General features: G+C 61.5%; 50 protein-coding genes, 2 tRNA genes and 2 pseudogenes (1 of these 54 cut by a window edge). 26 read left to right on the top strand and 28 right to left on the bottom strand.

The genetic code is table 11. The features are described from left to right. A protein-coding gene (locus tag ATY76_RS30700) for a chromosome segregation SMC family protein (protein WP_088678409.1) crosses the window boundary here: on the top strand, positions 1–2,319 show its 3' portion. The gene continues 1,143 nt to the left of window position 1, outside the view; only the last 2,319 of its 3,462 coding nucleotides appear in the window; the start codon falls outside the window, past its left edge; the stop codon is at positions 2,317–2,319. Positions 2,320–2,929: 610 nt separating this feature from the next. Then, a complete protein-coding gene (ppdK, locus tag ATY76_RS30695; protein ID WP_245310198.1) occupies positions 2,930–5,692 on the top strand; it encodes a pyruvate, phosphate dikinase in 2,763 nt (920 codons plus the stop codon). On the opposite strand, the gene ATY76_RS30690 is transcribed toward ppdK, so the two are convergent. Continuing rightward, entirely contained in the window at positions 5,646–5,924 is a 279-nt protein-coding gene (locus ATY76_RS30690; protein ID WP_088678408.1) for a hypothetical protein, read from the bottom strand. The two genes, ppdK and ATY76_RS30690, sit on opposite strands and share 47 nt — an antisense overlap. 262 nt (positions 5,925–6,186) lie before the next feature. Then, positions 6,187–6,384, bottom strand: coding sequence for a hypothetical protein (locus ATY76_RS30685; RefSeq protein WP_029531594.1), 198 nt, complete (start codon positions 6,382–6,384; stop codon positions 6,187–6,189). A gap of 105 nt (positions 6,385–6,489) precedes the next feature. On the opposite strand from ATY76_RS30685, the gene ATY76_RS30680 reads away from it, so the two are divergent. Then, positions 6,490–6,735 (top strand): hypothetical protein, encoded by a 246-nt coding sequence (locus ATY76_RS30680; RefSeq protein WP_088678599.1) that lies wholly within the window; start codon positions 6,490–6,492, stop codon positions 6,733–6,735. Positions 6,736–6,804: 69 nt separating this feature from the next. After that, on the top strand, positions 6,805–7,359 hold the full coding sequence (locus ATY76_RS30675; RefSeq protein WP_088678407.1) for an ankyrin repeat domain-containing protein: 555 nt from the start codon (positions 6,805–6,807) through the stop codon (positions 7,357–7,359). A 35-nt stretch (positions 7,360–7,394) separates the two neighbouring features. On the opposite strand, the gene ATY76_RS30670 is transcribed toward ATY76_RS30675, so the two are convergent. Further along, a complete protein-coding gene (locus ATY76_RS30670) occupies positions 7,395–7,784 on the bottom strand; it encodes a hypothetical protein (RefSeq protein ID WP_088678406.1) in 390 nt (129 codons plus the stop codon). A gap of 218 nt (positions 7,785–8,002) precedes the next feature. On the opposite strand from ATY76_RS30670, the gene ATY76_RS30665 reads away from it, so the two are divergent. After that, positions 8,003–8,911 carry a DUF1499 domain-containing protein gene (locus ATY76_RS30665; protein ID WP_088678405.1) on the top strand — a complete coding sequence of 303 codons (909 nt, stop codon included), beginning with the start codon at positions 8,003–8,005 and terminating at the stop codon, positions 8,909–8,911. A gap of 156 nt (positions 8,912–9,067) precedes the next feature. On the opposite strand, the gene ATY76_RS30660 is transcribed toward ATY76_RS30665, so the two are convergent. After that, complete coding sequence (locus ATY76_RS30660) at positions 9,068–9,748, bottom strand: redoxin domain-containing protein (RefSeq protein WP_088678404.1); 681 nt, start codon at positions 9,746–9,748, stop codon at positions 9,068–9,070. A gap of 189 nt (positions 9,749–9,937) precedes the next feature. On the opposite strand from ATY76_RS30660, the gene ATY76_RS30655 reads away from it, so the two are divergent. Next, positions 9,938–10,360, top strand: coding sequence for a hypothetical protein (locus ATY76_RS30655; protein ID WP_088678403.1), 423 nt, complete (start codon positions 9,938–9,940; stop codon positions 10,358–10,360). 144 nt (positions 10,361–10,504) lie between these two features. Here ATY76_RS30655 and ATY76_RS30650 read toward each other — a convergent pair whose 3' ends face one another. From ATY76_RS30650 to ATY76_RS30640, 3 genes are read right to left on the bottom strand one after another with little or no spacing between them, the layout of a single operon-like run. Continuing rightward, positions 10,505–12,226 carry a DUF4166 domain-containing protein gene (locus ATY76_RS30650; protein ID WP_088678402.1) on the bottom strand — a complete coding sequence of 574 codons (1,722 nt, stop codon included), beginning with the start codon at positions 12,224–12,226 and terminating at the stop codon, positions 10,505–10,507. Beyond that, positions 12,223–12,672, bottom strand: coding sequence for a DCC1-like thiol-disulfide oxidoreductase family protein (locus ATY76_RS30645; protein WP_088678401.1), 450 nt, complete (start codon positions 12,670–12,672; stop codon positions 12,223–12,225). Before ATY76_RS30645 ends, ATY76_RS30650 begins: the two co-directional genes overlap by 4 nt. Positions 12,673–12,693: 21 nt before the next feature. Next, positions 12,694–13,602, bottom strand: a complete 909-nt coding sequence (locus tag ATY76_RS30640) for an MBL fold metallo-hydrolase (protein ID WP_088678598.1) — start codon at positions 13,600–13,602, stop codon at positions 12,694–12,696. A 165-nt stretch (positions 13,603–13,767) separates the two neighbouring features. On the opposite strand from ATY76_RS30640, the gene ATY76_RS30635 reads away from it, so the two are divergent. Then, positions 13,768–13,842: transfer RNA gene (locus ATY76_RS30635), tRNA-Gln, on the top strand. A gap of 33 nt (positions 13,843–13,875) precedes the next feature. Here the strand turns inward: ATY76_RS30635 and ATY76_RS30630 are convergent. Together ATY76_RS30630 and ATY76_RS30625 are read right to left on the bottom strand one after the other, a co-directional pair. Then, positions 13,876–14,208 carry a hypothetical protein gene (locus ATY76_RS30630; RefSeq protein WP_088678400.1) on the bottom strand — a complete coding sequence of 111 codons (333 nt, stop codon included), beginning with the start codon at positions 14,206–14,208 and terminating at the stop codon, positions 13,876–13,878. Positions 14,209–14,233: 25 nt separating this feature from the next. Then, positions 14,234–15,298 carry an AAA family ATPase gene (locus ATY76_RS30625; protein ID WP_190233774.1) on the bottom strand — a complete coding sequence of 355 codons (1,065 nt, stop codon included), beginning with the start codon at positions 15,296–15,298 and terminating at the stop codon, positions 14,234–14,236. Positions 15,299–15,516: 218 nt separating this feature from the next. Here ATY76_RS30625 and ATY76_RS30620 point away from each other — a divergent pair, with 218 nt between their 5' ends. Beyond that, on the top strand, positions 15,517–16,806 hold the full coding sequence (locus tag ATY76_RS30620; RefSeq protein WP_190233779.1) for a hypothetical protein: 1,290 nt from the start codon (positions 15,517–15,519) through the stop codon (positions 16,804–16,806). 74 nt (positions 16,807–16,880) lie between these two features. Further along, complete coding sequence (locus ATY76_RS30615; protein ID WP_088678597.1) at positions 16,881–18,125, top strand: hypothetical protein; 1,245 nt, start codon at positions 16,881–16,883, stop codon at positions 18,123–18,125. A gap of 78 nt (positions 18,126–18,203) precedes the next feature. On the opposite strand, the gene ATY76_RS30610 is transcribed toward ATY76_RS30615, so the two are convergent. The 4 genes from ATY76_RS30610 to ATY76_RS30600 form a co-directional block, all read right to left on the bottom strand. Then, positions 18,204–18,983: an SDR family NAD(P)-dependent oxidoreductase gene (locus ATY76_RS30610; RefSeq protein ID WP_088678397.1), complete on the bottom strand. Its 780-nt coding sequence runs from the start codon at positions 18,981–18,983 to the stop codon at positions 18,204–18,206. A 187-nt stretch (positions 18,984–19,170) separates the two neighbouring features. Further along, complete coding sequence (locus tag ATY76_RS30605; RefSeq protein ID WP_088678396.1) at positions 19,171–19,893, bottom strand: hypothetical protein; 723 nt, start codon at positions 19,891–19,893, stop codon at positions 19,171–19,173. A 32-nt stretch (positions 19,894–19,925) separates the two neighbouring features. After that, positions 19,926–20,267 carry a hypothetical protein gene (locus ATY76_RS33465; protein WP_141105063.1) on the bottom strand — a complete coding sequence of 114 codons (342 nt, stop codon included), beginning with the start codon at positions 20,265–20,267 and terminating at the stop codon, positions 19,926–19,928. Positions 20,268–20,585: 318 nt separating this feature from the next. After that, positions 20,586–21,191: a TetR/AcrR family transcriptional regulator gene (locus ATY76_RS30600; RefSeq protein ID WP_088678395.1), complete on the bottom strand. Its 606-nt coding sequence runs from the start codon at positions 21,189–21,191 to the stop codon at positions 20,586–20,588. A 112-nt stretch (positions 21,192–21,303) separates the two neighbouring features. On the opposite strand from ATY76_RS30600, the gene ATY76_RS30595 reads away from it, so the two are divergent. The 3 genes from ATY76_RS30595 to ATY76_RS30585 all read left to right on the top strand — a co-directional run bounded on the left by ATY76_RS30595 (position 21,304) and on the right by ATY76_RS30585 (position 25,808). Further along, a complete protein-coding gene (locus ATY76_RS30595) occupies positions 21,304–21,990 on the top strand; it encodes a PspA/IM30 family protein (protein ID WP_088678394.1) in 687 nt (228 codons plus the stop codon). 46 nt (positions 21,991–22,036) lie between these two features. Further along, positions 22,037–22,318 carry a YiaA/YiaB family inner membrane protein gene (locus ATY76_RS30590; RefSeq protein ID WP_011424367.1) on the top strand — a complete coding sequence of 94 codons (282 nt, stop codon included), beginning with the start codon at positions 22,037–22,039 and terminating at the stop codon, positions 22,316–22,318. 94 nt (positions 22,319–22,412) lie between these two features. After that, complete coding sequence (locus ATY76_RS30585; RefSeq protein WP_088678393.1) at positions 22,413–25,808, top strand: acyl-[ACP]--phospholipid O-acyltransferase; 3,396 nt, start codon at positions 22,413–22,415, stop codon at positions 25,806–25,808. Positions 25,809–26,158: 350 nt separating this feature from the next. Here the strand turns inward: ATY76_RS30585 and ATY76_RS30580 are convergent, their stop codons facing one another. From ATY76_RS30580 to ATY76_RS30570, 3 genes are read right to left on the bottom strand one after another with little or no spacing between them, the layout of a single operon-like run. Continuing rightward, positions 26,159–27,160 carry a glycine betaine ABC transporter substrate-binding protein gene (locus tag ATY76_RS30580; protein WP_088678392.1) on the bottom strand — a complete coding sequence of 334 codons (1,002 nt, stop codon included), beginning with the start codon at positions 27,158–27,160 and terminating at the stop codon, positions 26,159–26,161. Between the two features lie 53 nt (positions 27,161–27,213). After that, positions 27,214–28,329: a mandelate racemase/muconate lactonizing enzyme family protein gene (locus ATY76_RS30575; protein ID WP_088678391.1), complete on the bottom strand. Its 1,116-nt coding sequence runs from the start codon at positions 28,327–28,329 to the stop codon at positions 27,214–27,216. 10 nt (positions 28,330–28,339) lie between these two features. Then, positions 28,340–29,467, bottom strand: a complete 1,128-nt coding sequence (locus ATY76_RS30570; RefSeq protein WP_088678390.1) for an alcohol dehydrogenase family protein — start codon at positions 29,465–29,467, stop codon at positions 28,340–28,342. Between the two features lie 236 nt (positions 29,468–29,703). On the opposite strand from ATY76_RS30570, the gene ATY76_RS30565 reads away from it, so the two are divergent. Then, entirely contained in the window at positions 29,704–30,654 is a 951-nt protein-coding gene (locus tag ATY76_RS30565) for a LysR substrate-binding domain-containing protein (protein WP_088678389.1), read from the top strand. Between the two features lie 208 nt (positions 30,655–30,862). Here the strand turns inward: ATY76_RS30565 and ATY76_RS30560 are convergent, their stop codons facing one another. Then, a complete protein-coding gene (locus tag ATY76_RS30560; protein WP_088678388.1) occupies positions 30,863–31,270 on the bottom strand; it encodes a hypothetical protein in 408 nt (135 codons plus the stop codon). A 263-nt stretch (positions 31,271–31,533) separates the two neighbouring features. On the opposite strand from ATY76_RS30560, the gene ATY76_RS30555 reads away from it, so the two are divergent. Together ATY76_RS30555 and ATY76_RS30550 are read left to right on the top strand one after the other, a co-directional pair. Beyond that, positions 31,534–31,610 (top strand) — tRNA-Pro (locus ATY76_RS30555). Between the two features lie 349 nt (positions 31,611–31,959). Beyond that, positions 31,960–32,145, top strand: a complete 186-nt coding sequence (locus ATY76_RS30550) for a hypothetical protein (RefSeq protein ID WP_088678387.1) — start codon at positions 31,960–31,962, stop codon at positions 32,143–32,145. A 205-nt stretch (positions 32,146–32,350) separates the two neighbouring features. On the opposite strand, the gene ATY76_RS30545 is transcribed toward ATY76_RS30550, so the two are convergent. Both ATY76_RS30545 and ATY76_RS30540 read right to left on the bottom strand, forming a co-directional pair. Continuing rightward, a complete protein-coding gene (locus ATY76_RS30545) occupies positions 32,351–32,551 on the bottom strand; it encodes a hypothetical protein (protein ID WP_088678386.1) in 201 nt (66 codons plus the stop codon). Positions 32,552–32,945: 394 nt separating this feature from the next. Continuing rightward, on the bottom strand, positions 32,946–34,448 hold the full coding sequence (locus ATY76_RS30540; protein WP_088678385.1) for a DegQ family serine endoprotease: 1,503 nt from the start codon (positions 34,446–34,448) through the stop codon (positions 32,946–32,948). Between the two features lie 550 nt (positions 34,449–34,998). Here ATY76_RS30540 and ATY76_RS30535 point away from each other — a divergent pair. Both ATY76_RS30535 and ATY76_RS30530 read left to right on the top strand, forming a co-directional pair. Then, complete coding sequence (locus tag ATY76_RS30535) at positions 34,999–36,036, top strand: LacI family DNA-binding transcriptional regulator (RefSeq protein ID WP_088678384.1); 1,038 nt, start codon at positions 34,999–35,001, stop codon at positions 36,034–36,036. Positions 36,037–36,138: 102 nt separating this feature from the next. After that, positions 36,139–37,059 (top strand): LysR family transcriptional regulator, encoded by a 921-nt coding sequence (locus ATY76_RS30530; RefSeq protein WP_088678383.1) that lies wholly within the window; start codon positions 36,139–36,141, stop codon positions 37,057–37,059. A gap of 39 nt (positions 37,060–37,098) precedes the next feature. Here the strand turns inward: ATY76_RS30530 and ATY76_RS30525 are convergent, their stop codons facing one another. Beyond that, positions 37,099–38,052 carry an NmrA/HSCARG family protein gene (locus ATY76_RS30525; RefSeq protein ID WP_088678596.1) on the bottom strand — a complete coding sequence of 318 codons (954 nt, stop codon included), beginning with the start codon at positions 38,050–38,052 and terminating at the stop codon, positions 37,099–37,101. 320 nt (positions 38,053–38,372) lie between these two features. Further along, positions 38,373–40,253, bottom strand: a complete 1,881-nt coding sequence (locus tag ATY76_RS30520; protein WP_245310195.1) for a PBP1A family penicillin-binding protein — start codon at positions 40,251–40,253, stop codon at positions 38,373–38,375. On the opposite strand from ATY76_RS30520, the gene ATY76_RS34380 reads away from it, so the two are divergent. Continuing rightward, positions 40,225–40,611, top strand: a complete 387-nt coding sequence (locus ATY76_RS34380; protein ID WP_245310194.1) for a hypothetical protein — start codon at positions 40,225–40,227, stop codon at positions 40,609–40,611. The two genes, ATY76_RS30520 and ATY76_RS34380, sit on opposite strands and share 29 nt — an antisense overlap. Before the next feature lie 153 nt (positions 40,612–40,764). Here the strand turns inward: ATY76_RS34380 and ATY76_RS30515 are convergent, their stop codons facing one another. From ATY76_RS30515 to ATY76_RS30500, 4 genes are all read right to left on the bottom strand, one after another. Continuing rightward, entirely contained in the window at positions 40,765–41,406 is a 642-nt protein-coding gene (locus ATY76_RS30515) for a peroxiredoxin-like family protein (protein ID WP_088678381.1), read from the bottom strand. Between the two features lie 381 nt (positions 41,407–41,787). Further along, a complete protein-coding gene (gene cysN / locus ATY76_RS30510; protein ID WP_088678380.1) occupies positions 41,788–43,272 on the bottom strand; it encodes a sulfate adenylyltransferase subunit CysN in 1,485 nt (494 codons plus the stop codon). 1 nt (position 43,273) lies between these two features. Then, entirely contained in the window at positions 43,274–44,227 is a 954-nt protein-coding gene (gene cysD, locus ATY76_RS30505) for a sulfate adenylyltransferase subunit CysD (protein ID WP_088678379.1), read from the bottom strand. 17 nt (positions 44,228–44,244) lie between these two features. Beyond that, on the bottom strand, positions 44,245–44,988 hold the full coding sequence (locus tag ATY76_RS30500) for a phosphoadenylyl-sulfate reductase (protein WP_088678378.1): 744 nt from the start codon (positions 44,986–44,988) through the stop codon (positions 44,245–44,247). A 420-nt stretch (positions 44,989–45,408) separates the two neighbouring features. Here ATY76_RS30500 and ATY76_RS30495 point away from each other — a divergent pair, with 420 nt between their 5' ends. From ATY76_RS30495 to ATY76_RS30485, 3 genes are all read left to right on the top strand, one after another. Beyond that, entirely contained in the window at positions 45,409–45,855 is a 447-nt protein-coding gene (locus tag ATY76_RS30495; protein ID WP_088678377.1) for an Rrf2 family transcriptional regulator, read from the top strand. Positions 45,856–45,955: 100 nt separating this feature from the next. Continuing rightward, positions 45,956–46,342 (top strand): DUF6152 family protein, encoded by a 387-nt coding sequence (locus tag ATY76_RS30490; protein ID WP_088678376.1) that lies wholly within the window; start codon positions 45,956–45,958, stop codon positions 46,340–46,342. Positions 46,343–46,351: 9 nt separating this feature from the next. Further along, the gene (locus tag ATY76_RS30485) at positions 46,352–46,822 is read left to right on the top strand and encodes a DUF6644 family protein (RefSeq protein ID WP_088678375.1); all 471 of its coding nucleotides are present in this window, start codon (positions 46,352–46,354) and stop codon (positions 46,820–46,822) included. 12 nt (positions 46,823–46,834) lie between these two features. Here ATY76_RS30485 and betA read toward each other — a convergent pair whose 3' ends face one another. The 3 genes and pseudogenes from betA to betI form a co-directional block, all read right to left on the bottom strand. Beyond that, positions 46,835–48,484: a choline dehydrogenase gene (betA, locus tag ATY76_RS30480; protein ID WP_088678374.1), complete on the bottom strand. Its 1,650-nt coding sequence runs from the start codon at positions 48,482–48,484 to the stop codon at positions 46,835–46,837. 168 nt (positions 48,485–48,652) lie between these two features. Beyond that, positions 48,653–50,116 carry a betaine-aldehyde dehydrogenase gene (betB, locus tag ATY76_RS30475; RefSeq protein WP_088678373.1) on the bottom strand — a complete coding sequence of 488 codons (1,464 nt, stop codon included), beginning with the start codon at positions 50,114–50,116 and terminating at the stop codon, positions 48,653–48,655. Between the two features lie 160 nt (positions 50,117–50,276). Continuing rightward, positions 50,277–50,852, bottom strand: a pseudogene (betI, locus tag ATY76_RS30470) (transcriptional regulator BetI); the annotation flags it as partial. Between the two features lie 157 nt (positions 50,853–51,009). Between betI and ATY76_RS30465 the strand changes: the two are divergent. The 5 genes and pseudogenes from ATY76_RS30465 to ATY76_RS30445 all read left to right on the top strand — a co-directional run bounded on the left by ATY76_RS30465 (position 51,010) and on the right by ATY76_RS30445 (position 56,014). Then, entirely contained in the window at positions 51,010–51,558 is a 549-nt protein-coding gene (locus tag ATY76_RS30465; RefSeq protein ID WP_088678371.1) for an HdeD family acid-resistance protein, read from the top strand. A 223-nt stretch (positions 51,559–51,781) separates the two neighbouring features. Then, positions 51,782–52,024 carry a type II toxin-antitoxin system ParD family antitoxin gene (locus ATY76_RS30460; protein ID WP_088678370.1) on the top strand — a complete coding sequence of 81 codons (243 nt, stop codon included), beginning with the start codon at positions 51,782–51,784 and terminating at the stop codon, positions 52,022–52,024. A gap of 112 nt (positions 52,025–52,136) precedes the next feature. After that, positions 52,137–54,000, top strand: a pseudogene (locus ATY76_RS30455) (EAL domain-containing protein). A gap of 77 nt (positions 54,001–54,077) precedes the next feature. After that, complete coding sequence (locus tag ATY76_RS30450) at positions 54,078–55,073, top strand: NAD(P)H-quinone oxidoreductase (protein WP_088678368.1); 996 nt, start codon at positions 54,078–54,080, stop codon at positions 55,071–55,073. 161 nt (positions 55,074–55,234) lie between these two features. After that, the gene (locus ATY76_RS30445; RefSeq protein WP_088678367.1) at positions 55,235–56,014 is read left to right on the top strand and encodes a class I SAM-dependent methyltransferase; all 780 of its coding nucleotides are present in this window, start codon (positions 55,235–55,237) and stop codon (positions 56,012–56,014) included. Positions 56,015–56,239 lie beyond the last annotated feature (225 nt).

Genomic DNA, 56,239 nt, shown 5'->3' with positions numbered 1-56,239 from the left:
CGCATCTTCACCGCGCTGACGGCCGAGCGCGCCGAGGCCGCCGCCGGCCGCAATCAGTTGGAGCGCGCCATCCGCGATCTTGCTGACCGCCGGATGCGTCTTGAACGCCAGATGGACGAGGCGAACCAGGAACTGTCGGCCATCGGCGAGAAGATTGCCGGCCTGCCTGATCCCGAGGAGAAGCGCGCAATGGTGGAGGCCGGCGAAATCGCCGTCGCCGACGCCGAAGCTGCGGTCCAGACGGTCGAACAGGCGCTTGCCGCTGCCCGCCAGACGGAGGCACTGTCGCGCGCGCCGGTCGAGCAGGCCCGTTCGGCGCTGAATGCGCTGGAAACCGAGGCCCGCACCATTTCCCGCATGCTGGCCGCCGGGGCGGCGGCGGGCAGATTTCCGCCCGTTGCCGAAGAGCTGAAGGTCGATCGCGGCTTCGAAACCGCGCTGGGCGCCGCCCTTGGCGACGATCTGGAATCGCCGCTTGATGCCGAGGCGCCGGCCCATTGGTCCGGAAACGGCGATGGCGCCGCCGATCCGGCGCTTCCGTCAGGTGTTACGCCACTGCTCGACCACGTTCGTGCGCCGTCCGCGCTGACCCGCCGTCTGCGTCAGATCGGCCTTGTCGCGAAGGGTGATGCGGGTTCGCTGATGGCGACGCTGAAGCCCGGCCAGCGGCTGGTGACGAAAGAGGGCGCTGTCTACCGCTGGGACGGACATGTCACGGGTGCCGATGCCCCGAGTGCTGCGGCGCTGCGCCTTGCCCAGAAAAACCGTCTGGCAGAGCTTGAGGGCGAGGCGGCGTTTGCCCGCGATATCCTTGCTGAAGCCGAGGAGCGGCAGGCGGCCGCCGCCGAGGCGATCCGTGGGGAGGAGCGCAGACTGGCCGAAGCGCGCGACATGGGCCGTCTGTCGGCGCGTCATCTTGGCGAAGCGCGTGAAGCGCTCGCGGCTGCCGAGCGTGCCTCCGGCGACCTCATCCGTCGTCGCGACGTTGTCAGCGAGGCCGCCAGCCAACTCCGCGCGCAGCTGGAGGAGATCGCCGTCCAGGAGGAGAATGCCCGCATCGAGCTGGAGGATGCGCCCGATCTGACCGAGATCGATGAGCGGCTGCGTTTCCAGCAGGCCGAGGTTGCGACCGATCGCGGTGCGCTCGCCGAAAGCCGCGCCCGCCACGAAAGTCTCGCCAGAGAAAACGAGGCCCGCCAGCGCCGCATCGTCGCGATCGGCCAGGAGCGCGAGACCTGGCGCCAGCGCGCGGCAAGCGGCGAAGATCATGTCGCCACGCTCCGCGAGCGCGAGGAAGAGGCACGCGAAGAAGCTGCCGAGCTCGAAATGGCGCCGGATGAATTCGATGACAAACGCCGCGCCCTGCTCAGCGAATTGCAGAAAGCGGAGGAAGCACGGCGAAACGCCGGCGATCTCCTGGCCGAGGCCGAACGCATCCAGCGCGAAGCCGACCACAAGGCGGCAACCGCGCTCTCCGAGCTCGCCGAATGCCGAGAACGCCGCGGCCGCGCCGAGGAGCGCCTTGTCTCTGCCCGCGAGAAGCGGCAGGAGAGCGAAAGCCGCATCCGCGAGGTCCTCAACGTGCCCCCGCACGAGGCGCTGCGTCTGACCGGACGTCCGGCCATGCAGGCTCTCCCCGACCCGCGTGAAGTCGAGCGCGAGCTCGAACGCCTGAGGATGGAGCGCGAACGCCTCGGCGCCGTCAATCTGCGCGCCGACGAGGAGCAGAAGGAGTTGAGCGAGAAGCTCGAAACGCTGGTCAGGGAACGCGACGATGTCATCGATGCGATCCGCAAGCTGCGCGGCGCCATCCAGAGCCTCAACCGCGAGGGCCGCGAGCGCCTGATCGCCGCCTTCGACATTGTCAACGCCCAGTTCCAGCGATTGTTTACTCATCTTTTCGGCGGCGGCACGGCCGAACTGCAGCTGATCGAATCGGACGATCCGCTCGAAGCCGGCCTGGAAATCCTGGCGCGTCCGCCGGGCAAGAAGCCGCAGACCATGACGCTGCTCTCCGGCGGCGAGCAGGCGCTGACGGCCATGGCGCTGATCTTCGCGGTCTTTCTCACCAATCCGGCGCCGATCTGCGTGCTCGACGAGGTGGATGCGCCGCTCGACGACCACAATGTGGAACGCTATTGCAATCTGATGGACGAGATGGCCGCTTCCACCGAAACGCGCTTCGTCATCATCACCCACAATCCCATCACCATGGCCCGCATGAACCGCCTCTTCGGTGTCACCATGGCCGAGCAGGGCGTTTCCCAGCTGGTCTCCGTCGACCTGCAGACGGCTGAGCGGTTGCGCGAGATCGCCTAGAGCGATCTCAAGGAAGCGCACCGTGGTTTTCTGCGTCCGGGTTTGGATGAAGCGCGGGAGCAATTCCAGCGAGGTTGCCGAGCGGCTTTGCGTCCAAAAATTGCGAAAAATCAAAAGATTGGCATTAAACACCAAAAAAGGTCGGCTCTTAGGCGGCCTGTACCCCATTTGGGTGATGCTCTTTGCAATGACTTGCATTAGAAGTTGTTTCAACGCAACCTGATATTTTGCTGGAAGGCAGGCAGTCAAGGTTGCGCATATCGGATTTGCGAAGCGGTTTCCGGTAGAGGGCAAAACCGGATGCCGTGAGCAATTCCCCGAAGCGTGAGGCGGCTCCCGGGAATTGCGTAAGACTAAGATCAGAGCGATTCTTAGGAACCGCTCCTGGGTTGAGGGACCCCCCGTCCGGTTTTCCTGGCCGGACGGAAACAAGGCTTTGCGGGACATGTTGCAGTCCCGCAAAGCTTTTTTTATGCGCCGAAATGTTTCAATCGGTTCGACGGCCCGCGGCGCTAACATTTATTGTGCGTCGCAACATTTTGCCGCATTTGTCGATTTTCATTTCAACACCAAGGGATTAAGCTAATCCCGGTTTGGTGTTGGGGGGAAGATGACCAAGTGGGTCTATACGTTCGGCGACGGGCAGGCAGAGGGCCGGGCGCGCGACCAGGAGATTCTTGGCGGCAAAGGCGCCAATCTCGCGGAAATGTGCCGCCTCGGGCTTCCGGTGCCGCCGGGACTGACGATCGTCAGTGACGCCTGCAACACCTATTACAAGAACGGCCGCCACATCGAGGAAGGGCTGCAGGCTGAGGTGCGTGCGGGCATTTCTGCCATAGAAGCAATCACCGGCCGCCACTTCGGCTCCGTCAGCCAACCGCTGCTCTTATCGGTGCGCTCCGGCGCGCGCGTCTCCATGCCTGGTATGATGGACACGGTCCTCAATCTCGGCCTCAACGACGAGACGGTACAGGCGCTCGGCCATGATGCAGGCGATGCCCGTTTCGCCTGGGACAGCTATCGTCGCTTCATCCAGATGTATGCCGATGTGGTCATGGGCCTCGGCAACGATGCCTTCGAGGAGATACTGGAAGACGAGAAGGCCAAGCTCGGCTACGAGTTCGATACGGAACTCAGCGCCTCGGAATGGCAGCATATCGTCTCGCTCTACAAAAAGCTGATCGAGGAGGAACTGGAGCAGGAGTTTCCGCAGGATCCGGAAGTCCAGCTCTGGGGTGCCGTCGGCGCGGTCTTTTCCAGCTGGATGAGCGCGCGCGCCGTCACCTATCGCCAACTCCACAATATTCCGGAAGGCTGGGGCACGGCCGTCAACATCCAGGCCATGGTCTTCGGCAATCTCGGCAATTCCTCGGCGACCGGCGTCGCCTTCACCCGCAACCCCTCGACCGGCGAAAAGGCGCTTTACGGCGAATTCCTCGTCAACGCCCAGGGCGAGGATGTCGTCGCCGGCATTCGCACGCCGCAGAGCATCACCGAGGAGGGGCGTCTTTCCTCCGGCTCCGACAAGCCCTCGATGGAAAAGCTGATGCCGGAGGCCTTCCACGAGCTGAGCCGCATCTGCAGCGAACTCGAGATCCATTACCGCGACATGCAGGATATCGAATTCACCATCGAGCGCGGCCGGCTGTGGATGCTGCAGACCCGCTCGGGCAAGCGCTCGACGCGCGCGGCGATGAAGATCGCCGTCGATATGGTCGATGAGGGTGTGCTCACCGAAGAGGAGGCGGTGCTGCGCATCGAACCATCAAGCCTGGACCAGCTCTTGCATCCGACGATCGATCCGCGCGTCACCCGCCAGGTGATCGGCACCGGCCTGCCGGCCTCGCCGGGAGCGGCGACCGGCGCTATTGTCTTCACCGCCGAAGAGGCCGTGGAAGCTGAGGCCGAAGGCCGCAAGGTCATCCTGCTCCGGGTCGAGACTAGCCCCGAGGATATTCATGGCATGCATGCCGCCGAAGGTATCCTGACGACGCGCGGCGGTATGACCAGCCATGCGGCGGTCGTCGCCCGCGGCATGGGCACGCCGTGCGTCGTCGGCGCCGGCACCATGCGCATCGATCAACGCAACGAGCGCCTGCTCGGCATCGGCGTCACCCTGAAGAAGGGCGATATCATCACCATCGACGGTTCCGCCGGCCAGGTGCTGAAGGGCGAGGTGCCGATGATCCAGCCGGAGCTTTCCGGCGATTTCGGCCGCATCATGGGCTGGGCCGACCGCGCCCGGCGCATGACGGTGCGCACCAATGCCGATACGCCGGCCGATGCGCGCGCCGCCCGCTCCTTCGGCGCCGAGGGCATCGGCCTTTGCCGCACCGAACACATGTTCTTCGAGGGCGAACGCATCCACGCCATGCGCGAGATGATCCTCGCTGAAAACGAAAAGGGCAGGCGGTTGGCGCTCGACAAGCTTCTGCCGATGCAGCGCTCGGATTTCACCGGCCTCTTCACCGTCATGCACGGCCTGCCGGTGACGATCCGTCTGCTTGATCCGCCGTTGCACGAATTCCTGCCGAAGACCGACGACGAGGTGGCCGAAGTCGCCTTCGCCATGGGCATGGAGGCTCTGGCTTTGCGCCAGCGCGTCGATGCGCTTCACGAGTTCAATCCGATGCTCGGCCATCGCGGCTGCCGGCTGGCGATCTCCTATCCTGAAATCGTCGAGATGCAGGCCCGCGCCATCTTCGAGGCGGCCGTGGCCGCAGCCCATGAGACGGGTGCCGCCGTCGTGCCTGAGATCATGGTGCCGCTCGTCGGCCTGCGCTCCGAGCTCGACTACGTCAAGGCGCGCATCGACGAAATCGCCGGCGATGTGATGAACGAGGCCGGCATGAAGATCGATTACCTGGTCGGCACGATGATCGAGCTGCCGCGTGCCGCCCTTCGCGCCCATGTGATCGCCGAGGCCGCCGAATTCTTCTCCTTCGGCACCAACGACCTGACGCAGACCACTTTCGGCATCTCTCGCGACGACGCCTCGGCCTTTATCCCGACTTATCAGCGCAAGGGCATCATCGAGCACGATCCCTTCATCTCGCTCGATTTCGACGGTGTCGGCGAACTGATCAGCATCGCCGCCGAACGCGGCCGGCGCACCCGCAAGGACATGAAGCTCGGCATCTGCGGCGAACATGGCGGCGACCCGGCCTCGATCCGCTTCTGCGAGACGATCGGGCTCGATTATGTCTCTTGCTCCCCTTTCCGCGTGCCGATCGCGAGGCTCGCGGCGGCGCAGGCGGTCATATCGGAGCTGAAGGACCAGCGGGAAAATAGCAAGACGACCGGAAAGCGCCTGCGGGCGGCCGGCCTTAATGATGATGGTGCCAGCGCTCGCGGTAAATATAAGGCCCGTTGAGATCCCAAGCCATGCTCTGCATCAGTTCGGCGCTCTGCGCCCGCGATTCAGCCCGCCGGTCGAGATCGATGCGCTGCAGGCAGGTGGCAAAGCCATCCGTGCCGCGGCGAAACCCATAACCGAGGCAGCGCTGCTCATCCGCCGCCCGCCGCTCCTCCGGCGTCATCGTCTGGCAGGCGGAAAGTCCGGCGGCGAGCGTGGTTATGACGGTGACGAGAATGGGGACGCGCATCCGTGTATTCCTTGCTTTTCCCTGAGGAAATGCCATTCGGGTGCGGGCGTCAAGCGAGGAGATAGGCAGAGCCGATTGTCCTTACTTGAGGGAAGCCCTCCTCATTCCTGTGCTCGTCACAGGAATCCAGTGCGCCCAAGTCCTTGGCGCCGGAAACCCTGCTTCACCGTACAAGAGTCATTCACCGCGCGGACGCACGGTGGCTGGATTCCTGTGACGGGCACAGGAATGAGACAAGGGTGGGGGAATGCTCTCACCAAAATCACGCCGCCCCCGCCGGATCACCGATCGGCAGCAGCGCCGGATCAAGCGGCGGGTCCTGCGGGTTCTTCGTATCGCCGGGGTCCTGCGCCGGCGTCAGCGGCGGTTTTTCCTGAATGCGGTCGGGAATGCCGGGGGTCGGCGTCGGGCCGCGCGGTGTGTCGGTCGTCGGTGTCGGGATCGGATCTCTGTTCGGCATGATCGCCTCCTTTCCGGAAGGGAACGGCACCGACGGAAGATGGTTCCGCTTTCACGAACCGGCATTCCTCTGTAAGAGGGGAGCCTCTCAAGCATGGGGACGAGCATGGCCATTCGCGATCGATTTTCGAAGAAACTCAGCTGTCCGCAATGCGGCAATGCCGGCTTTGCCGAGGCCTCCGAGATCGACGACCCCAATCGCAAGCACCCGGATTTCAAGGTCGATCAGCTGCCGCGCGGCTTCGGCGTGCAGCGTCCTTCCAACCACCAGGAATCTTTCATGCTCAAATGCGAATGCGGGCGCAAGTTTCCCTTCCGTAGCCTCGCGGAAGCGGCGGCCGAGCGGCGGTAATCCAGAAGCGCGTGCGCTGTGATTTGATCCAAGCTCCCGTGCGATCCAGCCCCAAGTTTCGGAGTAACAATGCTTCGCTTTATCCTGCGCGTGATTGCCATCTTGGGACTTTCATTCAGTTCGGCCGCCGCAGCGAGTACGGATGTCATCAAGAAATTCCATGATGCCGTCCATGCGGGCAATGTCGCGACCGTAAGAACCATGCTTGCAGCCGAACCATCTCTGGCGACGTCGGTCGATGAATATCGATTCCAGCCTATCCACCTTCTCGACATGTATTTCGAACGCGAAATCCTGGAGCTTCTGCTTACGAACGGCGCCGATATCAACGCCAGGAACGACGAAGGGATCACCATTCTCCATATTGTCACCGACCCAGAGGCAGTGAATATCCTCATAGAAAAGGGGGCTGATATTGAGGCTCGCGACAATCGCGGCCGAACCCCTCTGATCGTCCAGTTAGATAACCAGCAGAATGGGCCCGATGTTGTCGCCGCTCTTCTGGAGAATGGCGCAAATCCCAATGCCAAGGACGACAGCGGCATGACAGCCCTTGATATCGCCCGGCAAACCGGCGACGCGGACCTTGTCGCCCTCATCACGGCAAGCGGGACCAGGAACTGATGCTGGAGGATCCAGCGACCGCCGGACTCTGTATCTCAGATCCGCTCCAGCAGCTCGATGAAGGCATCGGCGAAGCGCACCAGATGCGCCGTCTCTCGGTCAGGCGCCTGCATACGGATTTCCGTGCCGTTGGCGTCGAGCAGCGCCAGCACGACGCGCATCTCGCTTCCGCCGTTGGGAATGCGCAGCACCGCGATGCGCCGGCAATCCTCGATGAGGCCGCCAGCCGGAAGGTCGAACAGCAGTTCGCCGCCGGAACGCCCGGCTGCCAGGCGCACGGCCTCGCAGAAGCCAGCATCGCCGCCGGCATAACCTTCGAGCGAAAGTTCGAGCTCGACGAGCTCCATCGGCAGCATCGGTTCGGAATGGTCGATACCGCCAAGCGCAGACGCCTGCGGCCTTGCTGCTATCTCGGGTGAAATCATCCCGTCTCTCCTGTCCTGCAATCGGAGCTGAAACCGCGGCAGAATGGCCTTTTTTTGACATATCAGCAAGGGCTTATGGAATGAGCGGCGCCTTCGTCGTGGATTCCACCCGATATGCTTGAGACAACAGTTTCAATTTAGCCGAATCTTGCACTAAACAGGTTCATGGCGATTTGCGTGGTCCATGGCGCGGCGCTGACGAGCAACCGGTAAGTTTGATGGCCATCCGCTTCGACCGCCCCGTTTCCAGCGCCGCACGCGTTTCGCGGCTGCTCGGGGCATTTTCGCTGGTTCTGGCGCTGGCGGTAATGATCGCCCATCGCTTCGGCGGTCTCGCCACGCCCTATCTGGTGCTGCTTCTCATCGCCGCTGCCGGCTGCGCGCTTCTGGCCGCCCTGCTTGCCGCAATCGGGCTGCGCAGCCTCTGGATGACGGGTGCCGAAGGCGGGCTGAGTGCGTTGGCGGCGCTGATTTACGCCGCTTTTCCGCTGGCCCTCGGCGCCTCGGCCGTCGAGCGCTACATGACGCTGCCTGATATCTACGACGTTTCCACCGATCCGGTCTCCGTCCCGGACTGGCTTTCGCCGCCAAAGGCCGACCAGATCTGGCTGAAGCGAAACCCTGAGGTGATGCCGGAAGATCGTGAAAAGCAGATGGCCGCCTATCCCGAACTGACCGGCCGGCGTTACGAAGGCGCGCTCGACAGGGTGCTGGAGGCGGTGCGCAAGGTCGCCAAGCAAAGCGGCTTCACGATCACGAGAAGCAGTGGCGATACCGAGCCCGGCCGCGATCTCGAGGATAAGTCGCTCAAGCCGCAGCCGGGCGACGATGCGGTTGCCGATGCACCCGATATCGTTCCCGTGCCGACACCGCGCCCCTATGACGACGATGTCGCCAAGCTCATCCGCGGCGCCAACGGCGTAACGCTACAGGCCACCAGCCGCACGCTGATCCTCGGCCTGCGCTTCGATATCCTGATCCGCCTGCGCGAAGAGGCCGAAACCACCTTCGTCGACATCCGCGTCGCCTCCCGCTACGGCCAGCACGACCTCGGCTTCAGCGCCGCGATTGCCGATGATTATCTAAAGGCGCTCGACGCCGAACTCCTGGGGATCGCGGGTGGGTGAGCAACGGTGGCGCAAAGCGCCAGCAATCGATCCAGTGAATCGATTGCAGTTGCGAACGCCCTGAGCCTGAGCGAAGGGCCGGGATACGCCGCGGAAAACGCAACCCCTTTTTCCGGTGCCGCCAGAGGCGGCACCAATCACCCGACAACGATGCGATCAGCGTCCAAGGTCGTCCGCGGCCGCGATGATCTCCGCTGCATTCGGGAAGATGCAAAGGCTGTTCGGTCCGTCCAGCGCCTCGATTTGAGTCCAGGCGATGGTGCCGTTCGCATCGACCAGGAAGTGCCCGACGAGCTGGCTGGCGTGGTTCGCGAAGATCGCCATATCGGTTTCATCAAGCTCGAACCGGTCCTTGGCGTTGAGGACCGTATTGGCTTCCATCGGTTGAACTGGTTCGGGCAACTCGCCCGTGGGGTTGATGCGCGCCGCCTGGAACTGCGCCATCGTCGCGCTATAAGGCCATTCGGGCAGCTCGCTGCTCCCATCGGGCAGGAATTCGGCACGGGGCACGCCATAGGCCCGATGTGTATGGCAGTCGGGATCGCATAGCAGCGTGACCGGCGTCGGGCGGTGGCGGAAATACAGGCGAGCGCGTTCCACCGGTGTGTTGATAACGGCCACGGTCTCCACCCCGGAGGCGCGCAGAGTGGGCTGTATGCCGGCAAGCTGTTCGACCTGGCGCCGGCAGAATGGGCAGTGCAGCCCGCGGAAGAAGCCGATCAGGAACGGGCGGCCACTTAAGTCGGCGAAAGAGACCGTTCCGTCGAAATTGGCCGCGGCCAGCGCGAAGGCGGGCGCGGCATCTCCAGGCTGCAGCGGGTGCTTTTGGTCTCCCATGGAAAAATACCTCTCTCGCATCGTTTCAGTTTAAACGACCGAAATTCAACTATATCACTTGTCGCAAGAACCGCCGCGCGATGTTGAGATCGCCGAGGCCAGACACGCCTCGGGGAAGGAATGACGGGAAGGAATGACGGGAGGGGCGCGGTAAACGCGACATTCTAACGGCGCGCTAAAGGAGCTGTCATGGGAAGCAAGGGCGATTTTCTGACCGTGACTGAGCAGGACACCCTTGATGAATTCGGTTTCGTCAAAACCGTCTCAGGTGAGATCTATCTAAAATTTGTCAGCGGCTGCCACTTTTTGGAGTTTCCCATAGGAACGGTCTTTTCTCTCCATGTCCCGAATGATTTCTTGGAGTTTGATCGGGTTGTGAAATGTGCATTGCAGATCCGGCCTGATCTTAAAAATTCAGTCATCCATACATTTGCCGTCAGAAAGCAGGGAGGTGTGAGCGTAGCTGCAGAGAAGAGGCCGGATGATCTCTACATCTACGTTCCCGAGAAATGTGAGATCGATGTTCAGTTATTAAGCCGTGTGACGATTTCAATTCTCTCGATCGAATACACGACTGAGCCTCACCCCTTGAACAAGCTCTATGTTGGTTGACCAACCTAAAGGCCTCTCTTCTCTCCGAACGCTGGGCAAGGTCCTCACGTGGCAAGACCGGTGGCCAGCTCTGTCCTTCGAGACTTCGCCCTGTGGGCTGCGCACCTCTGGATGAGGTCGGAGAGAGCGTGTCGCCTCGTCCCCTCACTCCAAATCCAACCACCCCGTATACCGCACCACCAGCCCGGTCAGCGGCCCGCCGATCTCGACGTGAAAGTGGAATCGCCCATCGCGCTCCTCTTCATAAGTCTCCCCGCCCGGCGCCAGAAGCAGCGGCAGCGGAATCCCGCAAAACCGCCAGCCCCGCACGACCAGCCGCAGCCTCTCGCCTTCCGGCACCAAAGCGATCAGCACCCGGAACGGCCCGAAGACTTCGGCGAGCAGATGCCGGTCGCGGCCCTTGCCCTCCATCAGAATGCTGCGGAAGCTCTTATCTCCGAAGGTCCGCGTCCAGATCTCCCTGTCGCCCTCGGCGGCAAAGCGCACCGTCACCGGCACATCCTTGCCCGCCTTGGGAAAGCCGATCAGCCGCGCCACCACCCGCGCAAGCCATCCGCCGCCGCGCTCGATACGCGCCCGGCCGGAGGCGGTGCGCGCCCCGCCGGCGTGGATGGCGGCAACGGCCGGCGGCAGCCGGTCGAAGGTGATGCCGAGAATCTGCCGGTAGAGCGGCTGGGCTTCCGCCTCGCATTCCCTGCGCATGCCCGTGGTGATCGAAAAGCGCCGGAAGGCCGCCTCGAAATCTGCAAGCCGCAATTCCCCGGCCGCGGCCCGCGCGCCGGGCGCGGGCCGCTCACCGGCAAGCAGCCGGCGCACCAACACCTCGGCTGCGATCGCAGGAATGAACGGCCCGTCGTCACCCTCGGCGATCAGATGCCAGCCCGCCGTCAACCGCTTGCCGGCAGCATCTATGCCGCTCGCTTGCACGAACATGCCGCCGCGATGTTCGCCTCGCGCAAACGCATGGCTGGCGCGCTGCATCAGCCGCGAAAACGGCGCCAGCGATGGCAGGAGCCGCCAGCGGACGAGCTGCGCGAAGAGGGCGAGCACGCTCTGCAGCGGCTGCGGCTCGGTTCCCACACCGGTGAAGGTGGATTGCAGGCCGGCAAAGCGTGCCGGCAGCAGCGCCAGATCCGGCGCATCCACCAGCAGGAATTTGCGGCTGCGCAGCGGCACGGCACCCGGCGGCGCCACCGTCACCCGCATTGTATCGATCAGCCCGCGCCCGCGCGTAGCCTTCCCGTCGCGGAGCCGCGGCACATCTTTGCCGGCATAGCTGGCGATGGCGCCGACGACATTGCGGCCGATCTTCACATGCGAGGAGGGGGCAATGCCCGCCGCCACGCTCTCGATCCGGGCAAATTGCGGCGCCACGACATCGAGTGCGGCGAAGGACAGCGCCGGCAGGCTGCTGAGCCCGGAGAGCGCGAAAATGCCTTGCTTTCTGGCCTCGGCATCGAGCCCGCCAATCGCGGCGACAAATCCGGTGCTGTCGGCGAGATCGGCATAATCGATGCCAAGATTGATGCAGGCGCGCACGACCTTGTAAGGCTCGTCCCCGAAGCTCTGAAACGGCCCGGAGGCATCGATGACGAGATCGGGCTGCAGCCGCGTCAGCTGTTCGGTGAGATTGCCATCGCGATCGAAGGCCACCGCCTGCAGCCTTGCCCCGAGATTGCTGCTTCCCAGGCCCTCGGATCCATCTTTCGGGGATCTGAGATCGGCAACGAAATCATCGGCCTTTTCAAGCGAGCGCCCGGCGATCAGCAGCCTGAGGCGCGGTTCATCGCCGAGCAGCCGCGCCAGCCGGCCGCCGAAGGTGCCGTAGCCGCCGATGATCAGCAGCGAGAGCCGCTCGCCGCTCATGCGATGAAACGGCTCCGCTGCTCCGCCGTCGGCACCATGCAGCTCTGCCGGCCGGCGATCTTCAGCCGGTTGCGGGCGATGAATTCATAAAGCGTATCGGCAAGGCGGCGCGGCAACAGCCGGAAGAGTTTCACCAGCGAATAGGGAAAGCCGAGGCCGGCCACCATGCGGATCGACCCATCCGACTTGAAGAAGGCGCGGCCATTCTCGATGAGGATATTGGTTTCATAATCGCGCTCGTTCAGCCCATAATGCCGGTAGAGCGCGGCGCCGAGCGGCGACTGGGCGGCGAGGAAGCGGTAGCGCCGCTCTCTGTCGTGCTTCAGCGCGAATTTCACCCAGCCGGAGCAGAAGACGCATTCGCCATCGAAGATGATCAGCGGCTGGTCATCGGCGAAATCCGGCACATCGGCATCATCGCGATAGCTGTAAGCGGCACGCGCCATGGTAATCTCCCCATCTCACGCTTACAACAGCCGGTAGGTGGCGGCAAGAGAAGGCGGCCCATCCGCGGCGATCTCGCCGCGCTCGACGAGATCCTCGATATGGGCGAGCACGGAAAGCGCGGCCGCGCCATGGAGCTTCGGATCGGTATCGCGATAGATCGCCTTCACCATCTCGGCAATCGCGCGGTCGCCCGCCCGGATGCGCTCGAGGATCGCCCGCTCGCGCCCCAGCCGGTGGGCCTTCAGGCCCTGCAGGAAGGCGGCGGGCTGCGTCACCGGCCCGCCATGGCCGGGCAGCAGCAGGCGGTCCTGGCGCGCGATCAGCCGCTCGAGCGAAGCCATGTAATCGGCCATCGACCCATCCGGCGGCGCGACGATCGAGGTCGACCAGGCCATGACATGATCGCCTGAAAACAGGATGTCGCGGCCTTCGAGCGCGAAGGCGGCATGATTGGCCGTGTGCCCCGGTGTGGCCACCGAGGTCAGCGACCAGCCATCGCCGGATAGGGTCTGCCCGTCACTGAGCGCGATATCGGGCACGAAGGAAAGATCCGAGCTTTCGGAAAAGGGATTGATCTCGCCATCCCGAAGCGGCCGCGCCGGCCGGTGCGGCCCCTGGCCCACCGTCACCGCCCCCGTCGCCGCCTGCAGCCGGCGGGAAAGCGGCGAGTGGTCGCGATGCGTGTGGCTGACGAAGATATGCGTCACCTCACGGCCGGCGAGCGCCGCCATCAGCGCCAGATAATGCGCCTCATCCTCCGGCCCGGGATCGATGACCGCGACCGAGGAGCCGCCGACGATATAGCTATTGGTGCCGTAAAAGGTAAAAGGCCCGGGATTCTCCGCCGTGATCCGCTCGACCCCAGGCGCCACCGGCACGGCGCGCCCATAGGCCGGCTCGAAAGCAAGGTCGAATGCGGGGCTTTCCATGAAGGCGATGATCTCGCGGCCGATGACGTCGCCCATTCCTAGCACGGCCCTTGGCACTCTGCAGCGCATAAATCTGCCCGATGCGCAACTTAGTCATTGTGACAGACGGAGAGCTTTGCTAATCAGGCGTCGATTTGAGCCGGCGCTTAGCGCCGAAAGCTCTGGTGGGGCGTAGCCAAGCGGTAAGGCAGCGGTTTTTGGTACCGCCATCCCCTGGTTCGAATCCAGGCGCCCCAGCCACATCTAACAAGACAGATTTGCTCCGGTTTTAAACTACGAGAAGGCACCCTTGTGCTTGTTCAGCAGCGCGGCCAGTTCATCGTCACGAGGTGTTGAGGCATTACGGTCTATCTCGAATCGGACGCGATAGAGTTCGTTGAAAAGCTTGCGAATTTTGGATAGTTTCCGTTTGCCTTTCATCAAGCTGAGAACGTCAGCACCTACTGCTTTAGCCGCGGCAACGCTAAGCTTTCCATAATCTAGTTTCCCGATGGTTCCCGCCTTTCGCTCGAAATCTATCCGCCCGTTTACGTAGCTGGTGGTGGCTTCGTCTAGCTCGCCGTCCGCCACCTTATTTTTGAAGTCCGCTAGATCAAATGCCGCCACGTTTGTAGCGAACGCAGTAATGGTTTCATCGGAGCAAAAAAGCCTCAATATCGATGCCTAAAGTCACGAAAGGCTCCGCTCCTAAAGCTCTTATATCCTTTTTCCAAGTCTCGATTTCGTCCGGAAAAAGATAATCTCGATCCCTATGGATGATGACAACCGCATTTGAGATCTCTTTGATCTGACGAATCAGCGGCTTGAGAAGGTGAATCGATGTTACGCCATTGTATGGCAAGAGCGTCGTCTTCCCCTGATCGAAGCCGGAATTCCGAAGAAGAATATCAAAATAGCTAGAATTTTTGTCCTCCGTCAGAACAACATAATCAAAATGGCCATTCTTCAGCTTTTCTTTGATGTCAAGCGCGCCTAGCTCCATGAGGAGATCAATCTGATCCTCCGGCGCGACAACCCGAACTTCCCCTTCCTGCACCCAAAGCAGTCGTGCGTCGTTGTACATTGCGTCGAGCACGTGGCGCGAATGCGTGGTTATGACAACTTGGACGTCGCGCTCTTCGGAAATGGTTTTTAACAACGAGCAGAGAAGTCGCTGATTGTTTGGATGTAGGTGGGAGTCTGGCTCATCGAGAATGATGATACGTGGTGAAAACAGATGAAGATAAGCGAGTATTTGTATGGCTTGAAGAAGCCCAGTTCCAGCGAGATCGAGCGGAACTTCCTTAGTTCCGTCCGTAATCGTCACAAGAATAAATTGATCGACGGTGGAAGTGAAACTAACATTAATAAATATGCCTGGAAAAATCTCTGATAAGTCAGATTCAAATTTTATCCACTCATCTTTTTGCTTGAGTCTGTAAAGTATGTTCCGTAGAACGATGTTGGCATCCCCGCGTGCAAGAACGCGGAGGAGTACGCCGTCCGAGACATAACTTTCGTTTCGCGAAACGCCAGCCAGTCCAGGTGAGAAGATCGTGAAGGGTGCTTCGAGGCTTGAAAGCCGTCGCGCGAGATCGACGTTTGAGGGCTCGACAAGAATGTTTGTAATTCGGCCTTTACGTACTCGGACACCCACTTCATTGCCGTCATCAAAGATAAAGCCGAGATGTATTGCCTTTTCATCGTCTTCCAGCAATCGTCCACCGTATCCCAAAGAGTAGGGGTCATCGGACGGTAGATATATAAGCTCCGTGGGGCTTATTGTGGTGGTTTTCTTTGTCTGCGCTGGCCATTTGTTTGAGATGGTCAAAGATTGAAACAAAGTGAACGCGAAATGTATGCCTTGGATGAGTGTGTTTTGCCTGAATTATTACCACCTATCAACACGTTAACGTTCGACAACTCGAAAACAACGTGTTCAAGCCGCTTAAAGCGCTCAACTGTAACTTGCTTAAGAATCATGCTACCGCCTCCAGCGGCAATTTTGCACAATATCGGCTTTTCGCAAGCGGTCTGTCACTCAAAGAGGCGGAATCGAGAAATAGACGACGCGTGGAACAGGGCATGACGGATAGCCAACCAAACCTTTTTATCAGCCTTTTTCAATGGCGGCCGGTGGACTACAGGACACCGGGCGAGAACTTTCTCACCGAGGCTTTCGTTTACTGTTTGCATAAGAACGAAATGTTCCGCACGCGGTGGCTCGAAATGATCCTCGGCAGCGAGGTGATTGATGCCGATTTGAGGATCACCACGCGGGCCTCACATTTGGATGAAGAGCGAGAGACGACGATCTACCCTGACATCGACATTCGAGGAGTTTTGACCTCTGGCCAACCCTTCTGCCTGCTTGTGGAGGTGAAATGGGGCGCGCGATACGATCACGCGCAGATCAGAAAATATGATCGGCTGATTGCAGGTAAGCCGAATTCTCACCTCGTTTTCCTTAGCGCGAATTCTATCGACTGTCGCGATGCGTGGACGCAAGGCGGCTCGCTCCGCTCGAAGTTTCAAGTCTTTGAATGGCACCAGATCTATTCTCTTCTTGCCACGCTCTCGCAAGACTGCCGATCCTCACAGGAGCTAGTGGAATTCATGCATATACACGGATTAAGCCCACCAGACCCGATTTCACAAACCTTGCTTCAGAGCTACATCACCGCCAGAGATTTTACGAAACGACTTCGGCGCTACTGCGAAAAACTCTTGAACGAATTACCGTGGGATTTTTTGCCGCTGCACTATCAAGACGCGACAAGGCAAGCGGTGAAGGATCAATATGGCCGCGTCGCGATCGTTTTTCGCCGGCACGACTGGAACGGGACGATCACGATTGGCTTCCTCCATTCCAATCACGATCACCAAGTGAAGTTCGCCGACGGCGGCGATGCAAGCGTGGACCTGATGATGCGCATAGAATCCAATCCAGCTGTCGTCGGGCGGACCGAGGTCGTGTCAGCGCTCCAAAAGCGGGCCAACGGGGTCCGGCAATGCGGCGGAGTGGTTCGCCTGGCTGGTGATCGTGACAACCAGAATGCTCATACGCTTTTTATCGCGCAGAGGAGTCTGAGCGAATTCCTCGACAACAGCGATGAGACGGGTCAGCTCCTCGCTATGCACAAGCAGATCAGGGATTGGTCGAACGCTCTTTTTGGGGACGGGGAGCTGGAAAACGCTCTTAAGCGCTTCGATCCGACCGGATGAGAACCGGCCACCCTGGCGGCTCAAGCTAATGCTGAGTCTGCGGGAGGCTTTACCATATTTGCGAAAGCAGGATGATGAGCAGGCAGCATGCGACTCCCCTTTTAATCTCGGCCGATGGATCGAGGGTTTCACCAGTCCGGCCGCTCGGCCTCGGGATAGATGGCCATGGATTGAGCGAGGCGGCGATCCAGGAATTCGTTCATCGCCATCCGTCTTGCTTGCCAATTGCGGAGATCGATCCGCTCTTCGTCGGTCCCGTTTCAATCTGCCGTGAACTCAACACGCCAGCGGGGCCGATCGATAACCTGTTGATCACCGCGACCGGACTGCCTGTCCTTGTCGAATGCAAACTTTGGCGAAACCCTGAGGGTCGCCGCGAAGTGATCGGGCAAATCCTGGATTATTCCAAGGAACTGACGAAATGGTCAGCTTCGGATCTACAGCGGGAAGCGAGCCGCCGCCTGGGCCGCAAGGGCAATGTCCTGCTGGATCTGGTCAGGGAGGCTGGCCACGAGGTGGATGAGATCGCCTTCAACGATGCGCTGACTTTCAACCTGCGGCGCGGCCGGTTCTTGCTGCTTATCGTTGGCGACGGAATACGAGAAGGCGTCGAGTCAATCGCCGAGTATTTGCAGGCTCATGCGGGTCTTCATTTCACCTTCGGTCTGGTGGAGATGCCGATTTATCTTATGGAAGACGGGTCGAAGATCATCGTGCCTCGCGTCCTTGCTCGGACGCTGACAATCTCTCGGAACGTTATCTCGGTTCCGGATGGCATGATCATCGCTGAGCCTGATGATGGAGAAGACGAGTCTCAGGGTGGTTCGGCCGACTCGCCGGAGAAACTGGCGGCACGAGCGCGTCGGCGCGAAACGAGACATCAATTCTGGTCAGAGTTCCTTGCCGGCCTGCGCCTCGACGACCCCGAGCAGATGTTGCCGGCTCCGTCTCTCGGCGGGCATATCGTGTTCAAGTTCGGCGCTCCAGGTGGCTCCAGTTGGTTGACCGTCTATCGCGAGGCACGCTCCAATGCTGTCGGACTATTTCTTTCGTCAAATTTGGGCTCACCCGGAGAGCGCGCTTCACTGATGCTTGCAGACCAGGCCAATGACATCGCTGCTGAGCTTTCCGGCGCCACGGTGGATTTCTCGCAGCCGCGACCGGAGGTCGCTCAACGATACGTCGTTGGAGGAGCCCTGGATGGCCCCAGTGAACGGCAGCGCGCGATGGCTTGGCTCCAAGAGCGTACGAATGCATTTATCAACTGCTTGCGACCTCGCATAAGGTCCGCTCTGGCGGAGATAAGCAAGGACTCGTGAGAAGAGGCGGCGAATGTCGGTCAACGGTTCGGCGATACTTCCATCAGGAAGAGGTGCGCGAGGAGATGCCATTGCATCTTACCCCCGCTCGGCGAACAGCCGAACCCCAGTCAACTCCGCAAGCTTCCCCACCAACGCATCCTGAAACCGCGGATCACCGACCTCCGCCGCCGCCTCCCGCTGCTGCCGGTGATACCAATATCCGCCGCTGACCTTGACGGCATCATCATCACTGGTCGCCAGCCACGTCTGGGTGAGATGCCCCATCTCAAGATCATCCGGCGCGCCGGCGCCGCCCATTTTGGTGGGCACCCAGCCGGGGTCGACGGCGTTGCTGAAGACATCCGGCCAGTGGCGGGCGAGGGCGGCGGCGAGGGTGGCGATGTAGAGCTTGCTTTCCGAATAGGCCTGGCTGGCGTTCCAGGGCCGCCGCTTCCAGTCGATATCGTCAAGGCTGCTGGCGCCGCTGCGGTGCATGCCGCTCGAGAGATAGATCAGGCGGTCGGGGCGGGTGATCCAGGCGGTGAGGAGATAGGGGGCGAGCACGTTGACCGCCAGCGTCTTGGCGTGACCATCCGGCGTTTCGCCGCGGCTGCGTTCGAGGTAGATGCCGGCATTGTGGATGACGGCGTCCATGCGGCCGATGGCGTTGACCTGTTCGGCGATGGAGCGCGTCTCAGCGGCGCTGGCGAGATCGCCGATGACGAGGCCGAGGGCGGCGGCTGACGTTTCTGCGATGGCGGCGGCGCGCTCGCGGGAGCGGGCGTGGAGGACGACGTCATGGCCTTGGCTGATGAGGGTGCGGGCGGCGGCAAGCCCGAGGCCATCGGTGGAACCGGTGACGAAGATGCGGCTCATGGGGTTTACTTTCCGCCGACGGTAACAATCAGCTTTAATTGGTTTGCTCAGCAGAGGGGATTCGCGGGGAAAAGAGATAGAGCATTCTGACTTAGGGAAAAGCAGAATTGGCAATTGCGCGGCGTGAGGGGGCGCATCATCCTCAGCGTGTGATGCAAGAGCTATTTGGCGCATCCGCGCTCGTTACTTAGAGTGTCGGCTTGTTGTTTATGGTTGAGGTTTTGAAAATGAAATTTGCGGAATCGGCGTCCACATAACTTAGATTGGATATTTGTGTCATATCAAGCGCGAAGCCCGCGCAGCGATTTAGCTTGGAGCGAATGTTTTGAAGGCGTTTAACTTCGTTCATGTTGAGAGCAAAATCGAGTTTAATTTCACCTGCGTCGGCGTTTATACGATAAACGATTGTTGCTTGATAATTGCCTGGGAGCCAGCTAAAGGCTGAATCAAAATAGTTAGATAAGATGCTGATGGACGCATCGTCCAGCCCATTTTGTCCTGCGCATGTATTCCACCAGTATTGACCAAACTTTTTTGTTATTTCAGCAATCGTCGCGGTCTTCGCAAACTGTGACTTTTCAAAAAGAAGAGTTGCTTCCCCGTTCGCCAGCGGTTCGCGAAGGTTCATTCCGATTATGTAGTTAGGGGCTGGCTGCCCATTTATCTGTATGAAGGTCGGATTCAAGTTCAAAATTTCGCCTGAGGGAACCTTCAGGCGGAGCTGAAAGAATGAAAGACGTACATCCTGAGCGAATTGCTTTTTTATCCGAAAATTAATGGAGACGGCCGGTTCGCCCAAATTTTGGGTCACACCAAGTTCGTCATGCAAATCAATTGCATCGTTTGCTTTCAAGATCTCTGACTTTAATACAACCTGCGTAAAATCCGGACGAGGACCAGGTACATCCATTCGCGCTACCTCGTATCCAAACCCTCGTGCTATCAAATTGTATTTCCCCTTTGCCGCGAAAGAGGAGCAGAAATTTCAAAAATACCGTCGTCTCTGCTGGCAGTTCTCCCTACATCATCGATATCCACAATAACCTGGCTTACGGGAGTGCCATTGGAACCGCGAATGCTGCCCCTTATAATGGTGTCGGAGGCGACAAAGCGCGTAAGCAAAAACCCGACATTTCCCATGATGGCTAATACCATTATCAGCCAAAATACCTTCGATACTACGTCGCGTCGCGCCCCTGTTTTTTGTAGGATGACGCCCAATACTAATATTGCTAGCGCTGCTAGCGCCAGGGGAGTTGTCACGAGGGGAATTACTTTTTCCATCTCCTGTGTGCCTCGCCACCACTAATGCCGAAAGTAATTATCTCGATGCTGTATTGTTTAACGTCACAATAATTCATCGGGCCAGGATTTAAAAGAGTTATCTCGATAACGGCATCGCTTGTAGGGATATGAGCATCATCAAGTATTCTTGTGCCTAGCTGACGACTTGAGCGAGGCAGATTTGCTGATGGTTGTTTGCTAAATTTATCAATAGTCTGATGCAATGGTAGGCTTACTTGCGGGTGGTGATGTTGCTGTTGATGTTAAGAGTCGATATGCCGCGCTAGCCACGCTCTCACTCACCGCACCCCAACACTGTCATCGCCGCCGCTCCGCTCCCGCCGCAATCGTCTGCACCAGTTCGTCCACCTCGCGCGCCAGCCGTTCCAGCGGCAATCCCACGAAGCGGCCTTCGAGGCTGATGCTGACCACGCCGTGGACGGCGCCGAAGAGGGTGCGGGCGCGGATGGCGCGGTCTTCGGGGGGCATGTCGGGCTGCAGTTCGGCCAGCGGTTCGGCGATCACGTCCATCAGGAAGAGGTGTTCGTCGAGGTGCCATTGCGGCGTCGGGCTGGTGTCGGGGGGGAAGTGGTCGAACAGCGCCTTCCAGAGGTTGCGGTGCTCGACGGCGAAGGCGAGGTAGCCCTGGGCGAGGTTGCGCAGCCGATCGGTCGGGCTTTTGTCGCGGGCTTCGGGCAGGGTCAGCCTGGCTTCCAGCGCCTTCAGCGTCGACGAGTTGACGTGGATGACGAGCTCGGCGAGGTCGGTGAAGACGGTGTAGAGGCCGCCGAGCGCGCAGCCGGCGTCCTGGGTGATGTCGCGGGCGCGCAGATTGGTCAGCCCGTCGCGGGCGATGCGCTCGCGCGCCGCCTCGATCAGCCGCGCCTTCAGGTCCTCGCGTTTTTCTTCTCGCCTGCCGGCCATTAACCATTCCACTTCGATTTTTTTGAACGACGTTCAAAAATTATCTTGAACGTCGTTCATGATTCTGCCATAACGGCACTCGTGAACAACGTTCATAAACCGGAGGCAAGAAATGTTCAAACTGATTTCTATTCTCTTGCGGGGCAGGGCGCATGATGCCGAGCAGGCCTTTGCCGATCGCAACGCCGTGCCGCTGCTCGCCCAGCAGATCCGCGATGCGGCGCAATCGATCCAGTCGGCGCGCCGCAGCGTCGCCGTCGCCATCGCCCAGAACGAGCAGGAGCGGGCGCAGCATCAGACGATCCTCAGCCGCATCGCCGATCTCGAGACCCGCGCCACCGCCGCGCTCAGCAAGGGCAATGAGGGCCTGGCCCGCGAGGCGGCCGAGGCGATCGCCTTTCTCGAAGCCGAGCGTGATGCCTCGGTGGCGGCGCAGGCCCAGTTCACCACATCGATCGGCAAGCTGAAAGCAATCGTGCGCTCCGCCGAGGCGCGGCTGCAGGAGCTGCAGCGCGGCGAGCGGCTGGCCCGCGCCACCGAGCAAGCGCAGAAGCTCGATGTCGTTGTCGCCGGCCCGGGCCTTGCCACCCTCGACGAGGCCGAGGAGACGCTGGCGCGGCTTCGCCTGCGCCAGAGCCAGAACGAGCTGACGGCGGCCGCGCTGAAGGACATGGAAAGCACCACCCGGCCGGCCGGCATCATCGAAAAGCTTGCCAATGCCGGCTGCGGCGCGCCGCTCAGCGCATCGGCCGATGACGTGCTCGCCCGGCTGAAGAGCCGCATCACCCCGGCCGCCTGATTTCATCCATTCGACCAACACCCCTCAAAATTGAAGGATCATTGCCATGAACGACAGTTTCCAGAAACACTCCGCCAGCTGGGTCAGCTTCTCCTACATCTCCTTTGGCGCCGCCGCCTTCATGCTGGCGCTCGGCCTCTATATGATGCCGCTCGATCTCTGGGGCAAAGGCTATCTCGCCATGGGCATCCTGATGCTGGTGCAGACCACGGTGAACATCACCAAGACGCTGCGTGACAATGCCGAATCCGAGAAGCTGATCCGCAAGGTCGAGGATGCCCGCACGGAAAAACTGCTCGTCAAATTCAATCGTAGCGATGAAGATTGATCTTCCTTAACCACAGCGCAGAGTTGTTGCCGCATTCAACCAATGGGTAACAACTCTGTGGCCTTCTCGATCGGCCGAAACAGGGACCAAGCCCGTGCAACACAATCTGATGACGTCAAGGAAATTCGCGCCGCTGTTCTGGACCCAGTTCCTCACGGCCTTCAACGACAATTTTCTGAAGAACACGCTGGTGTTCCTCATTCTCTTCAAGATGTCGGCGAGCGAGGGCGCCGCCCTGGTGACGCTTGCCGGCGTCATCCTCATCGTGCCCTTCCTGCTGCTTTCGGCGCTCGGCGGCGAGCTTGCCGACAAACACGACAAGGCGAAAATTGCCGAACTCCTGAAACGCTGTGAGATCGCCATTGCGGCGCTCGCCGTCGTCGGCCTCGGCTTCTCCTCCATCTTTGTCCTGATGGCGGCCCTCTTCGGCTTCGGCGTCATCTCGGCGCTGTTCGGGCCGATCAAATACGGCATCCTGCCGGATCATCTCGATCGCCGCGACCTGCCGAAGGCCAATGCCTGGATCGAGGGCGGCACCTTCATCGCCATTCTCGCCGGCACGATCATCGCCGCACTGGCTTTTTCAAGCGGCGATAATGTGCTGCTGTTCGGCTCGATGATGATGGGGCTGTCGTTGCTCTGCTGGCTGGCCAGCCGGATGATCCCGCCCACTGGCTCCAAGGCGCCGGATCTTCAGATCGACCGCAATGTCATCCGCTCCAGCTATACGCTCGTCCGGGAAATCCGCGCCGACAAACGGCTGTGGCGCTCGGCGCTGATGAACTGCTGGTTCTGGCTGGTCGGCGCCTTCGTGCTGTCGATCCTGCCGACCATGGTGACCGAGCTGCTCGGCGGCTCCGAGCTCGTCGTTCCCGCCTATCTCACCGTCTTCGCGATCGCCGTCGCCGTCGGCTCCGGCATCGCCGCCTGGATGTCCTCAGGCCGCATCGTGCTGCTGCCGGCCCCTGTCGGCACGGCGCTGCTCGGCCTCTTCAGCCTCGATCTCGCCTGGAACCTCTGGGGCCTGCAGTCTGCCGCCCATGCGACGACGATCCTCGATTTCTTCGCCGGTCAAAACACCATCCGCGTCGCCATCGATCTCGCCGGCATGGCGATCGCGGGCGCCTTCATCGCCGTGCCCACCTTCGCCGCGCTGCAGACCTGGGCGCATGAGGATCGCCGCGCCCGCGTCATCGGTGCCGCCAACGTGCTCTCGGCGCTGTTCATCACCGTCGGCCTCGGCCTCGTCGCCGCCATCCAGGCGCTCGGCGCGTCCATTCCGCAGATTCTGATCGGCCTCGGCATTCTCAATTTCGCGGTCGCCTGGCTGATGCTGAAGACGCTGCCGACCAATCCCTTCCGCGATTTCATCTCGATCCTGTTCCGCGCCTTCATGCGCCTCGAGGTCGAGGGGCTGGAGAATATCAAGAAGGCCGGCCGCGCGCCGATCATCGCGCTGAACCATGTCAGCCTGCTCGACGGGGCCTTGGCGCTCGCCATCACCGAGGAAGAGCCGACCTTCGCCGTCGATTACAAGATCGCCCAGGCCTGGTGGGTGCGGCCTTTCCTGAAAATGTGCAAGTTCCTGCCTCTTGACCCCACAAAGCCGATGGCGACCCGCTCGCTGATCAAGGTGGTGCAGGACGGCAGCCCGATCGGCATCTTCCCCGAGGGCCGCCTGACGGTGACCGGCACGCTGATGAAGGTCTATGATGGTGCCGCCATGGTCGCCGACAAAACCGGCTCGATGGTGGTGCCGGTCAAGATCGACGGGCTGGAGAAGAGCTATCTCTCCTATCTCAGCGACGGCAAGATCCGCCGCCGGCTGTTCCCCAAGGTCAAGGTCACCATTCTCGAGCCGATGAAGCTCGAAGTGCCGGCCGAGTTGAAGGGCCGCAAGCGCCGCACGGCGGCGGGTGCCGCGCTCTATCAGGTGATGTCGAACCTGCTATTCGAGACTGCCGATACCTCGTCGACCGTGCTCGGCCGCGTCATTCAGGCGGCCCAGGAATTCGGCATGAAGAAACTCGCCGTCGAGGATCCGGTCACCGGCAGCCTCACCTATGGCAAGCTCTTGACCGGTGCCGCCGTGCTCGGCGCCAAGTTCCGCGCCCGCTTCCCGGAGGCAAACATCGGCGTCATGCTGCCGAATGCCAATGGCGCCGCCGCCACCATCCTCGGCGTCATGAGCGCGGGCAAGGTGCCGGCCATGCTGAACTTTACCGCGGGTGCTGCCAATATCCTCTCCGCCTGCAAGGCTGCCGAGGTGAAACATGTGCTGACCTCGCGCGCCTTCGTCGCCCAGGCCAAGCTCGGCCCCGTCGTCGAGGAGCTGGAAAAGCAGGTGACGATCGTCTGGCTCGATGATCTGAGAGCCGAGGTGGGCCTCGTCGACAAGATCCGCGGGCTGCTGCGCAAGGGCCGGCCGCTGGTGAAGCGCCGGCCGGATGATCCGGCCGTCATCCTCTTCACCTCGGGTTCGGAGGGCACGCCGAAGGGCGTGGTGCTGAGCCACCGCAACATCCTGTCGAACGCCGCCCAGGCCGCCGCCCGCATCGATTTCCACAGCGGCGACAAGGTGTTCAACATCCTGCCCGTTTTCCATTCCTTCGGGCTGACGGCCGGCACCGTGCTGCCGCTGATATCAGGCGTGCCGGTCTATTTCTATCCGTCGCCGCTGCATTACCGCATCGTGCCGGAGCTGATCTATGTCTCCAACGCCACGATCATCTTCGGCACCGATACCTTCCTCAACGGTTATGCCCGGACCGCGCATCCCTACGATTTCCGCTCGATCCGCTATATTTTCTCCGGCGCCGAGCCGGTCAAGGCTTCGACCCGCAACACCTATATGGAAAAATTCGGCCTGCGCATTCTCGAAGGCTACGGCGTCACCGAGACGGCGCCGGTGATTTCGATCAACACGCCGATGTACAACCGCTCCGGCACGGTCGGCAAAATCCTGCCGGGCATGGAATGGAAGCTCGAACCGGTGCCCGGCATCGATGAGGGCGGCCGGCTGCATGTGCGAGGCGCCAATGTCATGGCCGGTTATCTCCGTGCCGAAAAGCCCGGCGTGCTGGAGCCGCTCGCCGATGGCTGGCACGACACCGGCGACATCGTCACCATCGACGAGGACGGCTTCGTCAAGATCCGCGGCCGCGCCAAGCGCTTCGCCAAGATCGGCGGCGAAATGATCTCGCTCGCCGCCGTCGAAACGCTGGCCGCCGAACTCTGGCCCGGCGCGCTCTCGGTCGTCTCGTCGCTGCCCGACCCCAAGAAGGGCGAGCGCCTGGTGCTGCTGACCGACGCCCCGACCGCCACCCGCGCCGAATTCCTCGCCTTCGCCAAGTCGAAGGGCGCGATGGACATGATGGTGCCGGCCGAGGTCAATATCGGCAAGGTGCCGGTGCTGGGTTCCGGCAAGGTCGATTTCGTCGCGGCGCGCAAGCTGGCGGAGAGTGTGGCTGAGAAGGGGGAGGCGGCGTAGGCGGACATGGGTCCCGGGCGCGTCGCGTCCTGTGGTACCCTTCCGCCCTGCCGGGCATCTCGCCCACAAAGGGGAGATCGGCAGGAGGCCAAGGCTTCCCCAAACAATCGCAAATGGGCATGAGAATGTTGGCAAATAGGGACGAAGGCCTCACTCCCAGCCGATCTTCCCCCTTGTGGGGGAGATGTCCGGCAGGACAGAGGGGGCGCCGCCACGCAAGCTAGAAGCGTCCGCCGAAGAACGAGGAGAAGAAACACACCTTACGAACAGAGGGATCGCGGCATGTCCCTTCTCCCCTGGAGAAGGCGGCGGCAGCCGGATTAGGCGGTCGCCAACCTTTTCCTGACGTGTCAAAGCGCGGCTTTGACTTTCTCGGCGACGTCGGCCGGGACCCATGGCGACCAGATCGCTTCGTTTTCCTCGAGGAAGTGCTTGGCGCCGTCTTCGCCGGTCGCCTGGTTTTCCGTTTCCCAGGCCATGAGCTTGCCGACCGTGTCATTGCTCCAGCCGCGTTTGCCGAAATAGGCCATGACTTCGGGGCTGGTGCGATCGGCGAATTTCTTGGTGACGACGGTCATCACCTTGTCGACCGGCCAGTCGGCCACCTTCGGATCGGGGCAGGCGAGGTTGGTGATGCAGCGCTTCCATTCGACGGCATCGGGCGCGCCGTTCTGCTTGAGCTTCACCATTTCATATTTGCCGAGCAGCGCCGTCGGCGCCCAGTAATAGGTGATGAAGCCTTGCTTGCGTTCATAGGCCTTGGCGATCGCGCCATCGAGGCCGGCCGCCGAGCCGGGGTTCATCAGGTTGAAGCCCTTGTCGGCGGCCTTGTAGGCCTTGAACAGTTGCGTCGTCACGACGGTCGCGCCCCAGCCTTCGGCGCCGTTGAAGATCACGCCCTTGCTCGGGTCTTCCGGGTCGGGAAAGAGGTCGGGATGGGCAAGAGCGTCCTCGACGGTCTTGATGTCGGGATGGGCGTCGGCGAGATATTTCGGGATCCACCAGCCCTGAATGCCGCCATCGGGAAGGGCCGGGGCGCCGAAGACGATCTTGCCGTCCTGAACGCCGCGCGGAACGATCTCGGGCAAGAGGTCGACCCAGGTTTCGGACGAGACGTCGGGCTGGCTCTTCTCCACCATCGATGTCGTGGTCGGCACCGTATCGCCGGGAACGGTCTCGACCTTGCAGCCGTAACCATTCTCGAGGATGAACTTGTCGACGAAGGTCAGGACTTCGGCGCTCTGCACATTGTGCACGGCGAGCACGACATCGCCGCATTCGGCCGCGTGCGACAGCGATGCGCCGCCGGCAAGGCCGGCCAGCAGACATGTGGATGCAAGCAGTTTTTTCATTTTCGTTCCCTCTTTTTGCGGCGTCGGATAGAACAGGGCGCCGCGTCTCCTGTTTAGAAGTAGCTTGCCACCGGCTCTCCGAGCACTTCGAGGCGCGGCGCAATCCCAAGCCCGGGTGCGGTGGGCGCTGTGACGCGGCCGTTGCGCACAGTAAAATCGCCGTCGGCGGTCTTGATCGCGACGATGTCTCGGCATTCGAGCACGCAGCGCAGGTTCTTTTCCGGCACCGTCTGGCCGAGATGGACGATGGCCGCGAAGGCGATATCCGAACCCGTCGTTTCCTGGACGCTGACGGTGTAGCCGGCGGCGACCGAAATATCGCGATGGCGGCGGCCGCGGGTCAGCCCGCCATTCTTGGAGATCTTCAGGCCGATGCCTTCGGCGGCGTCGTCGCTGATCAACTGGGCAATCGCCGCATCATCCGTCGCCAATTCGTCGAAGATGATCGGCACATCCGTGCGCCGGCGCAGCGACATGCATTCGCGCCAGGTCGTGCAGGGGGCTTCGAGCACGAAATCGAGCCCGGCCGGCAAGAGCCGCAGCATGCGAAGTGCGGTTTCCACAGTCATGCCGCCATTGGCATCGACGATGAAGAATTCGCCGGGCCGCTTGTCGGCGAGCGAGGCGGCAATTCGGGCGGCGTCGACGGCCGGCTCGTCGCCGATCTTGACCGAATGGGCGATGTAACCGAGCTGGCGATGCTCGGCGACACGCCGGCGCATATCGTCCGCATCGCCCATATAGATCGACGAGATCACCGGCATCTCGACGTCGGTGCGCCCGCCGAGCAGCTCGCAGACGGGCAGACCGACCGATTTGCCGAAGAGATCCCAGCAGGCGACGTCGAGCGCCGTCTTGGCATGCAGATGCCCGACCAGCGCCTGGTCCATGGCATCGTTGATGCGGTCGACGCGGCGGGGATCGAGCCCGATCAGACCAGGCGCGATTTCGGCGATGCCGGCGCGCACGCCGAGCGCATGCGAGGCAATATAGGTCGCGCCGAACGGTGTGCTCTCGCCCCAGCCCTCCAGCCCGTTCTGCGTCGTGATCCTGACGATCGTCGCATCAAAGCTTCGGTATTCGCGCCCGCCCGACAGCCGGTAGACGCCGCCCCGGTAGGGCAGATCGACCTTGAAGACATCGATTTTTTCGATTTTGAGTTCGCTCATGTTGGTTCTTCTATTCAGGGATGACGAGGACAAGCTTGCCGGCGATGCGCTTCGACAGGAAATCCCGCTGCGCCTCGACGATCTCGCTCAGGGGATAGGTTTTGCCGACGAGCGGCCTGATTTCGCAGCGCTCGACATAGGAGACGAGGTTTTCGAAAACGGCATCCTCCTGGAAGGTGCAGCCGAAGAAAGTCAGGTCCTTGAGATAGAGCGTCCTGACGCCGAGCTCGACGATCGGCCCGGCGATGGCGCCGGCAACGGCATAGCGCCCGCCCTTTTTCAGAACATCAAGCAGCTCGCCGAAGGAGGGCCCGGCGGCGACATCGAGGACGACGTCGACCGTCTCCCGGCCGAGCCCAGCGACGATGCTTTCGCCGCGCGCAAGCACCGTGTCGGCGCCGATCGCCAGCAATTGCTGGGCCTTGTCGGGGCTGGCGATCGCCGTGACGGTGGCGCCGCGGCGCTTCGCCAGCTGGATCGCCGCCGAACCGACGCCGCCCGAGGCGCCGGCGATCAGCACGTGCTCGCCGGCACCGACGGCCGCGCGGTGCAGCATGCCCTCGGCGGTGGAATAGGCGCAGGGCAGCGACGCCAGCTCGACATCGCTCCAGTCGCAATCGACCCTGTAAGTCTCGCGCGCCGGCGCCACCGCATATTGGGCAAAGCCGCCGTCGCATTCCGAGCCGAAAGTCCAGCATTCGAACGGGCGGTAATCGACATGGGAGCGCAGCATGTTGCGCACCAGCACCCGCTCGCCGATCCGGCCGGGATCGACACCGTCTCCGACATCGACGATGTGCCCGCAGCAATCGGCCCCCTGGATGCGGGGAAAGGCGAGCGGCACGCCCGACCAGCTGGCGTCGGCGTCCTCTGCCGACTGGAAGCCCGTCGCCCCGCCGCTTTCCGTGGCTGTTGTCACCGCCTTGGAGTACCAGCCGATGCGGGTATTGATGTCGGTGTTGTTGATGCCGGCCGCGGTAACGCGGATCAGCACCTCGCCGGCTTTGGCCCGGGGAAGCGGAATGTCCTCGCGATATTCGAGTTTCTCGAAGCCGCCGTGGCCGGTGAGGAGAACGCCCTTCATCCGCTCGGGCAGCCCTTGCGCCGCCGGCTTCGACCTTGTCGTCTCGATGTTCATGCTTGTTCGGGACCTCGAAAATAGCGTCGCCCAACGCGCGGCCGGGCACCGGACGGGCGTCTTTTCCTCGCGACATGCTGTTTATGGGTCGCATGAAAACGGCAGGCAGGCCTTGAAGGCAAGACTCATAAAAATCCGGCATGCGTTGAGCTGAGATCAAGACAGGGCGGTTTGCTCGCGTTATCATGGCGGAAATATCAACCCGCGCCCCCAGGCGCCGAGATGGGGAGAGATCAATGGTCCGTCGTTTCTATGGCCTGCCGTCCCTGACCGCCCTTGCCACTTTCGAGGCCTCCGCCCGGCACGGCAATTTCACTTTGGCGGCGGCCGAGCTCAACGTCACGACAGGGGCCGTCAGCCGGCAGATCAAGTCGATCGAGCAGGAGCTCGGGGTCGCCCTGTTCGTGCGCACCGGCAAAGGCGTGATGCTGACCGCACCGGCCGAGGAATTGCATCGGGCGCTGGCAAGCGGTTTCAGCAGGGCCTCCGAAGTGGTCAATTCGATCAAGCAGGGAAACAGCGCCCGCAATGTCACTATTGCCTGCAGCGAAGTGTTCGGGTCGATGTGGCTTATTCCCCGCATGCCGGATTTCTGGAGGCGCTTCACCGATATATCGGTCGATCACCTGATCGGCGACAACTTCAAGGTTTTCCGCCGATCGGAGCTGGAGCTGCGCATCCGCTACGGATCGGGCAAATGGATCGACGAGACGGCGGAATTGCTGTTCGACGATTGTCTTTATCCGGTCTGCAGCCCCGGTTTCGCCGAACGGCATGCCGGCGCCACGGCTGCCGATCTTACTGATCTGCCGCTGTTGAATGTCGAATGGGTCGAGCCCGGCTGGACCGGCTGGGAAGAAGTGCTGTTGCGCGCCGGCGTGCCCTATCGCGCCGTCAGCGGCAGACGGTTCGGCAAGTTCAGCGTGGCGCTGCAGGCGGCTATGGCCGACCAGGGGCTGGTTGTCGGCTGGCACCGCCTGGTCGGGCCGCTCGTCGAAAAGGGAGATCTGGTGCGCTTCACCGATTTGGTCGTTCCCGACCCGGGGGCCTATTACCTCACCTGGAGCAGCCGTCGCGCGCTTCCTCCCGCCGCCGTGGCGCTGCGCGACTGGATCAGGATGCTCGCCGAAGAGGAAAGAAAAGCACCGACGCCCCGCAGCGCGGCAATGTCCCGAAAACCGTCCTGATGGTCGCTTTCGTCCGATGCGCGGTCTGACTCCGATAGCGTATCGCCTCGACAAAGGCGGCCGTCCTCGGGCGTCGACCCGAGAACGTCACAGCGTTACCCTCAACCGCCGCATTCCTGTGACGACCGCAGCGGGAGGTTGAGCGTGGCAGCAGCCGGAAGGGGCCGGTCACGGTCTCAGATATCAGTGCCCTCGGACAGCCCGTCCGCTATTTCTGTTCCGGCGCCAGGAACTCCGCGCAATAGGACGGGCCGTTGACGCCGGGAATGTCGGCGACGGTGCGGATGTCGCGGATCGTGTAGTCGGAATTGGTGGTGATTTCGGCCTGGCAGCGCAGATAGGCGGTGCGGGCGGCGGAGATCTGCTTGCCGCGCTTGCCATCGGCGCCTTCGGCATATTTCGCGGGAATGCGCACGGTCTTGTAGCCGCCGCGCCAGGTATAGATGGTGGACGAGCCTTCCTCGCGGTCGCTGATCGGCGGCCCGAAGGCGGCGAAGAAGATGCCGGCCGACTTGCCGACCCAGCGGGCCTCGATCGGATTGCCGGCGGAAGGAATGGTCGTGCATCCGGCAAGCGCAATTGCAAGCCCGGCCGCGGTCATAATGCGGAGTTTCATCGTGTCGTCCCTGATCTCAAGCGCAGTGGCTGCGAAGCCGCCGTCGCGGCGGTTTCGCCTGTCCCGCCGAGCCCTTTAGCGCGGAACCCGGCAAAAGAAAATTGCCCGTTCGACACTTCCGCTCAATTTGCGCCGGGTGTGTCTTTTTGCAGCAGTAGCCACCCTTCGTGGCCTGTCACGCCCTTGTCAAAAATTCCGTCGAATTTTTGGAATTAGGTGCTTGTGCAACCAGATAGGCTGTTCTATAGAAGCGCCGCTGGTCACGGAGTGTAGCGCAGTCTGGTAGCGCACCACGTTCGGGACGTGGGGGTCGAGTGTTCGAATCACTCCACTCCGACCAGCTGTAACCCTTGCAGTATAGGGGTTTTCACTCCCGAATCGACTTCCTCGCAAAAGCCATTTTCAAATCAACGGACCGAATGCGGACCGATTGATGTTCCGGACCGCTTAGAGAGTGTTTACGGCCTGCTTTTGGAAGTCCGGCCTCGCGTGCGGATAGATTAGTTTTCCGCTGTCATCCCCAAAGACGCTGCTAGTGTCCTGCAGCAGCCTCGACGCTTCAAACCCCTCCGCAGTGCGTCGATGTCAGCACCTCGTCGCCCGCCGTTGCCGCGTCAGAGTTTTAAATTTTAGACATCGCTAACGAACAAATCGGCGGCCTGATGGTTCTCCTTCCAGGAGGAATAGCCATGAAGACCATGAATAATCGCCAAGTTCGTATCCCCGGCCCACGCGAGCACGATGTTGCGGAGCATTGCCGCAAGTTCGGGATCGGTCCGGCGGAAGAGAAGAAGCTGAAGAAGCTACTGGGCCATCGGGCGCCGCTTCATGAGATTCAGGCCAATGCTCCGCCGCGGCAGCCAAGGTGGCGTTAGGCTGAGAGCCGTCTCGAAGCAGGGTGGCTTGCGAGCGCTGCGAACGACTCTCGTCCTTGGTCTCTCTCGTCTGAACTCTGGCCGTATTGGGCGTTTGAGCCTCGGGATCGGGAGGCTGGTTTCGTCTCCTGTGCCACTGCTCGCCCCTCGCAGCGCAGTCTACCGACGCCTCATCGCAGCGTCGAGATGCGGACTGGAATGCGCATCAGTGGCGTGGCTGACGCGACAGCATGAGAATGTAGTCGTCGGCGATATCGGCAACCACCATGGCCGCTTCTGCAGGCGAATACCCCTCGCTGACGGCGTCGCTGACGATCTTCATCACGGCTGCTTCAAGCGCTTCGCGGCAATCGGACAGAGTCTCGGCTTGCGGGCGTTTAGCGCGAAATTCCAATACGTTGTTCATGGCATACCCTCCGTTTGAATTGCTGAGCCATGCGCAGAAGCTCGCCTTCTCGGGAAGGTTCGAGCGGTGGTCCCGGTGGCGTTCCGCTCTTGGGGACCAGAATGATTATCGCAAGGCTACGATGGCACAGGGGGCGTGGTATTCAAGCGGATGCTGATATTAAGGTAAGCCGGTAGGGTTAATTCAGCCAGAGATTGTGCATCGGCGTTTGGGTGAGGATGTCAGGCAACGGTGCAACGCCTGCTCCTCTGTCATTTTCCTGGACAGATGCGCACTCTTTCTGCACCGAGGCTGGACATTTCGCGCTCCGACGACGGGCATGACATTAACGCTTGCGCCGCCGGAAAAGCCCCGCTTCCGTGGGCTTTTCCTTGTCAGGATCCCGCAGTCTAGACTAGCTCGCCGCGAACGGCACCGCGACGAAGGTCTTGTTGCCGTCGCGTTCGATGAGCAGCAGCACGGACTTGCGGCCGGCCTTGCCGGCTTCCGCGACCGCGGCCTTGACGTCGCGGGCGTTGTGGACCGATTTGTCGTTCACGGAGACGATGACGTCGCCCGACTGGATGCCGGCGGCGGCGGCCGCCTTGTCGGGATTGACGTTGGCGACCACTGCGCCGCTGACGGAGCGCGGCAGGTCGAGCTGCTGGCGCACATCGGACGTCAGGTCGGCGAGACCGATGCCGAGGCTCGGCTGGCCGGCGCTCTGGCTCTCGCTGCCGGGGCTCTCGGCTGCGGCCTGTTTCTGGGTGTTCTCATTGCCGCCGACGGTGACGGCGAGATCGATCGTCTTGCCGTCGCGCCAGACACTGACGGATTCCTTGGCGCCCGGCGAAAGGTCGGCGACGAGGCGCGACAGGTCTTTCGGCGTCTTCACCGTTTCGCTGCCGACGGCGGTTATGATGTCGCCGGACTTCAGGCCGGCCCGTGCCGCCGGTGTATCGGCGGTGACGGCGGCAACCAGCGCGCCGCCGGTCTTGGCGAGGCCGACGGCATCGGCGACATCCTTCGTCACCGGCTGGATCTGCACGCCGAGATAGCCGTGATCGATCGAGCCGTCCTTCTGCAGCTTGGCGACGATCGCCTTGGCCTCGTCGGAAGGAATGGCAAAGCCGACGCCGACGCTGCCGCCGTTCGGCGAGTAGATGGCGGTGTTGATGCCGACGACATTGCCCTCGCGATCGACGAGCGGTCCGCCTGAGTTGCCATGGTTGATCGGCGCGTCGATCTGGATGAAATCGTCATAGGGTCCGCTATGCAGGTCGCGGCCACGCGCCGAGACGATGCCGGCCGTCACCGTGGTGCCGATGCCGAAGGGGTTGCCGATCGCAAGGATCTGGTCGCCGAGCTTCAGCTTGTCGGAATCGCCCCAGGCAATGGTTTGAAGCGGCTTGCCCGCCTGGATCTTCAACACGGCGATGTCGGATTTCGGGTCGGTGCCGATGAGTTTGGCCGGAAGCTCCGTGCCGTCGTCCAGCGTCACCTTGATGTCGACGGCATTGTCGATGACATGATTGTTGGTGACGATCACCCCGTCGGAGCTGATGATGAAGCCGGAGCCGAGCGCCATCGCATGTTCTGAACCTCGGTGTTGCGGCGCCGGGTGCGGCAGCGGGATGCCCTGGTCTTCGAAGAACTGGCGGAACTGCTCGTCCATCGGCGATTCCTGATCGGCGCTGACATCGGTCGCCTTCATCGTCGTGGTGACGGTGACGACGGCAGGCTTGTCCGCGTCGACGATGGAGGCGAAGGAACCGCTGGCGGCAAGAATCCCGCCGGTATCCGAAGGCGCGGCAAAGGCGCTGGACGAGTTGATGGCGAAAGGCAGGCATGCCGCGCCGGCGATGACGGCGGCGCCGACAAGCGCTGCGGCGCGATGTTTGCTGAGAATATGTGACATGGTGAGGGTCCCTTGCGAGAGCGTTGGCTTTTTATGGCGTCGTGGTTCCATGTCATGGACCTGGCGTCGGATGGCGTATGGGCGCCAATTCCTCTGTTCGGAACGCGCTGTCGTCGAGGCGGTGTGGCGACGGGAGGGAATAGAAGAATTCGCGCTGAAGATTCATATGATCCCGTCAGGATGATTTGCAAATTAAATATTGATCATGTTTATATTGCCGATTTGTAAGACATTACTGGAGTTTAAGCTTTCTTCCCGATGCTTCTGGTTCGGTCGCTCAGGCACGGAATCTCCCGGCGCAGTTTGCGCCTGCATCGCGATCCCGGCGATTTCTTCCAAAATAAAACGGACTTACGCCTTGGCCGGTGATCCGATCGTCTCAAGCTCGCGTAATTTTCCGACGGACGGAACGGCTGCTCTCGATGAAAGTTATATTTCGCGACGGCAGTGCGAATATAAAATGTTAGTAGACTCTAAATTATTTCTTCTTCAGAAAGTAAGGGACTGCGAATCGAGGGCAGGCGAGTCTCGCGGCGGCTTATGAGGCGTGATGGTAAAGGCAGGTGAGCCGGGGCGTAAGCCCAGGCGCGGGGCGCATGTGAAGCTCAGCGATGTGGCGAAGAAGGTGGGCGTCAGTCCCATCACCATTTCGCGCGCGCTTCGCAATCCTGAAATCGTTTCCGAGGACCTGCGCGAGGTGATCCTGCGCACGGTGGAGGAGATGGGTTACATCCCCAATCTCGCCGCCCGGGCACTTGCCGGCCGTCACAACGGCATCGTCGGTGTCATCACGCCCGCCTTGCACCAGTATGGCTTCACCGGGCTGATGGTCGGTATCGAGGACCGCTTCCGCAACACCGAGTTCACGGTTCAATATTCCAGTACGCTGCACCACGTCGAGGGAGAGGCCGGCCTGCTGAAATCCTTCCTGACGCAGAAGCCGGCCGGCGTTATCATCGCCGGCGCCGAATCCTATCGGGACCTTCTGTCGCTGATCGACAGCGCCGCCTGTCCAATCGCCCATATCACCGATCTCAGCCAGGAGCCGCAAACCCTGGTCGTCGGCCTCGATCACTATACGGCAGGCGCCGAACCCACCCGTTTTCTGCTGTCGAGGGGCTATAGGAAGATCGCCTTCATGGGCCGCGGCGCCGATGTCCGCTCGCGACGCCGCATTGAAGGCTATGAGGCTGTGATGCGGGAAGCCGGATGTTTCGATCCGGATCTCGTCATCGGCGGGGATGCCGCGAGCCGCACCGGCCTCGGCAGGGAGCTGTTTTCCCGCCTGTTGGAGCGTGTGCCTGAGATCGATGCCGTCTTTGCCCAGAGCGACGAACTGGCGCTCGGCGTCCTCATCGAATGCAAGGAGCGCGGCATCCGCGTGCCGGAGGATATCGGCATCTGCGGCTTCAACGATCTGGAATTTTCGCCCTTCGTCGAGCCATCTCTGACCTCTGTGCATATCCCGCGCTACGATATCGGCTACCGCGTCGCCGACATGCTGCTGCACGCCATCCGCGAGGAGCCGCTGGTTGCAGACAAGGCCGACTTAGGCTTTACCATTATTCCGCGGGGTTCGACGCGGTAATCGGCCAGACATCGCGGCAACAGACGTGGAGCCGAGCCTTGCTGCTAGGCACGGTCAGGATTATTCCGTATATGAACGCAATGACGATCGCCGTGCCGAACAATGGATAAGACGGGACTGTTTTTCGACAGGATGCGCACCTTCGTTCGCGTCGCCGAGCGCGGCAACCTGTCAATGGTTGCAAAGGAACTGGGCATCGGCCAATCCACCGTGACGCGGCACCTCAATGAACTCGAGGAGACTGTCGGCGTGGCCCTCCTCAGCCGCACCACGCGCCGCGTTACCCTGACGGAAGAAGGCAGTCGCTATTATACCAACTGCCTTCAGATATTGCGCCTGGTCGAACAGGCGGCTGAAGAAGCCAGAGCTGCACGTCAGGCGCCGGCTGGCGCGGTTCGCCTTTCCTGCACGGCAGCGCTTGGCGTCATGCATGTCACGCGCATGATCTTTGACTTCCAGGACAGGCATCCGGATATCCGCGTCGACCTCAATCTGACGGACGAGCGTATCGACCTGGTTCGCGAAGGCGTTGACGTGGCGCTGCGTCTTGGACCGCTCGCCGACAGCTCGATGAAACTTCATGCAGTCGGCGAGAGCCAGCGGCTGCTGGTCGGCGCTCCGGCTTATCTGTCCGTCCGGGGACGGCCGGAGCGTCCGGCCGATCTGTCACGCTACGAAACCATCGTGATGTCCAATGTGGCAGGCAGCAATCAGCTGCTGCTTTCCGCTTCCGATGGCACAAGTCTGGTCGTTCCGGTTAGCGGCCGGCTGCGCGTCGACCACGGGCTTGCGGCGCGCGAAGCCCTTGCTGCCGGACGCGGCATCGGCCCGACCCATCTCTGGCTGGTTCACGATCTTCTGGACGATGGCCGGCTCGAGGTGGTGCTCGGAGACTATCGGCCTTCGCCAGTCCCGGTGAGCTTGCTGATCGTGCCGGAGCGTGCCGCCATTGCCCGCGTTCGCCTCCTCGTCGACTTTCTTGCCGCCGAGATTGCCAAGCTGCCGGGAATCCGGCCATCGTAAGTCTCTGTTTTCAATCATGCCGCTATTGCGAGACGGGCTTTAGCCTCCAAAAGACCGCTTGTCGCCGCGCCAGCCCGACGTCCGCAGAAACTGCTCCCAGTTGAGCGTCTCCGGCGCCAGGCGACGGCTCCATTCGAGATCGTGCTCCTTGCCGAAATAACCGTACTCGACAGCATATTCGACCATTCCGAGAAGCTCTCGAACGAAAAATTCGTTGGCGGCAAACTCCGGAAAATAGGCGAGCAGCCCGTCCCTGGTGAAAGCACTGCGATACTCGGCCTTGATGCCGGTCACGCGTTGAAAGGTTTCGACCATCTGCCGCGGCGAAATGATATCGCCGACCACCGGCAGTGTTTTGCCGTTATAGCGCTCGGGGTGTGAGAAGATCTCCAGGACTACAGGCCCGGTCGCCGTCAGCGGATCGACAAAAGGTGCGGCGAAATCTTCAGGAAGATAAATCGGCAGGAGCAGGGTGTCGCCTTCCATGCGCGGGGCATAATATTCGAGAAGATTGGTGTAGAAAAATGCTAGCATGATGAAGGAATGCGAGATCGGCAGGCCGCGAATGTAATCTGCAACGCGCGCCTTATCGGTAAAATGCGGCGCATATTTCGTCCCACCGGTGATCTTGTCGACATTCTCAAGCGTGCTGAAAACAATGTGCTGAACGCCGGCCTCGACGGCTGCATCCGCCAATTGCCGCCCGAGAGGCGCCTCGATTGTCTCCGGCGGGGCGATCGGCGGCGTCATGAGAAACGCGCCATGCGCGCCCTTGAAGGCAGCAACGAGATCGTTCTGGCGGCCAAGTTCGAGCGGCATCGTGACGATCTCGGCGCCGAGCTTCTCGAGACGCAAGGCTTCCGGCGAATCCTTTCTGCGCGTGAAAGCACGGACGCGGAAGCGCTGGCTTACAAGAAGTGACTCAACGACGCTGCGCCCCTGTTTGCTCGTTGCACCTGTAACCGCGATCAACGGCTTGTTGTCTGTAGACATGGCTTTCATCCTTTCCCTGTCGCTCGCCGCCGACCGGAGCGGCAGGCGTCTCTACAAAGCAGGGCGAAGGGGTCATGCCGATCGCCGTGCCTCGACAGTAGGCACTCTATCGAAACAGTGTTTATGGCTATAGATGGCCAAAATGCATAAGATAATGCCATTTTATGGATAAGTGGCATTCGGCCGTCGCTCCGGTTCAAGTCGGCAGCCGATGGCGATCCGACCGCCAAACGCGTGCGAATTGAGGGCTAGCGACCGAACAGGCGTTCGACGGCATTGCTATCGTGAGGGTGGCGGGCGCTCGATCTGCGCCGACTACATCACTTTTCGCAAAGCCGTCGGCCGCCGGAATAGGGCTGGTAGGTGCAATCGGATGGGCGGAAGGAGCGGTAACTGCGCGAGCAGGCGGTGATGTTGCAGGACTGCGGTGCGCCTTCGCCATCGACGGCTGCTTCTGACGATCGCACTCCGCTCAGCGTCGATTCGGTCGTCGACTCGCGCATGAAGTCCCGCCAGATATGCGCCGGCAGGCTGCCGCCCGTCACCCCTTTCATCGGCGCGTCATCATCATTGCCAACCCAGACGCCGACGACGAGCGTGTCCGTGAAGCCGACGAACCAGGCATCACGATTGTTCTGACTCGTGCCGGTCTTGCCGGCCGCGAACGTGCCGGGATCCGCGCCCCGTCCGGTGCCGCGCTCGATCACCAACTGCAGGAGGCCGAGGAGATCGGACTGATAGGGTGAAAGGTCGACATTCGGCTTTGACTGTGAGCCAACGCGAAACGTCTTGGGCTGCCCCGCGGCCTGGAAGTCGATGATGCCCCAGGGCTTGACGGGTGCCCTGCCGAGTTGGACGGAGGCATAGGCGCTGGTGAGGTTGAGCAGATTGACCTCGGAGGTGCCGAGCGCCAGGGACGGCGTGTTGGCCATGGGCGCATCGATGCCGAGTTCACGCGCTGCGGCAATCACATTGTCCAGGCCGACCTCTTGGGCAAGCGCCGCGGACGCGGCATTGAGCGATCGCGCGAACGCCTCGGCAAGTGTGACCCAACCGCGATAGCTGCCACCGGAATTTTCCGGCGACCAGCCGTCGATGTCGATCGGTGCGTCCAGAACCCGGTCGGACAAGGTGAGCCCAGCCTTCAAGGCTGCGTAATAGACGAACAGCTTAAAGGTGGAACCCGGCTGGCGCATCGCAGTGACGGCGCGGTTGAACTGGCTGGCCTTATAGTCGCGCCCGCCAACCATCGCGACGACCGCGCCATCGGGTGTCATCGCAACCAACGCGGCCTGCGATGCGCCGACCGTCTTTCCCTCACCGTCCAGGGCTTTTTTCACGATCCGTTCGGCGCTTTGCTGCAGCTGCGGCACCAGCGTGGTGCGCACCGTCGTCGAACCCGGCGAGGAGCCGGCGATTTCGCTTGCCTGCGACGAAATCCAGTCGGCAAACCAGCTTCCGGAGCGCGGCGTGGGCGTCGTCGGGTGCAGCCTGGCAAAGCTCGTCTTGGCCTCCGCCGCCTCCGGCGCGGTGATCTTGCCATTGGCCGCCATCGCGTCGAGAACGACCATGGTGCGCTGCCGCGCGCCTTCGAAATTGTCGATGGGATTCCATTGGCTCGGCGCCCGCAGCAATCCCGCCAGCATCGCCGACTCCGGCAGGTTGAGGGCGCCGATATCCTTGTTGAAATAGATGCGCGCGGCGGCAGGCATGCCGGTGGCGCCCGCGCCAAGATAGACGCTGTTGAGATAGCGCGTCAGGATTTCCGCCTTGCCGAGCTTCCACTCCAGCCAGAATGCGATCACGACCTCCTGGATCTTTCGTTTTATGGTTCGGTCGCTGTCGAGATATTGCAGCTTGATCAGTTGCTGGGTGATCGTGCTGCCACCCTCCACCACCGAGCCAGCCTCCAGGTTGCGCAGAAGCGCCCTGCCGATGCCCCTGGGGTCGATGCCGAAATGATCCATGAACCGGCGATCCTCGATGGAAAGGACGGCATCGATCAGATGCGGCGGAAACTGCTCGTAACGAGCATATGGCCCTTGATAAGGTCCCTGTCTTACCAGCGGCGCGCCGTCGGCGGTTTCCAGCACGACGACCGGCTTCAACGTTCCATCCCGGATCTCACTCCAGGGCACGTCTTTCAGCGCCCACACCAGTACGCTCCCGACGATGAGGCAGACAAGAAAGACGAACCCCAAAGCGAATTTCCGCCATCCGGCGAAGCGCGATGCGCTCTGTCGACTTTCACTCGGGCTTGAACGTCGATCGCGAATACGGCGCGCCGCCCCGGTCACAGCAGTCGTCACCCATGTCAGGGGAGCCGACGCCATTCCCGGCCGTATCGACCTTCTGAGCTTCGTCCCCCAAAACAACGCGGCCGTCTTGATCTTTGCCAAGGCAGAGCTTGCCTGCACATCCTGGCGTATCGCACGCAATAGAGTTCTGGCCGCCTGCCTGGTCTGGCCGAAGGAGCCATTCGTTGGCTGCGGCCCGTCCCCTTGGGTGGTTCCCGGCGAATCCGAGGCGGCCGCCGGCGCTGCCGACTCCAGGCTCTGATTGCGACCCGAACTCGAACTGCTAACGCTTTCACCTGAGGATTCGGGAGAATTGGGCATCGATTACCGCCACGCTGCATGAACTTTATAGCCGGGTGATGTCGCGTGTTCTACCGCAAAAGCCCCGGCGGACTGCGTCCATGACAATGACAGCTTAAAGTGCGATTTCGGAAGCGACCGACATCAATTCCTGGGAATTCGGTGCCTTGTATGTCTGGAGCCCGGCCTCCAGAACTTCAGTGAAGCTCCAGCGCACGATGCCCTCCCGGTCTATCAGGAACTGACCGACAAGCTGCCCGTGGTCGGCAGTCATCATCTGCTGATCGGCCTCCGTAATTTGATATCCTTCCTTCTCGTTCAGAAAATCGTCCATTGCCATCACGCTCATAGGTTCGGGCAACTCGCCCGGAAGATTGATCCGGATCGCCATGACCGTGTCGATCCCGACCTCGCGTAAGCCGAAAGCTTGGTGCGAAGCCTTCACCGGGTCGGAAGCCGCAAGAAGATCGGGTATCGGATGGTAACGGAAATAGAGCCGCGCGCGTTCGACCGGCGTGTTTACCACAGCCAGGGATTGCACGCCTTTCTCACGCAGCATCGGGTTGAGATATGCCATGGCCGCGACATGGCGCCGGCAGAACGGACAATGCAGGCCTCGAAACAAACCGATCAACAAGGGGCTGCGGCCACGAAAATCATCAAGTGCGATCTTCCCCTCGCACGAGATCGCATCGAACTCAACGTTCGGCACCCGGTCCCCCGGTTGTAGTGGATGGTCGACATAGCGCGTGGACATGGACAACCTCCTCGCTCGGGATCAGTCGAGAAAAGGCGCCACGTCAGTGCTTCGAGGTCGAGATTGAGCGTTGCAGGCCTGACCTCTCGTCTAACCGCACCGCCAGGATCTAATCTAAAATGGGCTCTTATTGGCCCGCGGGCAACCGGCAACAGCGAATCGTGAATTGAAAAAGCCCGTTTTCTGCAAACTCTGATATTTTTAGCGGCGTAGAGGTCGGCACATAAAATTGAGCTGAGTGACCCGCCAATTCGCGTCAAGCAGCATGGCAAGGTCTCAGGTTCCGATCCGCCTCCCGTCGCTCGAAGGAGCCCGCCAGCCCTGCAGCCGGCGGGTTCGGCCTCGCATAAGATGCCAGCCTTGCTGGCCCCTTATCTCTTATCAGATATCGCTTGCAGCGCTCGACCAGAGTTCGGCGGCCTCGGCTGCCGTCATGCGGCGCACCTCGGCCTCATGGCTGCGGCTGGCGAAGAGTTCGCTGGCCATGATCTGTTCGGCAAGATCGGCCGGCAGCGAAAGGATGACGCGGCCTTCGCCGTTGTGCAGCCCGCCGAGTTCCGTGCGCTTGCCGGTCACCATGCCGCCGGCGATGGTGTTGTTTGTCTCAGGATCGATCATGATGAAGGAGCCGGTGGCGCGGTTCTGTTCGTAGGGATCGAAGATCGCGGCTTCGTCGAAAACGAGGCGCACCTTGCCGATGGCGTTCATGTAAAGCCGCTGGGCGGAATTCCACGAGCCGGTCTTGAGCTCGAGCTGGCTGACGGGCTCCACCTGAACGCGCTGGCGGCGCGAACCGCTCTTCAGCCAGTAACGCTTGCCGGCTTCGATGCCTTCCGGCTGCAGGGCGACGACCTGCGCGTCGAAGGCGAGGCCGGTCTGCGGCTGGCTGTCGATCGAAACGATCATGTCGCCGCGCGCCACATCCACCTGACGGTCGAGCACGAGCGTGATCGCATCGCCGGCAACGGCGGCATTGCGCACCAGGTCGAAGGTGACGATCTTGGTGACGTTTGCGACCATGCCCGACGGCAGGATCATGACGCTGTCGCCGGGCTTTACCGAGCCGCCGGCAACCGTGCCCTGATAGCCGCGGAAGCTTTCGCCGGGACGCGAGACGCGCTGGACGGAGAGGCGGAAGCCGGTCGTCTGGCCGGAGCGGACGGTCGCATGCTCGAGCGTCTCGACCAGCGTCGGGCCGTTATACCACGGCATGGCGGCCTGGCCGGAATAGACGACGTTTTCACCCTTCAGCGCTGACATCGGGATCGCGGTGATCTGCTTGACGCCGAGCGACAGCGCGAATTCCTTGAACTCGTGGGTGATCTTGTCGAAACCGGCGCGGTCGTAATTCGTCAGGTCGATCTTGTTGACCGCGAGCACGAACTGCTTGATGCCGAGCAGCGAGGCGATCGTCGCATGACGGCGCGTCTGCTCGAGGATGCCGGCGCGGGCATCGACCAAGAGCACGGCGAGATCAGCGGTGGAAGCGCCGGTTGCCATGTTGCGGGTATACTGCTCGTGGCCGGGCGTGTCGGCGACGATGAAGGAGCGCTTGTCGGTCGAGAAGTAGCGATAGGCGACATCGATGGTGATGCCCTGTTCGCGCTCGGCCTGCAGGCCGTCGAGCAGCAGCGCGAAGTCGGGAAGGCCGAGATCGTTCTGCTTGCCGGTGGAGTCGCGGCGAAGCGTCGCCGCCTGGTCTTCCTTGACTGCCTTGGTGTCCCAGAGCAGGCGGCCGATCAGCGTGGACTTGCCGTCATCGACGCTGCCGCAGGTGATGAGGCGCAACGGGCGCGAGTCGCGCTGGGCCTTCAGGGGCTCGGCGGCGGGCACGGCGACGACGTTTGCGGGAACGGCTGCGGTCATCTCAGAAATATCCTTCACGCTTCTTCTTTTCCATGGAACCGGACTGGTCGCGGTCGATGGCGCGGCCCTGGCGCTCGGAAACCGTAGCGATTTCCAGCTCCGCGATGATGTCTTCAAGGGTGGTGGCGGTCGAGCGGATGGCGCCCGTCAGCGGGAAGCAGCCGAGCGTGCGGAAGCGGATGGAATCTTCCTGCTTGGTTTCGCCGGGCAAGAGCTCGAGGCGTGGGTCGGAGGCCGCGATCATCATGCCGTCGCGCTCGACATAGGGGCGCTTGGCCGCGAAATAGAGCGGCACGATCGGGATCTCTTCGGCCTGGATGTAGCGCCAGATATCGACTTCGGTCCAGTTCGACAGCGGGAAGACGCGCACGCTTTCACCCTTACGGATCTGGCCGTTATAGACGTTCCACAGCTCGGGGCGCTGGTTGCGCGGATCCCAGCGATGGTCGGGCGTGCGGAAGGAATAGATGCGTTCCTTGGCGCGGGAGGCTTCCTCGTCGCGCCGCGCGCCGCCGAAGGCCGCGTCGTACTGGCCGGCATCGAGCGCATTGCGCAGCGCTTCCGTCTTCATGATGTCGGTGTAGCGGGCCGAGCCATAGGTGAACGGCGTGATGTTTTCGGCCGCGCCGCGCGGATTGATGTGCTCGATCAGATCGAGATCGTATTTCTTCACGATCTCGTCGCGGAAGGCGATCATTTCCGCGAACTTCCAGCCGGTGTTGACGTGCAGCAGCGGGAAGGGCACGCGGCCCGGATAGAAGGCCTTGCGCGCAAGGTGCAGTAGCACGGAGGAATCCTTGCCGATCGAATAGAGCATCACGGGACGCTCGAATTCGGCGGCAACTTCGCGGAAGATGTGGATCGCTTCGTTTTCCAGCGCCTTCAGATGAGGGTCGAGCGGCGGCTTGGCGCTCTGCGGATTGGTCAGTTCCGTATCCTGACGGGTATCGGGCATTTCAAACTCCAGACGTGTCATTGCTGTGCGGCGACTGCCGCGGCCTCTTCGGCGACATGCAGGCCGCATTCGCGCTTTTCGTCCTGCTCCCACCACCAGCGGCCGGCGCGTTCAGGCTCGCCCGGCTTGATGGCGCGCGTGCAAGGCTCGCAGCCGATCGAGGGGTAGCCGCGGGCGTGCATTGGGTTGATCGGGACGCTGTTGTCGGCAACGAAGGCATTGATCCTGTCGATGTCCCAGTCGGCGAGCGGGTTGACCTTCAGAAGGTGGCGCTCGGCGTCATATTCGGCGAAAGGCGTCTCGGCGCGATTGGCCGACTGGCCGCGGCGCAGCCCGGTGATCCAGATCGTGGCACCCGTCAGCGCCCGCGCAAGCGGCTTCAGCTTGCGCACGCCACAACAGGCATGCCTGGCTTCGACGCTTTCGTAGAAACCGTTCATGCCGTATTTCGCCGCATAGGCATCGATATCGGCCTGCTCCGGCTCGTAGCGAATGATATGGATATCGTACTGGCTTTCCGTCTCATCAATCAGCGAAAGCGTCTCGGGAAACAGCCGGCCGGTCTGCAGCGTGGCGACATCGATCGGCAGGCGGTGCGTGCCGATTTCGGCGGTGATGACCTGGTCTTCGATGCCGAGAGAGGTGGTGAACACCACGCGGCCGCCGAGGCCGGCAACCAGCGACAGACGTCCGGCGAGGTCGAGGCCTGCTAGCTTGTCGTTCAGCGCCTCGGCTTCTGCAGTTGGATTTGTAACAGTCATGAGAATCCTGTCCTTAGTTGACCGGAGTATCGCAGCTCAAGCATGGATCGGACAGAAAAAGGGATTTCGAAAGCTGCGGCCGGAAGAGCAAATATCTCTCCGAAGCTGCCGCAATGCAGAAAAGCAGCCGCCCGCGGACCAAATCCGCGCCAGCTGCCTTAATGTCTACAAAAATAGTAGAGTTACACGCGGCCTGTCAATCGGAAATCCGAATTGATGCTGAAAAAGGTGCAGACCGCCCGGTTTTGGCATAAATTACTTGAGCTTGGCCAAGAGCGAAAAACAAGGCCAAAAACGCTTGTCTCTCAAGGCTTTCTCCGGCGCGTTCAAATTCCGTTCATGCTGGCTGTGCAATAGAGATGGAAGTATTCCTGAAGTGGTGCGAAGATTCGCGCCGCCTGTGTGTGTTGACGGTCGAAGATGATTACGCAAAAGGCGAAATATGCGCTGCGTGCGCTCACGGTCTTGGCTGATGCCGATGCCGACGAACCGGTGATGATTTCCGATATCGCGGCGCAGCAAAAGATCCCGAAGAAGTTTCTCGAACAGATCCTCCTCGACCTGAAACATCACGGCATCGTCGTCAGCCGTCGCGGCAAGCAGGGTGGCTATCTTCTTCTGAAGCCTGCCGATGCCATCACCTTCGGGGAAATCCTGCGCATCATCGACGGCCCGATCGCTCCGCTTCCCTGCCTGTCAATTACCGCTTATCGAAAGTGCGACGATTGCGACGGCGAACAGAGCTGCCAGATCCGTCACGTCTTCGCCAAGGTGGCCGATGCCACCCGCAAGGTGCTGTTTTCGACGACCATCGCCGACGCCGCCCGGCCGGCCCGCACCGCCGAGGTCACGCGGCTGCTCGCCTGAGCGGCAGCCTGTCACCTTTTTCCTTCAAGATTTGGTGAAACGCCTTTTCTTGGCCCCGTGATGCTCCACCTGCCTGTCCATTCGGGAAGGGAGAACATCAATGTCCATTCATTCAATGAAACGTTTGTTCGCGGCAGCCGGGATGACCGCTGCGCTTGCGACGGGTGCGGTCGCTCACCACGGCTGGTCGTGGGCCGAGGCGGATCAGATCGAACTTCGCGGCACCATCCAGACGATAACCATGGGCGGGCCGCATCCCACACTCGATGTCGCGACCGCAGATGACGGTGTATGGCGTGTCGAACTCGGCAATCCGCGCCAGACCGAACGCTCCGGTTTTGTAGAGGGCGTCGCAAAGTCTGGCGACCAGGTCGTGGCGCTCGGAAACCGTTCGCAGGATCCGAAGGAGAAGCGGATGAAGGCCGTGCGCATCACCATCGGCGAAAAGCGCTACGATATCTATCCCGACCGCATCCGGACGAACTGACCGGCCGATATGGACGCTCTCGAATGGCTGCAGGCGACGGCACTTGCGGTGGCGCTCCGCCGCTCCGCGACGCTCTACATGTTCGTCAATGCCGCGCATATTCTGGCGATAGGCCTTCTCGTCGGCGCCATTCTGCCGCTCGATCTCAGGCTTGCCGGCTTCTTTCGCAAGGTGCCGGTTGAAATCATCGCCCCGTTCCTGTCCCGCGCCGCCGGCATCGGTCTCGCCGCGGCCATTTTGACGGGCTTCTGCCTCTTCAGCGTGCGAGCGGTGGAATCTGCGGGAAATCCGGCATTCCTCGCCAAGCTTGGTCTGATCGGACTGGGGCTGCTCAACCTATTGACGGTTCACCTCGGGCGCGGCTGGAAAACGGCGATCTCGATTGGAATCGTCCGCCCGGGCCTGCGTCTTTCCGCGGCGCTTTCGGCGGCGATCTGGATCGCCGCCGTGGTCGCCGGACGCTGGATCGGTTTTCTCTGAAGCCCCGATCACTTACCGATCGCTGACCGCCGCGCGCGGATTGATCCATGGCTCCTGGTTCGAGCGCGCCAGCGGCTGCTTGCCGAGGATATGATCGGCCGCTTTCTCGCCTGTCATGATCGAGGGACCGTTTAGGTTGCCGTAGGTGACGTGCGGGAAGATCGAGCTGTCGGCGACGCGCAAAGCCTCGACGCCGATCACCCGCGTCTGCGGATCGACCACCGCCATCGGATCGTCCTTGGCGCCCATCTTGCAGGTGCCGCAAGGGTGATAGGCGCTTTCCAGATGCTCACGCAGGAAGGCGTCGATTTGTTCGTCGCTTTGTACGCCTTCTCCCGGCTGGATTTCCGGCCCGCGATAATTTTCGAAGGCGCTCTGCCCGAAGATCTCGCGGGTCAGCCGCACGCAGTGGCGGAATTTCTCCCAGTCTTCCGGATGGCTCATATAGTTGAAGCGCAGCACCGGCTCGGCCTTCGGGTCGGGCGAACGCAGCGTCACGCTGCCGCGCGATTTCGACAAATTGTAGCCGACATGGACCTGGAAGCCATGGCTTTTGGCCGCCGCCTTGCCGTCATAGCTGATCGCCACCGGCAGGAAATGATACTGAATATCGGGCTGCTTCAGCCCGGGCGCGGAACGCAGGAAGGCGCAGGCCTCGAACTGGTTGGAAGCGCCGAGCCCGCCCTTCGAGAGCAGCCATTGTGCGCCCGCCACCCCCTGCCAGAACCAGGGCAGCCAGGAATAGAGCGACACCGGCTTGGTGCTGACCTGCTGGAAGTAGAATTCCATGTGGTCCTGCAGATTGGCGCCGACGCCCGGCCGGTCTGCTTTCACCGCGATGCCCATATCGCTGAGATGCTGGCCGGGGCCGATGCCCGACAGCATCAGAAGCTTCGGCGAATTGAACGAGGAGGCCGAGACGATCACTTCGCGCGTCGCCTTGATCACCTCCACCTTGCCGCCGCGCTCGATCTCGACGCCGGTCGCCCGGCCGTCCTCGATGACGATCTTCCGCGCCAGGCCGTAAACAATGCCGACATTCTTCCGCTTCAGCGCCGGTTTCAGATAGGCGTTGGCGGCAGACCAGCGGCGGCCGGAAAAGATGGTCTGCTCCATCAGCCCGAAGCCTTCCTGCTTGCTGCCGTTATAATCCTCCGTTGTCTCGAAACCCGCCTGTTTGCCGGCCTCGATGAAGGCGCGAAACAGCGGATTGGTGAAGCCGCCGCGCTGGACATGCAGCGGCCCGTTTGTGCCGCGCCAGCCTTCCTCGCCGCCATGCGAATGCTCCATCCGCTTGAAATAGGGGAGAACGTCAGCATAGGCCCAGCCGCTGGCACCGAGCTCCTCCCAGCGGTTGAAATCCTCGGCGTGGCCGCGCACGTAAACCATGCCGTTGATCGAGGAAGAGCCGCCGATCACCTTGCCGCGCGGCGCGGTGATGCGCCGGTTGTTCAGGTTGGGCTCCGGCTCGGAGAGATAACCCCAATTATAGCGCTTCATGCTCATCGGCCAGGCAAGGGCCGCCGGCATCTGAATGAACGGCCCGAAATCGCTGCCGCCCGCCTCGATGACGATGACGGTATTCTTGCCGTCTTCGGAGAGCCGGTAGGCGAGGGCGGAGCCGGCCGAACCCGAGCCGATGATGACGAAATCTGCTTGCATGGTTTTCTCTCGTTTTTTGCTTCAGCCGTCGCGCCGCTTCGCCCCCTCATCCGGCTGCCGCCACCTTCTCCCCGAGGGGAGAAGGGAGGTGCCGCGGCCTCTCGTCTCCCCTTCTCCCCTGGGGGAGAAGGTGCCCGGAGGGCGGATGAGGGGGCTGCTTGCGCTGACTTAATAAGGCGCCTGTACCGGTCCCATGCCGACATAAACCGTCTTCAGCTCGGAATAATGCTCCAGCGCAGCCAGCGAATTCTCGCGGCCGAAGCCGGATTGTTTCGAGCCGCCGAAGGGGATCTCCACCGGGGCGAGGTTGTAGCTGTTGATCCACAGCGTGCCGGCCTCCAGCCGGTCGACGACGCGGTGGGCGCGGGTGAGGTCGGCGGTAAAGACGCCGCCGGAGAGGCCGAATTCGCTGGCGTTGGCGCGCGCGATCACCTCGTCCTCGGCTTCGAAATCGAGCACCGACATGACGGGACCGAAGATTTCCTCGCGGGCGATGCTCATGTCGTCGGTCACATCGGCAAAGACGGTCGGCTGCACGTAATAACCTTCACCGGAGACATTGTTCGGAATGCCGCCGCCGGCAATCAGCGTCGCGCCCTCGGCCTTGCCCTTCTCGATGTAGGAGATCACCTTCTCGCGCTGCGCCCAGGAGACCATCGGGCCGATCTGCGTCGCCTCGTCAAGCGGGTCGCCGATCAGCATCGCCTCGGTGCGCGCCTTCAGCCGCTTCAGGAATTCGTCCTTGATGGTCCTCTGCACGAAGACGCGCGTGCCGTTCGAGCAGACCTGGCCGGTCGAATAGAAATTGCCGAGCATTGCCCCGCCGACGGCCGAATCGAGATCGGCATCGTCAAAGACGATGATCGGCGACTTGCCGCCGAGTTCCATCGTCACGTGCTTCAGGTTCCCGGCCGCAGCGGCGGCGACCCTGCGCCCCGTCGGCACAGAGCCGGTCAGTGACACCTTGGCGACATCGGGATGGTTGACGAGCAGCGGCCCGGTGTCGCGGTCGCCCTGGATCACGTTGAAGAGCCCCTTCGGCAGGCCGGCCTCATGCAGGATTTCGGCGATCTTCAATGCGCCGAGCGGCGTGTTTTCCGAAGGCTTGAACACCATGGCATTGCCGCAGACGAGGGCAGGGGCCGCTTTCCAGCAGGTGATCTGCTGCGGATAGTTCCAGGCGCCGATGCCGACGCAGACGCCGAGCGCCACGCGCTTGGTATAGGCAAAATCCTGGCCGAGCGGGATATGGGCGCCGTTGAGGCCGGCGGGTGCGACACCGCCGAAGAATTCGAGGGCGTCGGCGCCGGAAGTCGGATCGGCGACGATCGTTTCCTGGATCGGCTTGCCGGTATCGAGCGTTTCGAGTTCGGAGAGCGCACGGTTTCTCTCGCGCATGATGTCGGCCGCCCGTTTGAGGATGCGCCCGCGCGCCATGGGGCTCATCGCCGCCCATTCCGGCTGCGCGCGCTTGGCCGCGGCGATCGCCTTTTCGACGATCGCAGGCGTTGCGGCATGGAGCCGGGCGATCACCTCGCCGGTGGCGGGATAGATGCTCTCGATGACGGTGCCGTCGGTATCCTCGACATATTCGCCGTCGATGAAGTGCGAGGCTTTCGGCTGGGCTTTCATGTCATTTGTCCTTGGAAGGTTCGATGTGGTCGTCCCTTCTCCCCTGGGGGAGAAGGTGGCCCGCAGGGCCGGATGAGGGGGCGGCAATCTCGGCCTTACGGCCGCTCGCTCCTGCGTCGCTCACCCCCTCATCTGTCCTTCGGACATCTTCTCTCCGCTGGGGAGAAGGGGAGCTGCTAGCCAGAAGCGCGTTCACATAATCCTCCGTCAGCGCGATCGAGGCTTCGATGCCGATCGGCGCCGATTTCAGACTTTGCCTGATATAGAGCCCATCGATCATCGCCGCAGCGCCTTCGGCGATGCGTTCTGCGGCGTTGGCGGGCAGGAGCGCCTTGAGTTCGGCAAGCAGGTTGGAACGCAGCCGCCTGGCATAGATCACCAGGAAGCGGCGCGTCTCTTCCGAGCGTTGCGCTTCGGCATAGAAGGCAAGCCAGGCGGCGATCGTCTCCGGTGCGAACTGGTCGGCGTGGAAATTGACGCGGATGACGGCCGAAAGCCGTTCGCGCGGCGTCGTCGCTGCCTTGAGTGCAGCTACGGTATCGTCGCGCAACTGTCTGAGCAGGGACCGGATCGTCTCGATCAGCAATTGTTCCTTGCTGCCGAAATAATGATGCGCAAGGGCAGGAGACACACCGGCCTGGCGCGCGATGTCGGACATGGTGACGGCAAGCGAGCCGTGATCGCCGATCACCCGCAGCGCTGCATCGACCAGCGCCTTGCGGCGCACCGGCTCCATTCCGACCTTCGGCAAACGGACAACTCCCTTGAACTTCCGGCTAGAATATTTTTGATTGACTGATCAATCAATAAAAATCTTTCTCGGGCTCATCCCTCTTCGGATCTTTCCCCGGCCAATTGCTGCAACATATTCAAAACCTACCGGGAGGTGCGTTATGACCGATGTCTTCAACGGAATGCCCACATCCTCTCTGCAGTCGAAATGGATCTGGTTCGTCGGCCTCGGTGTGCTGTTGCTCGTCTGCGGCTTGATCGCGCTCGGCAATCTGATGCTCGCCACCGTCGTCTCGGTCTATTATGTCGGCATGCTCATGCTGTTCGGCGGCGTGATCTATCTCGTTCATGCATTTCAGGTGCGCGGCTGGGATCACGTGCTGTTCTGGGCGCTGAGCGGCCTGCTTTACGTGCTCGCCGGCATCTGCGCCTTCATCAATCCCATCCTGACGTCGGCGGCGCTGACGCTGTTTCTCGCGATCGCCCTTCTCATCGCCGGCGTTTTCCGCACTTGGGTCGGCAGGCGCATGAAGCCCGCCAAGGGCTGGGGCTGGATCGTCGCAAGCGGCGTCATTACGGCGCTGGCCGGCTTTGTCATCGCGCTTGGCTGGCCGGTAAACAGCCTCTGGATCCTCGGCCTTTTCCTGGCCGCCGATCTCATCCTCCAGGGATGGACGATGATCGCCTTCGGCTTCGGTATCCGCAGATGAAACAGTGGAGAGCAGTGTCCCGATGTCGCCTTTGAACGGTTTCTTTTTTGACAAGGCCACGACAGGGGATTAAACTTTAAGGGTTACGGCCTTTCGACCTGCGGGATCGCCTCCGCGTGCGAATGCGCCAGGGCATCGGCGAAATATCGTCGAAGATGCCGAAAATGGTCATGCGTCCCCCATGAGGCAGGATTCTGCCTGATCGAAAGTAGGGAGGAAGTCCATGCCGATGGTCACCGTTTCCATCTCTCCGCAGCAAGCGGCGGGCATCCGTGCCGCCGTCGACAATGGCGGTTATGCCTCGAGCAGCGAGGTCGTCCGCGAGGCGCTTCGCCTCTGGGACGCCGCCCGCAAGATGGGAGAATTTCGCGGCGATGTTCTCGATGACGAGGGCGTCCAGTCCGGCGGCAGATGCGTCGCCGACATGTTTGCCGACCACGAAGCGGAACGCCGCCGCTCAGCCTGAGCAAGCTTTTGATTGCATTGGAAAATTTAATGAACGTGAAACGCGTGGGAGGCTCGCGCGCGTTTCACAAAACTTTCATATTGGCGAAAGAGTTCATTGATCCTTCTGCGGCATGTTCCTGACGAAAAAGAACAAGTCACAGTGGAGGTCGACCCACAATGAAGACTGGAATGTCTTTGGCTGCCGCCGTGGAGCCGGGTGTGCTGCGCCGCTATGCCAGCGATCAGATCGTAACGCTTGCCAAGCTCGTCGTCGAGAACGCCTTCCAGCCGATCGTCGAGGCCGGCACGGGCACGGTTTTCGGTTACGAATCCCTCATGCGCGGCCAGGAGCGCATCGGCTTCGACACGCCGGCCGAAATTCTCGACGAAGCCCACCAGGCCGGCCAATTGCTGCAGCTCGAACAGATGGTTGCCAGCCGGGCGCTCGCCAAATTCGCGACGCTGTCGAACTTCTCCACCTCGACGCTCTTTCTCAATCTCGACGTCCGGCTCATCCCGCAGGGTGAGCGCCTGGTCGAAAACCTGCTGCAGCATCTGAGGAAGGCGAACATTCCGCCATCCTCCATCTGCTTCGAATTTTCCGAGCGCTTCGACAATACCAGCGTGCCGGAGTTTTCGGAGCTCGTTTCGAAGCTGCGCAAGGCCGGTTTCAAGCTCGCCATCGACGATTTCGGCGTCGGTCACGGCGAAATGAAACTGCTCTGCGATCATCCCGTCGATTATCTCAAGATCGATCGCCATTTCGTTGCGGATATCGATCGCAGCCCGCGCAAGCGCCATCTGCTGAAGAGCATCGTCAACATCGCCCATGTGCTCGGCACGCGCGTCATCGCCGAAGGCATCGAAACCGAAGCCGAATTCATTGCCTGCCGCGAATATGGCGTCGACCTCGTCCAGGGCTGGTTCATCTCCCGCCCGACGACGCATGTTTTGGAACTGGCGCCGTCCTTTCCGCACCTGCAGGAGCTCGACAAGAGCAAGCGCAACAACCAGTCGCTCGACGAAATCCTCATCCGCAAGCAGATCGAGCTCCTGCCGACGGTCTACGAGAACGACAGCATCGACAGCGTTTTCGAACTCTTCCGCCGTAACCCGCGTCAGGCCTTCTTTCCCGTCCTCAACGCCAACAGCGAGCCGCGCGGCATCATCCACGAGCATCATCTCAAGGAATACATCTATCAGCCCTTCGGCCGCGATCTCCTGAAGAACAAGATGTACGAGCGCTCCATCTCGCATTTCGTCGAGATGGCGCCGATCGTCGGCCTCGACAGCGATGCCGAGCAACTGATGGCGATCTTTGCCAACATGGAAGGCAGCAATTGCCTGATCCTGACCGACAACATGCGCTATGCCGGCGTCGTCTCCGCCGCCTCGCTGATCAAGGTCATCAATGAGAAGCAGCTGAAGACCGCCCAGGACCAAAACCCGTTGACCGGCCTGCCCGGCAACCGCGCCATCCGCGATTTCATGCGCCATTCCGGCCTCGACGGCGATGAGGTCCGCCACTTCTGCTATTGCGACTTCGACAATTTCAAGCCGTTCAACGATGCCTACGGCTTCCATCTCGGCGACCACGCGATCTCGCTGTTTGCCGCGCTGATGCGCCGCTATTTCTTCGCCGAGCGTCACTTCCTCGGCCATGTCGGCGGCGACGACTTCTTCATCGGCGTCGTCGGCTGGACCAAGGAGGAACTAACGGAAATCCTCGACCGGCTGATCAGCGATTTCCACGACGACGTGCTCGATCTCTATTCCGATGAGCACCGCGCCGCCGGCCGTATCCTCGGTCACGATCGCGCCGGCGTGGAAGCCCTGTTCCCGCTGATGCGCAGCTCGATCGGCGTCATCGAGCTGCCGGAAGGTCTCGTCATCGACGATATCAACCGCGTCGGCGGCGAGATCGCCGTCATCAAATCGGCCGCCAAGGAGAGCGAGGAGGGCCTCGTCTTCCATCTCCTGGGCGAGGCGAATTGACGCCTTTACCACTTCCTGCCTTCCCAAGCCCCGGGGGCTGATTTATCTCCCTGTTTCGGATCAGGGAGGATCGCGCCATGCCATTGCCTCAGGAAATGCGTTTCGTCGATCTCAACTCGGTCGGCGGGCCGGAGGTCATGACGATCGGCAGGCGTCCGCTGCCGGTGCCCGAAGAGGGGCAGGTTTTGGTGCGCGCCGAGGCGATCGGCGTCAACCGTCCCGATCTTGCTCAGCGGCAGGGCAGCTACCCGCCGCCCAAGGACGCAAGTCCGATCCTTGGGCTGGAGCTTGCAGGTGAAATCGTCGCAGTCGGGCCTGGGGTCAGTGGCCAGGCGGTTGGTGACAAGGTCTGCGGCCTCGCCAATGGCGGCGCCTATGCCGAATATTGCCTGCTGCCGGCAGGCCAGATCCTGCCGTTTCCGAAGGGCTATGACGCCGTGAGGGCGGCGGCTCTTCCCGAAACCTTCTTCACCGTCTGGGCCAATCTCTTCCAGATGGCAGGGCTGACGGAAGGCGAGAGGGTGCTGATCCACGGCGGCTCCAGCGGCATCGGCACGACGGCGATCCAGCTTGCCCGCGCCTTCGGGGCCGAGGTCTATGCGACGGCAGGATCGAAAGAGAAATGCGACGCCTGCGAAAGGCTCGGCGCCAAGCGCGCGATCAACTACCGGAGCGAAGATTTCGCCGAGGTGATCAAGGCCGAGACCGGACAGGGCGTCGACATCATCCTCGACATGATCGGCGCTGCCTATTTCGAACGCAACATCGCCTCGCTGGCAAAGGACGGCTGCTTGTCGATCATCGCCTTCCTTGGCGGCGCCGTCGCCGAAAAGGTCAATCTCTCGCCGATCATGGTCAAGCGCCTGACGGTCACCGGTTCCACCATGCGGCCGCGCACGGCGGAGGAAAAACGCGCCATCCGCGACGATCTCCTCTCCGAGGTCTGGCCGCTGCTGGAGGCCGGCACCGTCGCTCCCGTCATCCACAAGGTCTTCGCCTTCGAAGAGGTCGTCGAGGCGCACCGCCTGATGGAAGAGGGCAGCCATGTCGGCAAGGTCATGCTCACCGTCTGAGGTCAGCTTCGGACCAGCATTCGTACGCAAAGTGAAGCTGATCCCGGCTGTTTATGAGTCTGCCGGATCGCTGAACAGTCGTCTGATTGAAAACTTGGCCCCGAACTGCGCAACCCGATGTGGCGTTGCTTGCGCTTTGTACGGTCCCTACGAGGAATACAATGGCTCTATTCCACGCCTGCCCCATCTGCCGCAGCAGAATTCCGCATTTCGTACCGCTTCCGCGCTACTATATCGACAAAGCAATGGAGCACGGCTTTCCCTATGGCGTCGATGAATTCGAGACGATCAATCATCAGGCCTATAGCTGCCCCAGTTGTCATTCGACCGATCGCGATAGGCTCTTCGCTCTGTTCCTGACGCCGGTGTTCCAGCGCCTCGATCAGGCGCAGCCCGTCCGCTTCCTGGACATTGCGCCGGGCCGGGCCTTGACCTTCTGGCTGAAGAGCCACCCGCATGTCTTCTACCGCAGCTGCGACATGTATTTGCCCGAGGCAGACGACAAGGCCGATATCCACAACCTGCCCTATGCCGACGAGAGCTTCGACTTCGTGCTTTGCTCCCACGTGCTCGAACATGTCGAGGATCCGGTGCGTGCCACCGCCGAAATTCGGCGCGTTCTCAAGCAGGACAGCGTCGCCATCCTGATGGCGCCTATCTGTTTGTCGATCGAGGATACCCATGAAGATCCCGGAGTGACGACGCCGGAAGGCCGCTGGGCGCATTTCGGCCAGGACGATCATGTGCGTCTGTTCTCAAGATCCGGGTTCATGGATGTGATCCGGCGCGCTGGTCTTGCTGTCCAGCGGATTCCGGTCACTGACTTCCTGACGCCCGACGTCTGCGATACCTATGGCATCGGCCGCAGTTCCGTCCTCTATCTCGGCGTCAAGCAGCAGGCCGTTCAGCAGGAGCCGGAACCGGAGCGCAACGTCGCCTGAGTGCCCACCAGAGCAGATCCGCAAAACAGTGCAGCGGCTTTGTGCTAGACGTACGCGTAAATACAAGCACCTAGAGCATCGGATTGAAAATCTGAATTGTTGGATTCCGCTTTGCGACTGATTGTGATTCACTTGGCCAGGAGGTGCATCCATGGCCAAGTCCTATTCTTCAGACCTTCGCTCCCGCGTTGTTGCCTACGTTGAGGCAGGGCATTCCCGCCGCGC

The sequence above is a fragment of the Rhizobium sp. R339 genome (genome assembly GCF_002211395.1).
Classification (GTDB): domain Bacteria; phylum Pseudomonadota; class Alphaproteobacteria; order Rhizobiales; family Rhizobiaceae; genus Rhizobium.
This window is presented reverse-complemented; position numbering and strand designations above follow the sequence as displayed.

Bases quoted from the DNA above. Each gene is read 5' to 3' on its own strand.
- ppdK (WP_245310198.1), top strand. From the start codon at position 2,930: ATGACCAAGTGGGTCTATACGTTCGGCGACGGGCAGGCAGAGGGCCGG.
- ATY76_RS30690 (WP_088678408.1), bottom strand. From the start codon at position 5,924: ATGCGCGTCCCCATTCTCGTCACCGTCATAACCACGCTCGCCGCCGGA.
- ATY76_RS30685 (WP_029531594.1), bottom strand. From the start codon at position 6,384: ATGCCGAACAGAGATCCGATCCCGACACCGACGACCGACACACCGCGC.
- ATY76_RS30680 (WP_088678599.1), top strand. From the start codon at position 6,490: ATGGCCATTCGCGATCGATTTTCGAAGAAACTCAGCTGTCCGCAATGC.
- ATY76_RS30675 (WP_088678407.1), top strand. From the start codon at position 6,805: ATGCTTCGCTTTATCCTGCGCGTGATTGCCATCTTGGGACTTTCATTC.
- ATY76_RS30670 (WP_088678406.1), bottom strand. From the start codon at position 7,784: ATGATTTCACCCGAGATAGCAGCAAGGCCGCAGGCGTCTGCGCTTGGC.
- ATY76_RS30665 (WP_088678405.1), top strand. From the start codon at position 8,003: ATGGCCATCCGCTTCGACCGCCCCGTTTCCAGCGCCGCACGCGTTTCG.
- ATY76_RS30660 (WP_088678404.1), bottom strand. From the start codon at position 9,748: ATGGGAGACCAAAAGCACCCGCTGCAGCCTGGAGATGCCGCGCCCGCC.
- ATY76_RS30655 (WP_088678403.1), top strand. From the start codon at position 9,938: ATGGGAAGCAAGGGCGATTTTCTGACCGTGACTGAGCAGGACACCCTT.
- ATY76_RS30650 (WP_088678402.1), bottom strand. From the start codon at position 12,226: ATGAGCGGCGAGCGGCTCTCGCTGCTGATCATCGGCGGCTACGGCACC.
- ATY76_RS30645 (WP_088678401.1), bottom strand. From the start codon at position 12,672: ATGGCGCGTGCCGCTTACAGCTATCGCGATGATGCCGATGTGCCGGAT.
- ATY76_RS30640 (WP_088678598.1), bottom strand. From the start codon at position 13,602: ATGGAAAGCCCCGCATTCGACCTTGCTTTCGAGCCGGCCTATGGGCGC.
- ATY76_RS30615 (WP_088678597.1), top strand. From the start codon at position 16,881: ATGAGCAGGCAGCATGCGACTCCCCTTTTAATCTCGGCCGATGGATCG.
- ATY76_RS30610 (WP_088678397.1), bottom strand. From the start codon at position 18,983: ATGAGCCGCATCTTCGTCACCGGTTCCACCGATGGCCTCGGGCTTGCC.
- ATY76_RS30605 (WP_088678396.1), bottom strand. From the start codon at position 19,893: ATGGATGTACCTGGTCCTCGTCCGGATTTTACGCAGGTTGTATTAAAG.
- ATY76_RS33465 (WP_141105063.1), bottom strand. From the start codon at position 20,267: ATGGAAAAAGTAATTCCCCTCGTGACAACTCCCCTGGCGCTAGCAGCG.
- ATY76_RS30600 (WP_088678395.1), bottom strand. From the start codon at position 21,191: ATGGCCGGCAGGCGAGAAGAAAAACGCGAGGACCTGAAGGCGCGGCTG.
- ATY76_RS30595 (WP_088678394.1), top strand. From the start codon at position 21,304: ATGTTCAAACTGATTTCTATTCTCTTGCGGGGCAGGGCGCATGATGCC.
- ATY76_RS30590 (WP_011424367.1), top strand. From the start codon at position 22,037: ATGAACGACAGTTTCCAGAAACACTCCGCCAGCTGGGTCAGCTTCTCC.
- ATY76_RS30580 (WP_088678392.1), bottom strand. From the start codon at position 27,160: ATGAAAAAACTGCTTGCATCCACATGTCTGCTGGCCGGCCTTGCCGGC.
- ATY76_RS30575 (WP_088678391.1), bottom strand. From the start codon at position 28,329: ATGAGCGAACTCAAAATCGAAAAAATCGATGTCTTCAAGGTCGATCTG.
- ATY76_RS30570 (WP_088678390.1), bottom strand. From the start codon at position 29,467: ATGAACATCGAGACGACAAGGTCGAAGCCGGCGGCGCAAGGGCTGCCC.
- ATY76_RS30565 (WP_088678389.1), top strand. From the start codon at position 29,704: ATGGTCCGTCGTTTCTATGGCCTGCCGTCCCTGACCGCCCTTGCCACT.
- ATY76_RS30560 (WP_088678388.1), bottom strand. From the start codon at position 31,270: ATGAAACTCCGCATTATGACCGCGGCCGGGCTTGCAATTGCGCTTGCC.
- ATY76_RS30550 (WP_088678387.1), top strand. From the start codon at position 31,960: ATGAAGACCATGAATAATCGCCAAGTTCGTATCCCCGGCCCACGCGAG.
- ATY76_RS30545 (WP_088678386.1), bottom strand. From the start codon at position 32,551: ATGAACAACGTATTGGAATTTCGCGCTAAACGCCCGCAAGCCGAGACT.
- ATY76_RS30540 (WP_088678385.1), bottom strand. From the start codon at position 34,448: ATGTCACATATTCTCAGCAAACATCGCGCCGCAGCGCTTGTCGGCGCC.
- ATY76_RS30535 (WP_088678384.1), top strand. From the start codon at position 34,999: ATGGTAAAGGCAGGTGAGCCGGGGCGTAAGCCCAGGCGCGGGGCGCAT.
- ATY76_RS30530 (WP_088678383.1), top strand. From the start codon at position 36,139: ATGGATAAGACGGGACTGTTTTTCGACAGGATGCGCACCTTCGTTCGC.
- ATY76_RS30525 (WP_088678596.1), bottom strand. From the start codon at position 38,052: ATGTCTACAGACAACAAGCCGTTGATCGCGGTTACAGGTGCAACGAGC.
- ATY76_RS34380 (WP_245310194.1), top strand. From the start codon at position 40,225: ATGAGGCAGACAAGAAAGACGAACCCCAAAGCGAATTTCCGCCATCCG.
- ATY76_RS30515 (WP_088678381.1), bottom strand. From the start codon at position 41,406: ATGTCCACGCGCTATGTCGACCATCCACTACAACCGGGGGACCGGGTG.
- cysN (WP_088678380.1), bottom strand. From the start codon at position 43,272: ATGACCGCAGCCGTTCCCGCAAACGTCGTCGCCGTGCCCGCCGCCGAG.
- cysD (WP_088678379.1), bottom strand. From the start codon at position 44,227: ATGCCCGATACCCGTCAGGATACGGAACTGACCAATCCGCAGAGCGCC.
- ATY76_RS30500 (WP_088678378.1), bottom strand. From the start codon at position 44,988: ATGACTGTTACAAATCCAACTGCAGAAGCCGAGGCGCTGAACGACAAG.
- ATY76_RS30495 (WP_088678377.1), top strand. From the start codon at position 45,409: ATGATTACGCAAAAGGCGAAATATGCGCTGCGTGCGCTCACGGTCTTG.
- ATY76_RS30490 (WP_088678376.1), top strand. From the start codon at position 45,956: ATGTCCATTCATTCAATGAAACGTTTGTTCGCGGCAGCCGGGATGACC.
- ATY76_RS30485 (WP_088678375.1), top strand. From the start codon at position 46,352: ATGGACGCTCTCGAATGGCTGCAGGCGACGGCACTTGCGGTGGCGCTC.
- betA (WP_088678374.1), bottom strand. From the start codon at position 48,484: ATGCAAGCAGATTTCGTCATCATCGGCTCGGGTTCGGCCGGCTCCGCC.
- betB (WP_088678373.1), bottom strand. From the start codon at position 50,116: ATGAAAGCCCAGCCGAAAGCCTCGCACTTCATCGACGGCGAATATGTC.
- ATY76_RS30465 (WP_088678371.1), top strand. From the start codon at position 51,010: ATGACCGATGTCTTCAACGGAATGCCCACATCCTCTCTGCAGTCGAAA.
- ATY76_RS30460 (WP_088678370.1), top strand. From the start codon at position 51,782: ATGCCGATGGTCACCGTTTCCATCTCTCCGCAGCAAGCGGCGGGCATC.
- ATY76_RS30450 (WP_088678368.1), top strand. From the start codon at position 54,078: ATGCCATTGCCTCAGGAAATGCGTTTCGTCGATCTCAACTCGGTCGGC.
- ATY76_RS30445 (WP_088678367.1), top strand. From the start codon at position 55,235: ATGGCTCTATTCCACGCCTGCCCCATCTGCCGCAGCAGAATTCCGCAT.